This is a genomic window from Fictibacillus solisalsi (assembly GCF_900103485.1).
Taxonomy (GTDB): domain Bacteria; phylum Bacillota; class Bacilli; order Bacillales; family Fictibacillaceae; genus Fictibacillus_C; species Fictibacillus_C solisalsi.
The window spans coordinates 54,648-112,318 of the sequence record NZ_FNHW01000002.1 but is presented as its reverse complement, the minus strand read 5'-3'; the positions used below and the strand labels follow the sequence as shown (position 1 = coordinate 112,318).

56 protein-coding genes and 1 riboswitch (2 of these 57 cut by a window edge) are annotated in these 57,671 nt (G+C 44.6%); of the genes, 19 read left to right on the top strand and 37 right to left on the bottom strand.

All coding sequences use genetic code 11. The annotated features are described in order from the left end of the window. The 3 genes in view from BLT53_RS17945 to BLT53_RS17935 are tightly spaced (at most 30 nt apart) and all read left to right on the top strand, a layout consistent with a single transcriptional unit that may run on beyond the window. Positions 1–1,440: the 3' portion of an AbgT family transporter gene (locus tag BLT53_RS17945; protein WP_090237140.1), read on the top strand. The gene continues 102 nt to the left of window position 1, outside the view; only the last 1,440 of its 1,542 coding nucleotides appear in the window; its start codon lies beyond the left edge, outside the window; the stop codon is at positions 1,438–1,440. 30 nt (positions 1,441–1,470) lie between these two features. Further along, positions 1,471–2,784 (top strand): M20 family metallo-hydrolase, encoded by a 1,314-nt coding sequence (locus BLT53_RS17940; protein ID WP_090237139.1) that lies wholly within the window; start codon positions 1,471–1,473, stop codon positions 2,782–2,784. A gap of 12 nt (positions 2,785–2,796) precedes the next feature. Then, a complete protein-coding gene (locus tag BLT53_RS17935; RefSeq protein ID WP_090237137.1) occupies positions 2,797–4,233 on the top strand; it encodes a M20 family metallopeptidase in 1,437 nt (478 codons plus the stop codon). A gap of 70 nt (positions 4,234–4,303) precedes the next feature. Here BLT53_RS17935 and BLT53_RS17930 read toward each other — a convergent pair whose 3' ends face one another. Next, positions 4,304–5,029: a ZIP family metal transporter gene (locus tag BLT53_RS17930; RefSeq protein WP_090237136.1), complete on the bottom strand. Its 726-nt coding sequence runs from the start codon at positions 5,027–5,029 to the stop codon at positions 4,304–4,306. A 222-nt stretch (positions 5,030–5,251) separates the two neighbouring features. Here BLT53_RS17930 and BLT53_RS17925 point away from each other — a divergent pair, with 222 nt between their 5' ends. From BLT53_RS17925 to BLT53_RS17910, 4 genes are all read left to right on the top strand, one after another. Continuing rightward, on the top strand, positions 5,252–5,566 hold the full coding sequence (locus BLT53_RS17925; RefSeq protein ID WP_139168433.1) for a heterocycloanthracin/sonorensin family bacteriocin: 315 nt from the start codon (positions 5,252–5,254) through the stop codon (positions 5,564–5,566). 144 nt (positions 5,567–5,710) lie between these two features. Next, a complete protein-coding gene (locus BLT53_RS17920) occupies positions 5,711–7,597 on the top strand; it encodes a hypothetical protein (RefSeq protein WP_090237133.1) in 1,887 nt (628 codons plus the stop codon). Next, complete coding sequence (locus tag BLT53_RS17915; protein WP_090237131.1) at positions 7,594–9,534, top strand: TOMM precursor leader peptide-binding protein; 1,941 nt, start codon at positions 7,594–7,596, stop codon at positions 9,532–9,534. Before BLT53_RS17920 ends, BLT53_RS17915 begins: the two co-directional genes overlap by 4 nt. Positions 9,535–9,556: 22 nt before the next feature. Continuing rightward, complete coding sequence (locus BLT53_RS17910) at positions 9,557–11,068, top strand: SagB family peptide dehydrogenase (protein WP_090237129.1); 1,512 nt, start codon at positions 9,557–9,559, stop codon at positions 11,066–11,068. A gap of 330 nt (positions 11,069–11,398) precedes the next feature. Here BLT53_RS17910 and BLT53_RS17905 read toward each other — a convergent pair whose 3' ends face one another. From BLT53_RS17905 to BLT53_RS25810, 4 genes are all read right to left on the bottom strand, one after another. Continuing rightward, positions 11,399–12,226, bottom strand: a complete 828-nt coding sequence (locus tag BLT53_RS17905; protein WP_061974767.1) for a MetQ/NlpA family ABC transporter substrate-binding protein — start codon at positions 12,224–12,226, stop codon at positions 11,399–11,401. A gap of 22 nt (positions 12,227–12,248) precedes the next feature. Then, the gene (locus BLT53_RS17900; RefSeq protein WP_090237535.1) at positions 12,249–12,914 is read right to left on the bottom strand and encodes a methionine ABC transporter permease; all 666 of its coding nucleotides are present in this window, start codon (positions 12,912–12,914) and stop codon (positions 12,249–12,251) included. Further along, a complete protein-coding gene (locus BLT53_RS17895) occupies positions 12,904–13,917 on the bottom strand; it encodes a methionine ABC transporter ATP-binding protein (RefSeq protein ID WP_090237128.1) in 1,014 nt (337 codons plus the stop codon). The genes BLT53_RS17900 and BLT53_RS17895 overlap by 11 nt, the downstream gene beginning before the upstream one ends. 78 nt (positions 13,918–13,995) lie before the next feature. After that, positions 13,996–14,100, bottom strand: a riboswitch (SAM riboswitch). 314 nt (positions 14,101–14,414) lie between these two features. Further along, positions 14,415–14,594 (bottom strand): immunity protein YezG family protein, encoded by a 180-nt coding sequence (locus BLT53_RS25810; protein ID WP_090237126.1) that lies wholly within the window; start codon positions 14,592–14,594, stop codon positions 14,415–14,417. A 579-nt stretch (positions 14,595–15,173) separates the two neighbouring features. Here BLT53_RS25810 and BLT53_RS17885 point away from each other — a divergent pair. Continuing rightward, positions 15,174–16,703 (top strand): malate:quinone oxidoreductase, encoded by a 1,530-nt coding sequence (locus BLT53_RS17885; protein WP_090237125.1) that lies wholly within the window; start codon positions 15,174–15,176, stop codon positions 16,701–16,703. 131 nt (positions 16,704–16,834) lie between these two features. Here the strand turns inward: BLT53_RS17885 and BLT53_RS17880 are convergent, their stop codons facing one another. The 15 genes from BLT53_RS17880 to BLT53_RS17810 all read right to left on the bottom strand — a co-directional run bounded on the left by BLT53_RS17880 (position 16,835) and on the right by BLT53_RS17810 (position 31,400). Next, positions 16,835–17,890, bottom strand: coding sequence for an NAD(P)-dependent alcohol dehydrogenase (locus tag BLT53_RS17880; protein WP_244520497.1), 1,056 nt, complete (start codon positions 17,888–17,890; stop codon positions 16,835–16,837). Between the two features lie 18 nt (positions 17,891–17,908). Beyond that, positions 17,909–18,178, bottom strand: a complete 270-nt coding sequence (locus BLT53_RS17875; protein ID WP_090237123.1) for a carbohydrate-binding protein — start codon at positions 18,176–18,178, stop codon at positions 17,909–17,911. A gap of 224 nt (positions 18,179–18,402) precedes the next feature. Continuing rightward, positions 18,403–19,743 (bottom strand): L-fucose:H+ symporter permease, encoded by a 1,341-nt coding sequence (gene fucP / locus BLT53_RS17870; protein ID WP_090237122.1) that lies wholly within the window; start codon positions 19,741–19,743, stop codon positions 18,403–18,405. 102 nt (positions 19,744–19,845) lie between these two features. After that, on the bottom strand, positions 19,846–20,271 hold the full coding sequence (locus tag BLT53_RS17865; protein ID WP_090237120.1) for an RbsD/FucU family protein: 426 nt from the start codon (positions 20,269–20,271) through the stop codon (positions 19,846–19,848). Positions 20,272–20,307: 36 nt separating this feature from the next. Further along, positions 20,308–21,123, bottom strand: a complete 816-nt coding sequence (locus BLT53_RS17860) for an SDR family NAD(P)-dependent oxidoreductase (protein WP_090237118.1) — start codon at positions 21,121–21,123, stop codon at positions 20,308–20,310. Further along, complete coding sequence (locus BLT53_RS17855) at positions 21,120–21,974, bottom strand: amidohydrolase family protein (protein ID WP_170834418.1); 855 nt, start codon at positions 21,972–21,974, stop codon at positions 21,120–21,122. The genes BLT53_RS17860 and BLT53_RS17855 overlap by 4 nt, the downstream gene beginning before the upstream one ends. Positions 21,975–22,159: 185 nt before the next feature. Next, positions 22,160–22,465, bottom strand: a complete 306-nt coding sequence (locus BLT53_RS17850; RefSeq protein WP_090237116.1) for a hypothetical protein — start codon at positions 22,463–22,465, stop codon at positions 22,160–22,162. Positions 22,466–22,609: 144 nt separating this feature from the next. Next, positions 22,610–23,629 (bottom strand): LacI family DNA-binding transcriptional regulator, encoded by a 1,020-nt coding sequence (locus tag BLT53_RS17845; RefSeq protein ID WP_090237114.1) that lies wholly within the window; start codon positions 23,627–23,629, stop codon positions 22,610–22,612. Positions 23,630–23,756: 127 nt separating this feature from the next. After that, the gene (gene rbsK / locus BLT53_RS17840) at positions 23,757–24,677 is read right to left on the bottom strand and encodes a ribokinase (RefSeq protein ID WP_090237113.1); all 921 of its coding nucleotides are present in this window, start codon (positions 24,675–24,677) and stop codon (positions 23,757–23,759) included. 12 nt (positions 24,678–24,689) lie between these two features. Further along, positions 24,690–25,703 (bottom strand): aldose 1-epimerase family protein, encoded by a 1,014-nt coding sequence (locus BLT53_RS17835; protein WP_090237111.1) that lies wholly within the window; start codon positions 25,701–25,703, stop codon positions 24,690–24,692. A gap of 75 nt (positions 25,704–25,778) precedes the next feature. After that, the gene (gene fucP / locus BLT53_RS17830) at positions 25,779–27,119 is read right to left on the bottom strand and encodes an L-fucose:H+ symporter permease (RefSeq protein WP_090237109.1); all 1,341 of its coding nucleotides are present in this window, start codon (positions 27,117–27,119) and stop codon (positions 25,779–25,781) included. Between the two features lie 92 nt (positions 27,120–27,211). Beyond that, positions 27,212–28,261, bottom strand: coding sequence for a LacI family DNA-binding transcriptional regulator (locus tag BLT53_RS17825; protein ID WP_090237108.1), 1,050 nt, complete (start codon positions 28,259–28,261; stop codon positions 27,212–27,214). A 179-nt stretch (positions 28,262–28,440) separates the two neighbouring features. After that, positions 28,441–28,938 (bottom strand): GNAT family N-acetyltransferase, encoded by a 498-nt coding sequence (locus BLT53_RS17820; RefSeq protein WP_090237106.1) that lies wholly within the window; start codon positions 28,936–28,938, stop codon positions 28,441–28,443. Between the two features lie 127 nt (positions 28,939–29,065). Then, on the bottom strand, positions 29,066–29,905 hold the full coding sequence (locus BLT53_RS17815) for a phytanoyl-CoA dioxygenase family protein (protein WP_090237104.1): 840 nt from the start codon (positions 29,903–29,905) through the stop codon (positions 29,066–29,068). Positions 29,906–29,990: 85 nt separating this feature from the next. Next, entirely contained in the window at positions 29,991–31,400 is a 1,410-nt protein-coding gene (locus tag BLT53_RS17810; RefSeq protein WP_090237103.1) for a sugar porter family MFS transporter, read from the bottom strand. 283 nt (positions 31,401–31,683) lie between these two features. On the opposite strand from BLT53_RS17810, the gene BLT53_RS17805 reads away from it, so the two are divergent. Next, on the top strand, positions 31,684–32,217 hold the full coding sequence (locus BLT53_RS17805) for a GNAT family N-acetyltransferase (RefSeq protein WP_090237102.1): 534 nt from the start codon (positions 31,684–31,686) through the stop codon (positions 32,215–32,217). A 118-nt stretch (positions 32,218–32,335) separates the two neighbouring features. Beyond that, complete coding sequence (locus BLT53_RS17800; RefSeq protein ID WP_090237101.1) at positions 32,336–34,360, top strand: Na+/H+ antiporter; 2,025 nt, start codon at positions 32,336–32,338, stop codon at positions 34,358–34,360. Positions 34,361–34,408: 48 nt separating this feature from the next. Here the strand turns inward: BLT53_RS17800 and BLT53_RS17795 are convergent, their stop codons facing one another. Then, positions 34,409–34,786, bottom strand: a complete 378-nt coding sequence (locus BLT53_RS17795) for a VOC family protein (protein ID WP_090237100.1) — start codon at positions 34,784–34,786, stop codon at positions 34,409–34,411. 134 nt (positions 34,787–34,920) lie between these two features. Beyond that, a complete protein-coding gene (locus BLT53_RS17790) occupies positions 34,921–36,150 on the bottom strand; it encodes an MFS transporter (RefSeq protein ID WP_090237099.1) in 1,230 nt (409 codons plus the stop codon). 174 nt (positions 36,151–36,324) lie between these two features. Between BLT53_RS17790 and BLT53_RS17785 the strand changes: the two genes are divergently transcribed. Together BLT53_RS17785 and BLT53_RS17780 are read left to right on the top strand one after the other, a co-directional pair. Next, complete coding sequence (locus BLT53_RS17785) at positions 36,325–37,197, top strand: LysR family transcriptional regulator (protein WP_090237098.1); 873 nt, start codon at positions 36,325–36,327, stop codon at positions 37,195–37,197. A 78-nt stretch (positions 37,198–37,275) separates the two neighbouring features. Next, complete coding sequence (locus tag BLT53_RS17780) at positions 37,276–38,196, top strand: DUF5655 domain-containing protein (protein WP_090237097.1); 921 nt, start codon at positions 37,276–37,278, stop codon at positions 38,194–38,196. 68 nt (positions 38,197–38,264) lie between these two features. On the opposite strand, the gene BLT53_RS17775 is transcribed toward BLT53_RS17780, so the two are convergent. Further along, complete coding sequence (locus tag BLT53_RS17775) at positions 38,265–38,570, bottom strand: hypothetical protein (protein ID WP_090237095.1); 306 nt, start codon at positions 38,568–38,570, stop codon at positions 38,265–38,267. Positions 38,571–38,593: 23 nt separating this feature from the next. Beyond that, positions 38,594–38,839: a hypothetical protein gene (locus BLT53_RS17770; RefSeq protein WP_090237094.1), complete on the bottom strand. Its 246-nt coding sequence runs from the start codon at positions 38,837–38,839 to the stop codon at positions 38,594–38,596. A gap of 127 nt (positions 38,840–38,966) precedes the next feature. On the opposite strand from BLT53_RS17770, the gene BLT53_RS17765 reads away from it, so the two are divergent. Further along, positions 38,967–39,899, top strand: a complete 933-nt coding sequence (locus BLT53_RS17765) for a nucleoside hydrolase (RefSeq protein ID WP_090237092.1) — start codon at positions 38,967–38,969, stop codon at positions 39,897–39,899. 49 nt (positions 39,900–39,948) lie between these two features. Here BLT53_RS17765 and BLT53_RS17760 read toward each other — a convergent pair whose 3' ends face one another. Further along, on the bottom strand, positions 39,949–40,344 hold the full coding sequence (locus BLT53_RS17760) for a VOC family protein (RefSeq protein WP_090237091.1): 396 nt from the start codon (positions 40,342–40,344) through the stop codon (positions 39,949–39,951). Between the two features lie 1,228 nt (positions 40,345–41,572). Here BLT53_RS17760 and BLT53_RS17750 point away from each other — a divergent pair. The 4 genes from BLT53_RS17750 to BLT53_RS17735 are packed head-to-tail and all read left to right on the top strand — an operon-like array spanning position 41,573 to position 45,027. Then, on the top strand, positions 41,573–42,226 hold the full coding sequence (locus BLT53_RS17750) for a GntR family transcriptional regulator (protein WP_090237088.1): 654 nt from the start codon (positions 41,573–41,575) through the stop codon (positions 42,224–42,226). Continuing rightward, complete coding sequence (locus BLT53_RS17745) at positions 42,226–42,927, top strand: DUF2848 family protein (RefSeq protein WP_090237086.1); 702 nt, start codon at positions 42,226–42,228, stop codon at positions 42,925–42,927. The genes BLT53_RS17750 and BLT53_RS17745 overlap by 1 nt, the downstream gene beginning before the upstream one ends. After that, positions 42,924–43,706 carry a carbon-nitrogen family hydrolase gene (locus tag BLT53_RS17740; RefSeq protein ID WP_090237084.1) on the top strand — a complete coding sequence of 261 codons (783 nt, stop codon included), beginning with the start codon at positions 42,924–42,926 and terminating at the stop codon, positions 43,704–43,706. The genes BLT53_RS17745 and BLT53_RS17740 overlap by 4 nt, the downstream gene beginning before the upstream one ends. A 16-nt stretch (positions 43,707–43,722) precedes the next feature. After that, positions 43,723–45,027 carry an MFS transporter gene (locus tag BLT53_RS17735; RefSeq protein ID WP_090237083.1) on the top strand — a complete coding sequence of 435 codons (1,305 nt, stop codon included), beginning with the start codon at positions 43,723–43,725 and terminating at the stop codon, positions 45,025–45,027. A 95-nt stretch (positions 45,028–45,122) separates the two neighbouring features. Here BLT53_RS17735 and truA read toward each other — a convergent pair whose 3' ends face one another. The 4 genes from truA to BLT53_RS17715 form a co-directional block, all read right to left on the bottom strand. Next, positions 45,123–45,860 (bottom strand): tRNA pseudouridine(38-40) synthase TruA, encoded by a 738-nt coding sequence (gene truA, locus BLT53_RS17730; RefSeq protein WP_090237081.1) that lies wholly within the window; start codon positions 45,858–45,860, stop codon positions 45,123–45,125. Between the two features lie 346 nt (positions 45,861–46,206). After that, entirely contained in the window at positions 46,207–46,629 is a 423-nt protein-coding gene (locus BLT53_RS17725) for a DoxX family protein (RefSeq protein ID WP_090237080.1), read from the bottom strand. Between the two features lie 100 nt (positions 46,630–46,729). Beyond that, the gene (locus BLT53_RS17720; RefSeq protein ID WP_090237078.1) at positions 46,730–47,194 is read right to left on the bottom strand and encodes a phage tail protein; all 465 of its coding nucleotides are present in this window, start codon (positions 47,192–47,194) and stop codon (positions 46,730–46,732) included. Positions 47,195–47,212: 18 nt separating this feature from the next. Then, entirely contained in the window at positions 47,213–47,692 is a 480-nt protein-coding gene (locus tag BLT53_RS17715) for a GyrI-like domain-containing protein (RefSeq protein WP_090237077.1), read from the bottom strand. 106 nt (positions 47,693–47,798) lie between these two features. Between BLT53_RS17715 and BLT53_RS17710 the strand changes: the two genes are divergently transcribed. Further along, positions 47,799–48,761: a helix-turn-helix transcriptional regulator gene (locus tag BLT53_RS17710; protein WP_090237075.1), complete on the top strand. Its 963-nt coding sequence runs from the start codon at positions 47,799–47,801 to the stop codon at positions 48,759–48,761. A gap of 112 nt (positions 48,762–48,873) precedes the next feature. On the opposite strand, the gene BLT53_RS17705 is transcribed toward BLT53_RS17710, so the two are convergent. The 6 genes from BLT53_RS17705 to BLT53_RS17680 all read right to left on the bottom strand — a co-directional run bounded on the left by BLT53_RS17705 (position 48,874) and on the right by BLT53_RS17680 (position 54,279). Beyond that, complete coding sequence (locus BLT53_RS17705) at positions 48,874–49,314, bottom strand: SRPBCC family protein (protein ID WP_090237074.1); 441 nt, start codon at positions 49,312–49,314, stop codon at positions 48,874–48,876. A gap of 26 nt (positions 49,315–49,340) precedes the next feature. Then, positions 49,341–50,117 (bottom strand): SRPBCC domain-containing protein, encoded by a 777-nt coding sequence (locus BLT53_RS17700; protein ID WP_090237072.1) that lies wholly within the window; start codon positions 50,115–50,117, stop codon positions 49,341–49,343. 393 nt (positions 50,118–50,510) lie between these two features. Further along, the gene (locus BLT53_RS17695) at positions 50,511–51,485 is read right to left on the bottom strand and encodes a tRNA dihydrouridine synthase (RefSeq protein ID WP_090237071.1); all 975 of its coding nucleotides are present in this window, start codon (positions 51,483–51,485) and stop codon (positions 50,511–50,513) included. Between the two features lie 308 nt (positions 51,486–51,793). Beyond that, positions 51,794–52,456 carry a Type 1 glutamine amidotransferase-like domain-containing protein gene (locus tag BLT53_RS17690; RefSeq protein WP_090237069.1) on the bottom strand — a complete coding sequence of 221 codons (663 nt, stop codon included), beginning with the start codon at positions 52,454–52,456 and terminating at the stop codon, positions 51,794–51,796. A 313-nt stretch (positions 52,457–52,769) separates the two neighbouring features. Then, positions 52,770–53,678 (bottom strand): DMT family transporter, encoded by a 909-nt coding sequence (locus BLT53_RS17685; protein ID WP_090237068.1) that lies wholly within the window; start codon positions 53,676–53,678, stop codon positions 52,770–52,772. Positions 53,679–53,727: 49 nt separating this feature from the next. Then, a complete protein-coding gene (locus BLT53_RS17680) occupies positions 53,728–54,279 on the bottom strand; it encodes a prolyl-tRNA synthetase associated domain-containing protein (RefSeq protein WP_090237066.1) in 552 nt (183 codons plus the stop codon). Positions 54,280–54,406: 127 nt separating this feature from the next. On the opposite strand from BLT53_RS17680, the gene BLT53_RS17675 reads away from it, so the two are divergent. After that, positions 54,407–55,276, top strand: a complete 870-nt coding sequence (locus BLT53_RS17675) for a LysR family transcriptional regulator (RefSeq protein ID WP_090237065.1) — start codon at positions 54,407–54,409, stop codon at positions 55,274–55,276. Positions 55,277–55,491: 215 nt separating this feature from the next. Here BLT53_RS17675 and rlmD read toward each other — a convergent pair whose 3' ends face one another. Next, positions 55,492–56,880, bottom strand: coding sequence for a 23S rRNA (uracil(1939)-C(5))-methyltransferase RlmD (gene rlmD / locus BLT53_RS17670; RefSeq protein WP_090237063.1), 1,389 nt, complete (start codon positions 56,878–56,880; stop codon positions 55,492–55,494). Between the two features lie 152 nt (positions 56,881–57,032). Further along, positions 57,033–57,671, bottom strand: the 3' portion of a protein-coding gene (locus BLT53_RS17665) for a diacylglycerol kinase (protein ID WP_090237061.1). Its footprint extends 282 nt past the window's final position; only the last 639 of its 921 coding nucleotides appear in the window; its start codon lies beyond the right edge, outside the window; its stop codon occupies positions 57,033–57,035.

Sequence of the window (57,671 nt, the reverse complement as noted above, 5' to 3'; positions counted from 1 at the left end):
ATGCTTTTTGTGTATCTGGCATTATTCATGATTGTTTTATCTGCACTTGTCAGCTTGTTTGATGTATCTGTTGTGCATCCTGCAACCAAAGAAACACTGAAAGTCAAAAGCCTGATCTCCGGTGAAGGCTTGAAATTCATACTCACGTCCATGCTTGAAAATTTCACCGGATTTAAACCGCTCGGTCTTGTTTTGGCGATGGTGCTCGGGATTGGGCTGACCCAGCGCGTCGGATTGTTCGAGAGCGTGATCACAAAGACGATTATTAAAGCACACAAATCGGTTATCACTTATACCGTGTTTTTCATTGGCATTATGGCCAACATTGCGTCCGATGCCGCTTTTGTTATCATTCCGCCCTTGGCCGCTGTAGTGTTTTACTCCATCGGGCGCCACCCGATCGCAGGGCTCGCTGCTGGTTTTGCCAGTTCGGGAATTGGATTTACGGCCAATATTTTAATCGCAGGAACAGATGCGCTTCTTTCCGGCATCTCTACTGAAGTGGCTCAAACGATTGATGCGAACGCGTCTGTTTCACCTGTGGATAACTGGTACTTTATGAGCGTTTCCACTATTGTTCTGACGATCGTCGGAGGCCTGGTGACAGAGAAATTTATTGAACCCCGCCTTGGCGCCTATGACGGAGAAACTGGAAAAAAGGAACTCGATTTCACCTCCAATACCCTTGAAAATAAGGCGCTTCGCAACGCATTCATCGCTGCCATTGTTTACATCGGGCTTGTGGCTCTTGTGCTGTTTCTTCCAAACTCTCCACTGAGAGGAGATGGCGGAACGATTATCCCTTCCCCGTTTTTGGACGGGATTGTGCCTATTATCCTGCTCTTTTTCATTACCGTTGGCGTCACATTCGGGGTCACAATGAAAAAAATTAAGAAAACGAGCGATGTGCCTGCACTGATGACCGATTCCATCCGGGATATGGCCGGCTATATTGTGCTCGTGTTTGCCATCGCCCAGTTTATTGCCTACTTTAACTGGAGCAACCTTGCCACATGGATTGCGGTTAATACAGCAGACGGCTTGAGCTCCATCAACTTGACCGGGCTGCCCGTCGTTATTGGCTTTGTGCTCGTAACAGCTTTCCTCAGCCTGTTCATCATCAGCGGCTCAGCACTATGGGCACTGGAGGCTCCGGTTTTCATGCCGATGCTGATGCTGCTGAATTATAATCCCGCGTTCATTCAGGTGGCCTACCGCATCGGGGAATCTTCCACCAACATGGTCACACCGCTTAATCCGTACTTCGCCATTCTGCTGTCGTTCATGAATGAATATGACAAAAAGGCGGGAATCGGCACGCTGATGTCGTTAATGATTCCATATACGGTTGTATTTTTGATTGTATGGATTATCTTGCTTCTGGCCTTCGGACTTCTAGGCATTCCGGTTGGACCGGGAGTCGGCATGTACATTAATTAAAACTTTGAACATCGTGGAGAGTGATTACAAATGACAACAACAAAAACAAGTTCTGTTCATGATTTATATCCGCAAATTATAGAATGGCGCAGAGACTTCCACCAGCACGCCGAATCTGGATGGGTGGAATTCCGTACGGCATCACTTGTAGCATCCCGTCTGGAAGAGTGGGGGTATGAAGTAAAGGCAGGAAAGGAAGTGGTAGATGAAGAGTCCCGCATGGGTGTGCCTCCCGAATCCTTTTTAAAAGAACAGGAAGAACGTGCGCTTGCCCAGGGAGCTGCTCCCAAGTGGCTTCCTTATTTATCTGGCGGCTTTACCGGAGTGGTCGGCCTCCTGGACACAGGCAAACCCGGGCCAACGGTCGGGCTTCGTTTTGACATGGACGCGCTCGATTTGAAGGAGTCGTCAGATGCCTCCCATGTGCCGGTGAAGGAAGGCTTTCAATCCCGAAACGTCAACATGATGCACGCCTGCGGCCATGATGCCCACACTTCCATCGGTCTTGGCCTGGCCAAGCTTTTATCCGATAAAAAGAACGAACTGACCGGAAGAATAAAATTGATCTTTCAGCCGGCAGAAGAAGGTGTCCGCGGGGCCAAATCCATGGTAGCGGCAGGTGTTGTTGATGACGTGGATGTCTTTTTTGCCTCTCATATCGGCGTGGGCATTCCGCTCGGACAGATCGTGAGCGGAGCCAATGGATTCCTGTCCACCACAAAAATTGATGTGGACTATACAGGGCAAGCCGCACATGCCGGAAGCAATCCGGAAGACGGAAAAAACGCGCTCCTCGCTGCCTCGACGGCTGTACTGAATCTGTACGGCATCAGCAGGCACAGCGCCGGCCAATCCAGAATTAACGTTGGTGTGTTTCAAGCCGGAACCGGACGAAATATCATTCCTTCTTCGGCACATTTAAAAGTGGAAACTCGTGGCGAAACGACCGAGATCAATCAATATATCCTCAAACAAGCGCTGAACATCATTTACGGAGCTGCCTCCATGCATGATGTGGAAGTCAAAACGGAAGTTGTGGGTGAGGCCAAGACGAGTGATTCTAGTCCGGAGCTAAAAACGTACGTGGAAGAAATCGTCAAGGATATCGAGGGTGTAGACTCAGTGATCAGTGATTCCCCGTTTGGCTCGGGCTCCGAGGATGCGACCTATATGCTGGAACGAGTCAAAGAGCTTGGCGGCTATGCCACGTATCTGATCTTCGGGACAACGCTTGCTGCCGGCCATCATCACGAGAAATTCGATATTGATGAATCGGCCATGAAAATTGCGGTTTCCTCCCTTGAAAAGCTCGTGTCCCATGTTGAGAAATTCATTCTTAAATAGGCGGTGTTAATTATGAAAATAGCAGAGTCTGTCTCCCAAATTGAAAAACTCATTGAAGAAAACCGGGATACGTATATTAACCTCAGCGACACCATCTGGGGTTTGGCAGAAACGAGATTCGAAGAATACCAATCTTTTGACCTTCTTGCCGGTACGCTTGAGAAAGAAGGATTCAATGTAGAACGTGGCGTTGGCGGAATCGAGACGGCCTTTATCGCTACGTATGGACAGGGCAAGCCCGTCATTGCACTTCTGGGTGAATATGACGCCCTCCCCGGATTAAGCCAGCACGCAAAGACAGCTTTACCAAATCCTGTGGTCCCAAACGGCAACGGCCATGGGTGCGGACATAACCTTCTTGGAACCGCTCCTCTAGCGGCTGCCATTACCTTAAAAAAACAGATGGAAGCAGAAGGAGTAAAGGGAACCATTAAATACTATGGCTGTCCGGGTGAAGAAGGCGGATCCGGAAAAACTTTCATGATAAGAGAAGGACTGTTTGAGGATGCCGATTGTGCCCTCACATGGCATCCGGGCTCTTACAGCGGCATCTTTTCATTCTCGTCTCTCGCAAACTATCAGATTGCGTTTACGTTCAAAGGAAAAGCGTCCCATGCCGCTAACTCTCCCCACCTGGGAAGAAGCGCACTGGATGCGGTAGAGCTCATGAATGTTGGTGTCAATTATTTGCGCGAGCATATCATTCCCGAAGCACGCGTCCACTATGCCATCACCAATACGGGCGGACTGTCACCGAACGTCGTTCAGCCGGAAGCTGAGGTGCTTTATCTCATCCGAGGGCCGCAAATGAGCGATGTGAAGAGCATCTACAACCGGGTGCTGAACATTGCCAAAGGCGCAGCACTCATGACAGAAACCGAGGTCGATGTCCGGTTCGATAAAGCGTGCTCCAATTACTTGCCAAACACCTCGCTCGGTAGCATTATGCATAAACAGCTTGAAATCTATGGGATTCCTGACTATGACCAGAACGAGATGAAGTTTGCAGAGGAAATTCACCAGCAGATTACCGCAGATGATATTCAAAATACGATCCAGGAAATCAACAAGCTCACGCCTAATAGCCGGCTGAAGACCGTTAATAGCACATTCCTTGAAGCCGTTCTTCCGTTTGAAGAAACGACTGAGCTGATGTTCGGTTCTACCGATGTGGGCGATGTCAGCTGGACAGTGCCGACCGCCCAATTCTTCGGATCCTGCTTTGTTTTTGGAACACCGCTCCATACCTGGCAGCTCGTCAGCCAGGGTGCCACCTCCCTGGCCCACAAAGGCATGCTTCAGGCAGCGAAAGTGCTGGCCGGCACAGCATGGGAGATTCTTCAGGACCCAGAGATTGTGAAGCAGGCCAAGGATGAACTGGACAGTCAAACAGAAGGGCAAACGTATGATTGTCCCATACCAGAAGGGGTTACGCCTTCTCCGCTTTAAAGATGATTAATAAGAAGGCAGCTCTCCCATCAGGGTGGCTGCCTTTTGTCATTTTTTTAGCTTCTTCAATCTACAATGATAAGTTGGTGAGATAGATCATTGAAATCAGCCCGATGACAAACGAAAAGGTTGCTGAGCGTTCGTTTCCATCACCATGGCTTTCAGGGATCAGCTCTTTGTATACGACAAACAGCATAGCACCTGCCGCAAAAGCCAGTCCATATGGAACGATGCCAAGAAATGCATCGGATAGCTGCAGCCCGATGAGCGAAGATACACATTCGATTAAACCTGTAAAAGCCGTATATAAAAAGGCCTGTAATCTTGGTATCCGGTTCGTTACAAGAAAGAGGCATACAAGAAAACCCTCCGGTATATTTTGCAGGCCGATCGAAAAAGAAACCAAAGACCCTAATTCAGCAAACTGACTGGCATAGCTCACCCCGACGGAAATTCCTTCAGGAATATTATGTATAGCCATGGCCGCAATGATGAGAAGCGGGCGGATTTGAGCAGAGTCAGCTCCATGTCCTGCATCCTGATGGGGTAGAACAATCTCCAGCAGGGTGAGCACGGCGGTTCCAACCAGGATGCCAACGGTCAGGACAAACATATTTGAGAGTTTTAAAGTAGATGGAATTAATGCATAAGCAGAAGCCGCCACCATAATCCCTGCACTGTATGCCAGCAGGTTATCCTTTACACGGTGGGATACATTACGGATTAACAACGCTGGCAAGGCTCCGAGAACCGTCCCCAAAGCACTGATGTAGATTCCAAGGTTAATCTCCACAATACCTCCCCTTTTGTTCTTGATGAATCAGTATATGTACAACCTCTTTATTAAAGACAGGATTTCAGCGAGTCTTTAGCCCATAAGTGCAGGATTCCGCTCCTGTCGGTAACTTGGTACAAGCAGAATCCATACTTTATGGTGAGGGTAGTTGTCAGGAAGACAGAACGTCCCTTGCGTTGTCTTTAGTTCGTTCAACCTTTTTAGGCAAAGGAGGTTATCGTATTGGATGAATTCAAGTGGAATCTTGAGGGATTAAACACGGAAGATGTCAATGTCAGCAATGTTCAGCCGAACTATCCGCAGTATCAGGACATGAATGATCCTGCGCGACAGTGTGTCGTCGTTGGTGTCTGTGTGGTTGGGACCTGCATCGGACCATGCGGAGGCTGTGGCGGCTGCGGCGGTTGTGTCGGGTGCGTTGGCTGTGCCCGCTGTGCGGGATGCGGCGGTTGTGCGCGCTGCGGCGGTTGTGCACGCTGTGGCGGTTGCGGCGGACGCTGCGGCGGTTGTGGCGGCCATTGCGGAGGCCACCGTTAAGTAAAAGAATCAGGGACACAAAGAAAAGTCTTGCATCCTTTCAAAATGCAGGGCTTTTCTTTATGGAGACAGACATAAAGGACAATCAGCGATCCATACAGTTAAATGATGTCATAATCGAGTTTTCTGAAAAGGAGGGCCTTCATGCAAAAGGTTAATGATTCAATGTGCTTAAAAATGAACAGGGACACGTTTATCATTCCTGATTCGAACCAGGGAGTGGCTGTCCGGAACAATGAAAAATCGTTACGAATGGAAGGCAGCACCATTGACCGCTGGCTGGAAAGGCTGACACCGATGCTTGACGGAACCCACACCCTTCAAGCCATTACAAATGGGCTGCCGGAGGCTTTTCAAGAACAGGTCTATAAAATCGTCCAGATTCTGTACGAGAACGGTTTTGCCCGGGATGTTAGCCAAAACATACCTCACCAGCTGGCAGAAACTGTTCTTAGTCAATACGCTTCCCAAATCGAATATTTGGACCAAATCCGAGATTCAGGAGCCTACCGGTTCCAGGTTTACCGCCAGACAAAAGCCGCAGTAATGGGAGCCGATTCCCTTCTTCCCTCTCTTGTTCAATCTCTCATCCAATCCGGTCTCCCTTGCTTTACCATCTTCCTCACCGAGTCCCAACAATCCCTGCGCCCTCGCCTGCATGAAATGATGAAAAAAGCCGCAAAGAAAGATTCCGAGTCAAAAATCACCATTATGCAATCCCTGAAAAATGATTGGAGCACGGAGCTAAAACCCTATGATTCTGTTCTTTACAGTTCCCATGGCAGTGATCTAACCGAGCTTCATGCCCTTCATTCCCTTTGCAAGAAACAGGGAAAGACTTTTCTTCCGGTTACTATTTCAAACGGCCTTGCTTTTGCCGGCCCTGTCGTCACTGCCAAATCGGAAGTTTCCTGGGAATCTGCGTTTCGCCGCATTCACCAGTGTCGGAATCAAGCACCACATACTTCTCCTTCTCAAACGGCTTGTGCCCTGTTGGCAAACGTGGCTGTTTTTGAATGGTTTAAAGAAGTCACAGGGGTGTATGAAGGTCGGAAGGATACATCCTTTTACCAGCTCAACCTTGAAACACTTGAAGGAACCTGGCAGCCGTTTCTTCCCCATCCTTTGATAAACGGCCGTGTATCTGCAGAGCCTATTGAAAACCCGGCTCAATTTCTTGAAACCCGCGCCCATCAGCCAACAAATCTGTATCCCCTTTTCCTCCATATCACGTCGACGGAAGCGGGTATCTTTCATGTTTGGGAGGAAGCTGATTTATCTCAGCTCCCGCTATCACAGTGTAAGGTTCAAGTTGCTGATCCGCGTTCAGAAGGTCCATCCAGGCTCTTTCCCGAACTCGTTTGCTCAGGTCTCACCCATGAGGAAGCCCGTCTTGAAGCGGGTCTGTTTGGCCTCGAACAATATATCAGCAACTATGAAAACGAGTTCTTTGGTGAAAACCGGCCCTTCAATTGGGGAGCGGGGATTGGCCAAACCGCTGAGGAAGGTATGGGCAGGGCACTGCAGAATGCCCTTCACGAGGTGTTTCAGAAAAAGCAGGATTACTTTGTCAGCGAAACGCCTTTGAACCTGTCTTCCCTTGAAGATGAACGGTGCCAATTTTTATGGCAGTCATTGAAAACCCTCAAACCGGCTCCTCAGCTCTTTTCTGGAGAAGCTGTTCTCGGTTTTCCAGTGATTTGGGTTAAGGCCGGCGAAAATTGGCATGGAAGTGTGGGACTGAATCAAAAGATGGCGGTAAGCCGTGCTTTGCAAACGGCTTTGATAACTGCTCAGGATAAGGAAACCTGTCATTTACCATATGGGGTTACCGCTTCCTCTGTTACTGTCTATAAAGAGAAACAGCCCGAGTTTTCCTTTAACGAAGAAACATGGAAGGAAACTTTTCTGTCTCCTTTAAACCGGCTAAACCAGAAGGTTCAATTTTACGAACTGCAAGCGGAATCCTTTTTCAACGAACATACAAAGGATATTTTTGGTGTGGTGCTAAGCGGGGTGGAACAAACATGAGCCAATCCATCGTTATTATCGGCAACGGAATGTTGGCTGATCAGGTACACGGGGAGCTGTGCGGACAGTACCCATTATCAAGGGCAGCTACAGTAAGCGAAGCGGTTTTGGATCAACAAGCGCTGGCCCTGGTGCTTCATGATTCCTGGATACCCGGGGAACATCGAAAAGCCGAAGAGGCCTTTCGCTCATCCCACGTTCCCTGGCTACGGGGGTTTATTGCCTTTGGCGAAGCCTGCATCGGCCCCCTTGTTCAGCCTGATCATGAGGGCTGCTCAGAGTGCGCAGACCAGCGTATCTTTATGGCCGGTTCAAACCGGAGAGAACATTTCCAGCTGAAGGAATATATGATGGACCATCCTCAAACGGAAAATGATCCCTGGGCTTCCACTCTCGGTCTAAAACATGCCTCCCTTCTTATACAGGAGGAAGTCCATCACATCTTGTCGGGGAAAAAAAGCCGTACCTTTGAACATGTCTTTCTTCTGCATTTAAATACGCTCCGGCTATCCAGCCACCTCGTTCTGCCTGATCCGTACTGCCCGGTATGCGGAAATCTGCCGGAGGATACAGCAGAAAGAGCAACAGTTCACTTGAAACCCAGCCCTAAAACCTCCCCCAAAAGCTTCCGCTGCCGCTCATTAGAAGAGCTGGAAAAGATACTTGGCAGAAATTATATCGACCACCGAACCGGTCTTCTGAATCAAAAACATTACGACCTCACTTCGCCGTTCGCTGATACGGTAGTGAATCTGCCCCTGCTGACGGGCAATGAATTATGCGCCGGACGCACCCATTCCTATGTTCAAAGTGAACAGGGAGCCATCTTGGAGGGGCTCGAAAGATACTGCGGTTATGCGCCAAAAGGAAAACGCACAACGGTTTATGCGCCGTATAAAGAGGTGGCAGATCATGCCCTTAATCCGAAAGCGGTGGGCGTTCATACAGATGAGCAATACAATCGTCCCCATTTTCCTTTCCAGCCGCTCACTCCTGACCGATCCATCCATTGGGTGTGGGGCTACTCGCTAACACAGAAACAGCCGCTGTTGGTCCCAGAGACCTTTGCCTATTACAGTCTGGGATGCGGCGGAGGGTTTGTCTATGAAACCTCGAACGGCTGTGCACTTGGCGGCAGTCTTGAGGAAGCCATCCTCTACGGAATTTTTGAAATTGTGGAGCGTGATTCTTTCCTAATGACATGGTACGGCCGGCTTCCTCTACCGTGTCTTGATCCCGGATCAATCGATGATCAGGAATTCCAGCTCATGATCGAGCGCCTACACACGGTGGCTGGCTATGAAGTCCGGCTGTACAATTCAACAACCGAAAACGGCATCCCAAGTATCTGGGCTATTGCCAAAAGCACAAAGCCGACAGGAATGAACGTCGTTTGTGCCGCCGGAGCCCACATTGATCCTTTGAGGGCAGTAAAAGGTGCGGTACAAGAGATTGCCGGTATGCTGCTCAACATGGACGAAAAGCTCGAACAGAACCGGGAAAAATACGTCAGCATGTACCATGATTCCTATCTCGTCCAACAAATGGAAGACCACTCGATGCTGTACGGCTTAAAGGAAACAGAAGAACGACTGTCGTTCCTGCTTGCCCAACCTCCGGTAAGGCGCTTTGACGAGGAATTCTCGCCGCCCCGCCAGCAGCCGGATTTGCTTGACGATTTAAAGGATATCCTGAACATTTTTCAAGATCTCCAGATGGAAGTCATCGTCGTGGATCAAACCAGTCCGGAATTGAAACGAAACGGACTTCATTGTGTCAAAGTCATAATACCTGGCATGATTCCCATGACGTTCGGGCATCATCTGACTCGCCTGAAAGGATTGGACCGTGTCTTAAACGTACCGGCGAAACTCGGTTATACAAAAAAACCGCTGAACGTCAGCGACCTGAACCCCTTTCCCCATCCGTTTCCATAATTCGTCCCGAAGGAGGAAGACCATGAAGCTCGATGATTTTTTATATAAACTTCATTATGAGACAGACCGGGTAAAGCCCGGGGACTGGGTGGTGAACTGGGACGACGCCCCCCTTCCCTATAAGCTGTACCAGGAATTGCCGTCCGTAGAACTGCCTATTTCTCCCCTTTTCCATTTCAAAGAGAAAAAAACATCCATTCCATCGCTAGAAGAGCTCGGCCACTTTTTAAAATTCACGTTCGGCCTTACCCAGATCAGCCAGACTTTGCCGGTTGATGACCAGACCGGAGAATGGACCACATTCCGGCGTTTTGCCCCCTCGGGCGGTGCCCTTTATCCAAGCGAGCTGTATCTTTATTTAAAAATGGAAGGCCTGCCACATGGCATTTATCACTATGATGCAGCACATCACCGATTGGTCGCTTTGCGAGAAGGGAATTTTGACAGCTATCTCCAGCGTGCTCTCGGGAGCCGTTGTGATCTTTCTTCCGCCTTTGGCACAGTTTTTCTCTCGGTTTTTTTCTGGAAAAACTTTTTCAAATACCATAACTTTTCCTACCGGCTGCAGGGACTGGACACCGGGTTTGTGATCGGCCAGCTGCTGGAAACGGGCAGGAGGATCGGGTTTCAAAGCCGTGTATATTATCAGTTTCTTGACCGTGCCATTAACCATCTTCTAGGGATATCCGGTCAAGAGGAAAGTGTATATGCGATACTTCCTCTTGCCGTTGATCCGGCATTGGCGTGGATTAAAGAGGAGAAACCCGAAGAATCGATTACTGCCGCCTCCTTATCCAGCGAACTGCCACCACTTTCCCATGGTCATTACGTGCGATCAAGGGAAATCAGGCCATACCCGGTAATACTAAAAATGAATGAAGCCTGCCTGCTGAACTCGTTAACATGGAAAAGAGAGAAAAGCGAAATACCAAAACCTCCTCGAACTGAGCGGTTATCGTACGACTTTTATTCTGTCTGTGAAAAACGCCATTCTCCCGGGCTTGACTTTTATCAAAAGCCTGTAAGCAAGTCTGCCTTAATGGCTCTTCTAAACGAAGCCTTCTCTGCCTCTTTGCACAAAAATGATGTGGATGTATTGGATGTTTCGCTGTATTGCTATGCTTATAGCGTGGCAGGTTTACCGAACGGATTTTATTCTTACGATGAATCAAGCCATGATTTATCGCTTATTGAGGAAGGTGATTTCCGCACTGAGCTGCAGGACGGATTGCTGGCAGACACGGTCAACCTGGCCCAGGTTCCACTACATTTTGTCATTGCCGGTTCAAGCGACCATAACCAAGCTGATTATGGATACAGAGGCCACCGCATCCAGCATATGGAGGCCGGAATTCTTTCCCAGCATTTGCTGCTCGCCGCTTCTGCGTTGGACCTCTCCGGGCATCCGCTCCTAGGGTTTGATGTGAATACCTATGATGATCTCTATAAACTGAAGGAAAGGAAAAAAACAAGCCTGTTGTTCCTGCCAGTAGGGAGCTCACGTCCCCTGCCGAGGTTACAGGGCCGATTATAGCGAATAAAACGGCGGGTTAGGATCCCCCGCCGTTTGTATATTTATTAACACCCATCATGTAATCGAGCTGTCCCCTGGTTTCGCACCTGAATGCGTCGGGGGTTGTGAATGGTTGTTATTTCTTTTGCGTTTCCAGTCCAGTAAAATAGCAGCCCCGATAATGACTACCAGCAAGATTACCAGCCAATGATCCCCACCTCCTTTTTAACCTTGGAGCATCCCCTCCCCTTGCTTACAGCTCTTTTTATCCTCTATTGTATCGTATAGATTGTCTGGAATATAAAACAAAGAGCCGCCGGAGCGACTCTTATGAAAATACACTATTCAGATTTACTTCTTCATCCACTCCGGCTTGCCGAAGCCTTTAAATTCTTTATCCATTGTTTGTTCAAATTCTTTCGACTCTACCGCTGCTTTAATGTCTTTAGCGAACTGGGATTTCACGTCTTTCGTATTCACTACCACACGATTTCGGTATTGATCCGGCATGTTCTCAAGGAATAACGCATCCTGAAGATTCATTTTTGCTGCGATTGCAAAATTTCCCGGTACAGCGGAAACATCCGCACTTCCGACTGCACGTGGCAATTGGGCAGCCTCCAAAGGCTTAAACTGAAGTTTCTTTGGGTTGTCTTGTATATCTTTTTCAGAAGCCGTTAATGGATTAACATCTTTTTTGATGGTAATAAGCCCGGCATCCTGGAACATTAACAGCGTTCTTGCCAGGTTTACTGGATCATTGGCAATGGCAATGGTGCTTCCATTCTTAATGTCTTCTATTTTTTTAAATTTCTCAGAGTATACTCCCATTGGAGCGGTTGGCACACTGATTAGCTCAGACAGTTTTAGGTTCTTCTCTTTTGCGAAATTTTCCATATAGATCTTATGTTGAAACAAGTTGGCATCAATGGATCCTTTGGATAAGGACAGGTTAGGCTGTACATAATCACTGAACTCTACTACTTTGACTTTGTACCCCTTTTTCTCAAGTTGTGGCTTGATCGCTTTTGTTACCATGTCGCTGTATGGACCGGCTGTGGCGCCAATGGCAATATTCTTTTTATCACCAGAGCCTGATGATCCACTGGATGAAGATCCACAAGCTGACAAAAGGCCAACTACAAGCAGTAAAATAAGTGCAGACAAATACTTTTTCATAGTTTCTCTCTCCTATTAATTATTATCTTTTATCTACTTTTTTAGAGATAGAGTCTCCCGCAAGCTGAATAACCTGCACAAGGAGAATCAAAACCACCACCGTGGTAATCATAACGGTGTTATCGTAACGATAGTATCCAAATCGAATGGCCAGATCCCCAATACCTCCGCCCCCAACAATTCCGGCCATTGCAGAATAGCCGACCAAACTAATTGTTGTAATTGTGAGCCCTTGAACAAGTCCAGGCTTGGCTTCCGGAAGAAGAACATCCTTAATGATCATCCATGAAGTGGCTCCCACCGCAATCGCCGATTCTATGACACCCTTATCAATCTCTCTCATTGACGTTTCTACCATTCTTGCAAAAAAAGGAATCGCTGCTACCGACAAAGAGACAGAGGCCGCCGTAGGGCCAATCGTTGTGCCGGTAAGAAGATTCGTTAGAGGAAGCAATGCCACCAAAAGAATGATGTAGGGAATAGAACGAATCAAGTTTACGATCCATCCGGCAACACCTTTCACCACCGAATTCTCCAAAAACAATCCTTTATCCGTTACAAACAGCAAAACACCAAGCGGAAGTCCGAGAACAATTGCTACAAGCAGCGAAATTCCCACCATATAGAGAGTCTCGAAAAACGCCTTATTAATATCCGGCATAAGCTGGACGAGCGATTCAAGCAGCATCATGGACCACCTCCAGGCTTCTCGTTTTGCTGGTGATGTAATCAATTGCCTTTTTTACTTCAGACGCTTCTCCCGTCAATTCCATAATGAAAATGCCAAGAGGTGTATCCTGAATGTATTCTATTTTGCCGTGCAGGATGTTTCCTTTCACCTGATACCGCTGGAAAAGCTCGGATACGACAGACTCCTCAGCGATTTCACCTTTAAACTGGATCTTGATGATGGTTCCCTTTCTTTTCTCAATCAGCTGCTCTGGAAGATCGAACTGAAGGATACTATTAATGAAATCCCGGGTCAGCGGCTTTTTCGGATTGGAAAAAATCTCATACACCTCTCCCTCTTCGATCACTTCCCCGTTCTGCATAACCGCGATTTTATGGCAAATCTCCTTCACCACTTCCATCTCATGCGTTATCAGAACGATGGTCAGTCCAAGTTTTTTATTTATATCTTTTAACAGATTGAGAATGGATTTGGTTGTACTCGGATCTAGTGCTGAGGTCGCCTCATCGCATAACAGCACCTTTGGATTGTTGGCAAGTGCCCTGGCAATCCCTACTCTTTGTTTTTGTCCACCACTCAACTGTGCCGGATACTGGTCTTTTTTATCAGTCAGATCGACCAGATCCAAAAGTTCCAAGACACGCTTATTTGCTTTAGCTTTCGTCTTTCCTGCTGCTTTAAGTGCAAACGCAATATTTTCATAAACCGTTTTTGAGCTCACGAGATGAAAATGCTGAAAGATCATCCCGATTTTTAATCGTGCTTTTCGCAGGCCATCACCTTTCAGCGTCGTAAGGTCGACTCCATCAATTTTCACATGACCCGATGTTGGCTTTTCAAGCAAATTCAAACAGCGGATAAGTGAGCTTTTACCAGCACCGCTATACCCGATAATGCCGTAGATTTCCCCTTCTTTTACATTAAGGGAAACGTTGTTCACCCCTACGATTTCTTTCTTCTTTGAACGATACACCTTTACCAGGTTGTTCACTTCGATCAAGAAATTGCCCCCCTTTTCTTTCAATGTAAAAAAGCCCCTTTCATCATGAAAGAGGCTTTTGATTATGCATTCAATCTCACCTTATCTTTCAGAATGAAGTTCATTCTGCAGGAAGTGGCACCTTTCCATATGGAGGTTGCCGGACGTCATTGGGCCTAATCCCTCAGTCTCTCTTGATAAGAACAGTTATTATATTATTATTAGAACATTTTTAATCATAAAATTCTTTTTTATCCTTGTCAATACTATTCTGCGTGGAATGGTCGGGATTAAACGCTTTCATTAAGAAATATGAAGATAGAGTTTATTACCATTTATGAAAATTAAAAGTTAACGGTTAGTTTTTTTTCAGGAATCATTTGGTTGATGGTTTTAACCACATCATCTTAAAACCGTTTAAAGCGACCATTCTCATTTATTTGCTCTCTGCCAATTTCTCCAGACAAGAATCCAAAACGCCTTGTTTAAAATCGTCTTCAGGGAGCATTCCTAGCATTTTATATTCCCAATATGTCTGGTGCTCTAGAGGCCATATTAGAGAGGTCCCTATAATCGGAGTCAATTTTAAACTCACCATCGTTTTGTAACGTAAAGGTGAGACTTGTCCATACTTCTTGTTGATTCATTATAAATTCAGATCTTAAATCATCAAAAAGAAAATACAGGTTACGATACATTTCATCCTAATTGTCCTGTTCCACATTAAATAATAATTCAGGTATATTATGGCTATAAATAAGCTTATTGCTTTCTTTTGAAACATAATAAAATAAAGCATAAATGTATACCGTCTCCCACAATCTGGGATAATTTAGTTTATAAGATTGGCTGCATCATGATAAATATTCTTCATAGTTTTCATTTCCATTATACCTCGCTATTCCTTATTAATGCTTTCTGTTCAATCTTTATTGCAAAAATAGGCACCCAATAAAACACCCCACCAGCTTACTAAAAAATAAGGAACTCTCTTTAATTGGATAAATTTTAATGTTTTTTTACGATAGAAACGGACTTTCCTATAAAAATCGATAAAAATCATCGGTTTTTCTGCAATTATTTGCGCTTCTCACTTTCTACCAGCTTTCAAATAATTGATATTTGTCATATAATAGAGATAGTTCAATCCATTAATTATTGTAATCCGTGATGATATCGTTTTCATTAAGACAGGAAAGTGTGTGACTCGATTGCACCTTGACTTGGTGTGACTCCTGCAACTTTTCTGCAAATATTAGGCGAAAAGGTTGGTATAAATGAGCAACAGAGAAACTAACACAGACGTCATTTTAATTGGCGCCGGAATCATGAGTGCGACATTAGGAACTCTCTTGAAAGAATTAGTACCGGAATGGAATATTAAAGTGTTTGAGAAGCTCGGAAAACCAGGCGAGGAAAGTTCCAATGAATGGAACAATGCGGGAACAGGACACGCGGCACTGTGCGAGCTTAACTATACGGTTGAAAAGCCCGATGGATCCATTGATATTAGTAAAGCAATAAACATAAATGAACAGTTTCAGGTATCCATGCAGTTCTGGTCTCATCTGGTAAATCGCAAGCTCATTCAGAAACCAGAGGAATTTATCATGCCTCTTCCTCATATGAGTTTGGTGCAAGGCGAGAAAAATGTGAACTTCCTGAAGAAACGGTTTGAAGCGCTGTCAAAGAATCCACTGTTCCAAGGAATGGAGTTTTCCGAAGATACGGAGAAATTACTGGAATGGATTCCACTTATTCTTGAAGGCCGTAAAATGGACGAACCGATTGCGGCTACAAAGATTGACTCCGGAACGGATGTTAACTTTGGTGCACTAACCCGTATCCTGTTTGATCATTTAAAAACGAAAAATGTGGATGTACTCTATGGGCATGGTGTCAATGATTTAAAGCGTGCAAGTGACGGATCTTGGGAACTGAAAATTAAGAATATTGACAGCGGTACCGTGGAACGCCATAAAGCAAAATTTGTCTTTATCGGCGGTGGCGGCGGAAGCCTTCATCTACTGCAAAAGTCAGGGATTCCTGAAGGAAAGCATATTGGCGGATTCCCGGTAAGCGGTATTTTCATGGTATGTAACAATCCAAAAGTCATTGAGCAGCACCATGCAAAAGTTTATGGAAAAGCCAAAGTGGGTGCTCCTCCGATGTCCGTTCCGCATCTGGACACACGATTTATAAATAACAAAAAGTCCCTGCTGTTCGGACCATTTGCCGGCTTCTCACCAAAGTTCTTAAAAACCGGCTCCATGTTCGATTTGATTACTTCTGTTAAGCCGGATAATATCTTAACGATGCTGGCTGCTGGCGTAAAGGAAATGTCCCTGACCAAATATCTGATCCAGCAAGTGATGTTATCCAAGGAACAGCGCATGGATGAGCTTCGTGAATTTATCCCGAACGCGAAAAGCGAAGATTGGGATCTAGTGGTGGCAGGCCAGCGTGTGCAGGTTATCAAAGATACAGAAGCTGGCGGTAAAGGAACCCTTCAGTTCGGTACAGAAGTGGTTACTGGTGCCAACGGAACCATCGCCGCATTGCTGGGTGCATCTCCGGGTGCTTCCACAGCGGTTCACGTTATGCTTGAAATCATCAGCAAATGTTTCCCTGATCGCATGAAAGAGTGGGAGCCGAAAATCAAAGAAATGATTCCTTCCTACGGTCTTTCTTTGATGGAGAATCCGGATCTGCTGAGAAAAATTCATCAATCCACAGCCGAGTCGCTCGGTCTTAAAAAAAAAGAACCCGTCTTTAAAGACGAAAAAACAACAGAAACAGTCTACTAAGTGAAAACGTTTAATTTGCAGATCAATAAAACCTTCGATCCCTCTTGGGGTTGAAGGTTTTTTTATGCCAGATCTAACGGACTTGCATACTAAGGGAGGCACTGCCGCTAACAGGCAGCACCTTTTCTCAATCACTCTCCACTCGGATAAATCATAATCTTGAGTGTGTTGGTTTTGTCATGAATCGCTTTTTCAAAGGCATCGGCGGTCTGTTCCATTGTGTATTTATCCGTAATGATGGTTTCAATGTTAATCTCTGCTTTGGAGAGCATCTCGAGCGCTTTTGGGTAAGTGTGATGATAGCGGAATACTCCCATAATATCGATTTCCTTATCAATGATCTGAGCTACATTCATTGGAACTTCATCCTGCGGAGACATACCGACGATGGCTACTCTACCGCCTTTGCGGACAGAAAAGATCGTTCCCTGAACGGCTTTCGGACTGCCGGCCGTTTCAATCGCCAGGTCCACCCCTCGACCGGCGGTAAATTCATTTAACTTCTGAGCCAAATCATCTTCCCTGAGATTGATTGTATGGGTGACACCCATCTCCTTCGCTGTATTCAGGCGGCTTTGTTCCAGATCCACCCCAATGATTTGCCGGGCTCCTGCCATTTTGGCTGCGGCTGCAGTCACCATTCCAATCGGCCCCATACCCATAATAATTACGGATTCGCCCGCATCAAGCCTTCCTCTTGTAATGGCATGAACACCAACAGAAAACGGCTCAACGAGCGCGGCTGTTTCGTAGCTCATCCCATCTGGAATCGGAAACACAAGATCCTCCCGCATCGCCACGTATTCGCAGAACACGCCATCATACGGCGGGGTGGCGAGAAACTCCACATCCGGGCAAAGATTGTAGCGGCCCGCTTTGCAGTGCTCACATTCACCGCATGTTGCACCCGGCTCGATTGCCACTCGCTGGCCTTCTTTCAGGTTTTGAACCTTTTCCCCGACAGCCACAATGTCTCCGGAAACCTCATGTCCAAGGATGATCGGCTTCTCAACCACGTAGCCTCCGATCCTGCCATGTTCGTAGTAATGAATATCTGAGCCGCATAATCCCACAGCCCTTACACGAATGAGCACCTCGTTGTCTTTTGGTGCCGGAATGCCAAGCTCCTGAAGTTCAATATGTTTCAATTCGGTAAGCACTGCCGCATCCATCGTTGCGTTTGCCATGTCCATCTCTCCTTTTGATTATTGTTCGAACCGAAACCAGTTAAAGTCGAAGTTGCTTCCTGGCAGGAAGACAAACGTCACCTTTTGAATCCCAGTTACCTTCTCCAGATTAAATACTCTCTCGTCATCTCCATTGGAATGCGAGAATTCCACCATCTGCCGGCTTTCCCCATCCGCATTTTCAAACCGGATATGAATAGTGTTTTTATCAATCGTTGAATGGCCGTTAGGGACAACCTCCCAACCGGCTTCATTTTGTCTGGTTGAAATATAAACGCCGTCACTCACTACTATGTGGTTCTTATTCCGCCGCCTCAGCCACTATCCACCTTTTTATTATTAAACACTCGTTTAAATCTCAGGTGACCGGCTACTATGTTTACCCATTAAACAAACTATAGTATTCATACTATTCGAAAAGCGACTGAATTTCAAGGCATGTTCCCCGATAAACGAATAAAAACAGGCTCATAAACAAACTGAACCTGTTTGACCTTTATAACTAATGTTTTTTACCGTGCCAACTTCACAGACGATTTAGTGGTTTTCTGAACAGTCTCCTGATTTTTCATTTCACCATAAAAGTAAAAGCCGATGTAGATAAAGCAGGCCATGGAAACGAGGAAGGCTGTCTGCATGGAACCGAACAAGTCGGAGGCATATCCCTGTATGGCCGGAATGACAGCTCCGCCCACAATGGACATGATGAGGAATCCGCCTGCGGTTTCGGTATATTTTTTGTCTTTGACCACTTCCAGCGTATTTCCGTAAATCGTTGGCCAGCATGGTCCAAACAGCAGACTAACACCAATGGCTGCATAAACGGCAGTGGTGTTTGGCACAAATGCAACATAAGCAAGCGTAAGAGCACCAAGTATGGAATAACAGAAGAGCACCTTGGCCGGCTTGAACCGTGCCATCAAAAAGTTCGCAATGAACCTTCCGGCAAAGAAGCAAATGAAGCTGTACACCATAAAGTTGGAAGCAGCTCTTTCATTGATGCCTGAGTTCATGTCCAAAGCCAGACGAATGGTAAACGACCACACGGCGGTCTGCATGCCGCAATACAAAAGCTGAGCTCCAACTCCCTTGCGGAAGCGCGAATTAGCTCCAAGGTATTTAAGAGATTCTTTAAAACCAGCTGTATTTGTCTTATCCTCAGCTGCGGACTTACACGCAGGGAATTTTGTAACAGCAAACAAAATAAGTATGGCAATCAGTACAAAAATAATATATTTATAGGGTTGGAGAGTATGTTGAAGCATATTTAATCCAAAGGATTGTGCCTCGGCTGGAGACATATTGGCCATCCGGGCTTCAAGGCTCGCTCCTTCCTGGAAAACAAGGTATTTGCCTAATAGAATGCCGGAGATCGCTCCAATAGGATAAATCGTTTGTGAGATGTTCAATCGTAAGATGCTGTATTTACGGGGACCAATCATGGAGCTGTACGTATTGGCTGCTGTTTCCAGAAAGCCGAGACCGACGGCAATTCCAAAAATAGCAATCAAAAACATCGTATACGTCGCCATGTGGGAGGCGGGATAAAATAAGGAACAGCCTGCAATATAAAATAGAAGTCCTGTAATAATACCAAACTTGTAACTCTTCTTTTTAATGACCATAGAAGCCGGAAGTGCAATTAGGAAGTAGCCGCCATAAAAGGCGCTTTGCACAAAGGCAGTCGCAAAATCACTGAGTTCAAACACATGTTTAAATTGGGCAATCAGAATATCATTTAAGCTTGCCGCAACTGCCCACATCGGGAAAAGCAATGACACGAGAATAAATTGAAAGACAGGAGTGCGGTTTAAATAGCCATCAGGCAACTGAACAATAGAATCGTTTTTCATGGGTAACTCCCCTTCTGTTCAATTATAAATATAAGGGCTTACAATACTTCTTAAGAGAAGACACTGATCATTCGATTCAGTGCCCACTTTTATCCACGTTGTTTATAAAACACCTTTTTTCAAAATGATATTGGCATACGGCACATGTTCACTTGTCGCAAGAATCGCATAAGCCGCCTTGCTCCGTTCATAAAACGCGTGCCGTTCCAGCTTTTCAATTGGCACCTTATTTCCGTTGGCTGCTTCAACAACTTTTTCGAATTCTTTCCAGATCGGCGGATTCTTGTCATCCCCCTCTACAGGGTTCATCAACAGAACAGGAGCCTCTACATAGGTATCAAGGGGAAATAAATCTAAAATAGCGTGCAAAAAGTCACAGACGCTGTGGCCATAGCCGGGAACCAGCCGGCGGGCGTGGCTTGCCGCCGGAAAATTCCCATCCGCAATGACAATTTCATCACCATGCCCCATTTCCATCAATACCTTGAGCAACTCAGGAGACAGGATCGAGGGTATCCCTTTAAGCATGTCTTCCTTCTCCTCTGTATTTCATAAAACTTTTCATCAAAGGGTAACCTCCTGCTCGTGATCCATGTGATCCTCCGGTTGTGCCGCCTTAACTGTTAAACCCCCATCTACCATCAGTAAATGGCCGTTGATTTGCATGGCTTCCTCGGATGCCAGGAAGACGACCGCATCACCGATTTGCTTTTCTGTCCCCAATCGTTTCATTGGATTGGCTTCAATTTCTTTTTCAAGAATTTCCGGGTCTGCCAGATATTCTTCGCACATCTGTGTGGCGGTTGTGCTTGGACCAACGGCGTTGACGTTAATGTTGTATTTGCCCAGTTCGATCGCCAGAGCTTTGGTTAAATGACTGGCTGCTGCTTTGGATGAGATATAGTGCGGCACCACAGGACTGGTGACCATTACACTGGCTGTCGAAGCGATATTTACAATTTTTCCGTATTTTCTTTGAATCATGGACTTCGCCACCCGCTGCGAGGTTAGAAAGATCGATTTCACATTCGTCTGGTAGGTTCGATCCCACGTTTCTTCTGAAAGACGTAAAAATGGTTCAAATGGAGCGATTCCGGCATTGTTGACTAAGATATCCACTGGCCCCAGTTCCTGTTCCACTTCACTGATCATTTGATCGACATCCTGCTTCATGCCCACATTCCCTTGAACAGTGAGTGCACGGACCCCAAATTGTACTTCAACGTACTCCTTTACTTGGACAGCCTTTTCAAGGTCACTTGATGACAGATAGTTAATGGCTACATTAGCTCCTTCTTCTGCCAATCGTTTTACGATCGCTGCTCCAATTCCCTGGCTTCCTCCTGTAACAAGTGCGGTACGGTTCGTGAATTTGCTCATCTTGTACTCTCCTCTGTCTTGGTATTTAGTCGGTAAAATGTCTTGGCATTCTCCGTGAAGATATCCTCTTTCTCTTCTGGTGTAAGTGAATCAGGAAAATTTTGATTGATAATGTTAATGGCATCGCCATAGCTTCCCGCTGATAAGCAGACGGGCCAATCAGAACCAAACAGCAGTCGCGATGGACCAAATACGTCTAGGACATGCTGGATGTATGGATTAAAATCCTCTGGTCTCCATTCGTACGGAACGGCTTCTGTCATGAATCCGGAGACCTTACACCACACATTGGGATATTGTGCGAGAGCCTTCATGTCTTCCTTCCAATCAGACAGCTCCCCCTCTGCAATATTCGGTTTAGCCATATGGTCCACCACAGCTCTTAATTCAGGAAGCGCTTTCAATAACTTCAGTACAAATGGAATGTGTTTTTTGTTAATCAGCAAATCAAGCGGCAGATCTTTTTTGTGAAGGTGCTTCACATTTTCAACAACTTGCTCCTGCAGAATCCAGTCACTTTCCTCGATGTCCTGCAGCATCGGACGAAGACCAACCACACCCGGGTGATTTAGAAGTTCTTTCAATTGCTCTGGAAAAGCAGGTGAAGACAGATCGAGCCAGCCGACCACTCCTTTGATCCAGTCATGACGTTCATATAGTGATAATAGAAATAAGGTTTCTTCGTATGTAGGTGCGGCTTGAACCACGATTGTTCCGGATATATCGAATTGTTCTAGCATAGGAACCAAATCTTCAGGCAGGTAATCCCGATAGAGAACCTCCATGTCTTCCATCAGCCATCCATAATCGCCTCTCTCCAGCTTCCAAAAGTGCTGATGGCTATCAATCATCCACATTCCTCCCTTTATGTTCATTTTAATGTTACCGGTAACATTATTAATAACAAAAGTAGTTAGAATTGTCAATTAATTTCAGGTTAAATTTATAAACTTGAGAAACCTACATAAAAAAAGCCAAAGTTTGCACCCTGGCTTTAATAACAGTCATCCCGTTTATGAAGGAACAGGGATGTTTTCTACCGGCTCACATGCCTGTTCTTTTTAATCGTCGAAACAATGGCAGCAAGAATATATATGATACCACTAAGTGTAAGGAGTAACCCTAAACCGAACCCAGTAAAGTAAGCGTCATAAGCTTGCTGTTCATCATTTGTAATGAGGTGAAAAAAGATCCGAATAGCCACATAACCAATGGTTGGACCGATCACCGTAATGACAATGCCAGAAACCCAATAACGAGCATTAAACTTTTTATTTAAAGCATAGGGAATCCAGTTAATTAAAATGAAGACGGCAAGTGAAATCACCATTAAAAGGGCCAAGGTTATCCTCCTATAGAATGTATTTTTCACTAACTTCCATTTTACGGTATCCGAAGGGTTGTAAATCCTCTTATGGAAAAATGAGGATATTGCATTACATAACAGTAGACATTGCTAACTATACAGAAATCCAGGTTGTCCCTTTTATTCTTTAATAGAAGTTCCTGATGATTTTCTGATTACCAATTCCGGCTTTAAATTAATGGACCGGTAACCGGTCGGACTATTTCCTTCTACCCGCTCAATGACCAGTTGCGTGCCCATGTAACCGAAGTCATAGGCAGGCTGCGAGGATACCGTTAAAAATGGATCCAGCTCGATAAAAAGTTCAAGGTCATCAAAGCACACGACTGCCATATCCTCCGGGACCCGAAGGCCTCCCTGGCGGAGCTGTTTAATGAGCTTAATCGCTATAAAATTGTTAACGGCAAAGAACGCGGTAGGGCGCTCATCCTCCGGAAGTTCAAGCAGATGGTTAATGCCCGCCAATTGGTCTTCCTGCTTGTAATGGTCTTCAATCAAAAAGGAAGGACTCACAGTGAGGTCATTTAACTTCAACGTCTCGACATACGCCTGATATCGTTCCTTCGACGTTGAAATGGTCAATGGTCCATGGACCATCGCGATTCGTTGGTGACCATTGGTGATGAGGTGCTGAAGCAGATATCGTGTTCCCTCGTAATTATCCCCAAGCACCATATCACACGGTACATTTTCAATTTTGCGGTCAATCAACGTAAAAGGGATTCTGTTTTTCATTAACTTTTTTAAATTTTTAAGCGAAGAATCACCAGTCGGTGCGATAATGACCCCATCCACCCGCTTCGCAATCAATGCATCAATATACTCGCTTTCCTTCTCGTAATCCTCATCGGTATTACAAAGAATGAGCTGATATCCCATCTGGTTGGCTTTATCTGTAGCTCCTCTCGCCACTTTAGTAAAAAAGGGATTGGTAATGTCCGTAATAACGAGAGAAAGCAGCTTCGTTTTCTTTAAATTAAGGCTTTGGGCGGCAGAATTCGGGATATAGTTTAATTCCCTAATGGCTTCCTCTACCTTTTTTCTTGTTGCTTCACTGATGTTTCCTTTGTTATTAATGACCCTTGAGACGGTCATGGAGGAAACGTTGGCTCGTTTGGCAATATCATATATCGTCGTCACATTACTTACCTGCCTTCTTGTTTTCCCGTTCTATCTATTATAGATAGTGTACCAAACTTTTATCAGGAAGAAGAGTGACGTGTATAAAAGCAAACACCAGCCTTTACACCAGGCCGGTGCTCAACATTTAAACTCTCTCTTTCAAAAACTCTTCGACTTCCGCCAATTCCGGATACGAAGTCTGCGTCCCCCGCTTGGTCACACTAAGTGCAGCAAAGGCAGTGGCCTTTTTCATGGATTCGAGCACATCACCGGTTTTAACGTAGTAGTGGGAGAAGCAGCCGATGAAGGCGTCGCCGGCACCTGTTGTATCCATCGCATCCACTTTGTGAGAGGATACCGTTTGGACATTGTCCTTCGTTACCCACATCACACCGCGGCTGCCCATCGTTACAATGACGTTCTTTACTCCGCGCTCTACGAGCGTCATGGCGGCCGTGCGAATCTGTTCGTCGGTTTCCACCGGCAGGTCCGTTAGAATCTCCAGCTCGCTTTCGTTCGGAACAAAAAAGTCGCTTTTGCACACATACTCAAAGTCCATTTCCTTGGAAGCCGGCGCCGGGTTCAGGATGACCGGGATCCCTTGCTCATTTCCAAATTCAATGGCACGGTAAACGGTTGGCAGCGGAACTTCCAGCTGCAGGACGATCAGGGAGCATTGTTTCAGCTTTTCTGCTGCACCATCTACATCCTCTGGCGAAAGATGCTTGTTCGCTCCTTTAATGATCAAGATACGGTTCTTGGAATCCGGATCCACGAAAATTGGCGCCACGCCACTGGACGTACCGGGCACTTTAACGGTATATTCCGTATCAATGCCATACTTCTCGAGGTTATTAATTGTGTTATCGGCAAACAAATCATCACCGACTTTTGTCACCATCATGACGTCAGAGCCCAGCTTGGCCGCGGCCACAGCCTGGTTGCACCCTTTTCCTCCACAGCCGATTTCAAAATCCGGCGCTTCAAGCGTTTCCCCTTCTTTTGGCATCTTATCAATATACGAAATCAAATCCACCATGTTGGATCCAATCACTGCAATATCCATTGTTCTCCCTCCCTATTTCTTTCCGGTAATGACGGTAAAGGAACGTTCCTCTCCGGCACCAAGCTTGATCTGCGTTCCCGCTTTATCTGCGGCCTTAAACCCTTCTGGCCGGCAGGTGGCCGGCAGCACGAAAGCTCCTACCTGCTGATCGCTGTTATACAGAAGCCAGCGTGTGGCATAGTTTAATTCGGCTGTTGGAAATTTCGTGAAAAAGATGGTGCCATCCGGTGATTGCATCTCGAATTCCACTTCCTCCCCGTATTGATCGAGTTGGTCGGCAAAAAAGACAATCTCAGGATCATACATGTCCGGCTGGTTCAGTACATTGAGCGTTTCCTCCCCGCTCAACAGCTTTTTATTATATCCGAGCCATTGTTCCGTCGGCCTTACATGGGCTGGAATCGATTCCCGAAGCACGAATGCATCATCTGGAATGCTTTGCTTCATGACGCCGTTTTCCACATACGCATAGTTGGTATGGCACATATAATGGAGCGGCATCTGTGCACCGGAGAGATTTTTCACCGTCATTCTGATTTCAATAAATGAATCTCCTCTGCCCATTTTAACACTCGGAGATGCCAAATAGTGATGGCCGAATCCTTTTACATATTCAGCTTCGCCACCCACCTTAATACCCTGGCGGCTGATTTCGAGCCACGCACGGTCCATTTCGGCACATGCCATTTCCCCGTGCAGCTCGTGATCATCCTCCGGTCCCGGACAGCCATTGGCAATCAATCCGGAATGAAACGAAAAGCATCCGTACGTATCCACGATCTCACGCACGTTCTTTGGCTGTGAGAACATATTTTTCATTTTCAAATCGACCCCATCAAACGCAAGGTCCCAGATGATCTGCCCCATATATGGCAGCACGACCATCACGCCCCGCGAGTTCGTCAGCTCAATCGCCTCCACTCCCGACGGATAACGGAAAAGGCTTGCCGTAAATTCATCGTCACGATAGATCACTTTCTTGTTTTCTTTAAAAAACTCTCGTTGAAGTTCAATGATTCCATTCATGTTCTAGCATCCCTTTCCTGCTGATTAACCTTATCAAGGCAGCCAGGAAAAGGCTGCCTGACAAGGTTTACTTATTTATTGTGCCAACTCGATCGTTTTGTCTGTTTTTTTCACCGCAGACTTTTTCATTTCGCCATAGAAGTAGATGCCGACATAGACGAAGCAGGCCATGGATACAAGGAACGCCGTTTGCATGGAGCCGAATACGTCAGACGCATAGCCTTGCAGAGCCGGAATCACAGCACCGCCGACAATCGCCATGACAAGGATCGCACCCGCTGTTTCAGTGTATTTCTTATCCACCACTTCAAGCGTTTCAGCATAAATTGTCGGCCAGCAAGGACCAAACAGCATGCTCACTCCAATTGCCGCATAAACCGCCGTCATGTTCGGGACGAGCACGACATATGCCAATAGTGCGGATCCGATGATGGCATAACTGAACAGAATTTTGGACGGAGAGAAGCGTGTCATCAGGAAGTTCGCAATGAATTTCCCAACGAAAAAGGCGATAAAGCTGTACACCATAAAGTTAGAGGCCGTACGTTCGTTAAAGTTTGGATTCAAGTCAAGCGCAAGACGGATCGTGAACGACCAGACCGTCACCTGCATGCCGACATATAAAAACTGAGCCGCGATTCCTTTTTTGAATCGTTTGTTGCCTGCCAAGTATTTAAGTGTCTGGCCGATTCCCGGAGCTTTTTCTCCGCCCTTTGCACGGTTGGTCACCGGCTTACAAATCGGGAACTTCGTAATCGCAAACAGAATAAGCATGGCGATCAGGACGAAAATAATGTATTTGTAAGGCTGGAGGGTATGCTGAAGCATCTTCAATCCAAATGCATGGGCTTCAGCCGGAGACATTTTGGCCATTTGTGACTCTAGGCTTGCCCCCTCCTGGAACACAAGATACTTTCCTAGTAAAATCCCTGCGATGGATCCCAGCGGATAAAACGTCTGGGAAATGTTCAAGCGAAGAATGCCGTATTTTTTCGGTCCAATCATTGAGCTGTAGGTGTTGGCCGCTGTTTCGAGAAAGCTCAGGCCAATGGCAATGGCAAAGATCGCGAAGAGGAACATCGTGTACGTCCCCATGTGTGACGCCGGGTAAAACAATGAACAGCCCACGATATAAAACAGAAGCCCTGTCATGATCGCAATTTTGTAGCTCATTTTCTTAATGACCATCGAAGCCGGAATGGCTACTACAAAATAGCCGCCGTAAAATGCACTTTGTACAAAAGCACTCGCAAAATCACTAAGTTCAAACACATGTTTAAATTGAGCAATCAGAATGTCGTTCAGACTCGCCGCCACGGCCCATAATGGAAAAAGCAATGAGACCAGGATAAATTGAAAAATCGGTGTTTTGTTCAAATAGCCGTCAGGCAGCTGGATCAGGTTGCTGTTCTTCATGTGTACATCCCCTTTTTTCAAATTGATTAGTAGTAAAGCGCTTACATATCACTTTCCAGAAGAGGTACAGAATGACCAGTTCTGTACCCTGTTTACTTTTTAAGAGATTGTCCGTCAGGTGAATTATTCGGATAGCGCAGCCGGCACGATTCCCGGATAATGAGTTCCGGAGACAGCTTGTATTCTCGCTTCGGTACCGGATCTTTAAACTGGATCCGTTCATGCAGCAGCTGAAAAGCAAGCTCCCCTAACGCATGCATCGGCCGCGAAACCACGCTGAGCTTCGGATTCAAGAAGGTCGCAATATCCACGTCATCAAACCCGAAAAACGAAATCTCCTCCCCGAGCTTCCAGTCCAGATCGCCCATCGCCTTCACACACCCGATGGTCATCAGGTTGTTGGATGAAAAAATGGCCGTCGGGCGCTCTTCCAGTGAATACAGCTGGTGTGCCCCCTGGTACCCGCTGCGCTCACCAAAGTCTCCCTGGAAGATGTAGCGCTCATCCAGCTTCAGGTTGTAATCCTCGAGCGCTTTTTTGTAGCCGATGAAACGCTCGCGGCCTGGCGTAGTGTTCTGCGGACCGCAGATGATCGCGATCTTCTCATGCCCCTGCAGAATCATGTGCTGAACCGCCTGGTAGGAGCCTTTTACGTTATCGACAAGCACCGTATCCACGTCATAGTACTGGATGCTCCGGTCAACCGCGATTATCGGAATTCCCTGCTCATGAACCTGCTTCAGGTGATCACCGTTTTCGTTGGCTGTCGTGATGATGACCCCGTCGACCCCGCGCTCGATGAAATTCTTCAGAATCTCCTGCTCGACCACCGGTGATTCGTTCGTGCTGCTCAGGATTGCGAAGTACCCTTTTTCCCGGGCCTTCTGTTCAATTCCAGCCATTACGGATGGAAAAAACGGGTTGTTGATGTCCGGCACAATGACACCAATTGTCTTCGTATCCTTGCTTTTCATCGTACGCGCCGCAGCATTACGGATATAGCCGAGGTCCTTAATGGCTTTCAGAATCCGCTCCTCCGTCTGCTTGCGCACACCGCCCTGATTATTGATGACCCGGGAGACCGTGGCAATCGAAACATTCGCCCGCTTGGCCACATCCTGAATGTTTGCTTTCCCTTCCATTGGACAAAACTCCTAAATGTAAACGTTTAGATTTTTTTACAAAAAAATAGATTTATGCCTGGTATTCTTGATGTCTGTTTTGAACAATTAATGTAAACGTTTAGATTTTTGTTCTTGGATATAATCTAGCATGAGAAAATAGAAAATGCAAGAAGTTTTTGAAACCGCTTTCCTTACCCTTATGTCCTCCATTCAGAAGCCAGGATTCCCATAAAGTAGGTATCAAGGTATTGGCCGTCCACATAAGCATGCTTCCTCAGCTTGCCCTCTACCGTAAAACCAATCTTTTTATACAGCCCAATCGCTTGTTCATTGGTCCCTCTCGTAGTTAAGTAGATTTTGTTCAATCTCAGCTGCTTAAAGCCAACATCAATCATCTGTTCCATGGCAACTTTCCCATAGCCCTTCCCTCTTGCTTCGGGAGCGAGAAGGATTCCAATGCTGGCCCTTCCATGTCCATGATCGATATCCTTCAGAAATACCCATCCGACCAGCTGCTGTTCTTCATTTTCAATCCCCAGCAATAAATCGTTGTTCCTTCGCTTTTCTTCTACTTCCTGGAGGACCTGTTCATACGTCAGCGGCGTTCGGCCTACCATTAAGATGGATCGTGAATCATTAGACCAGCGGTGAAGTTCCTTGATATCGTCGGTTTCGAATGATCTGAGTTTTACCATGGCTATTAACCTCCTATAAGAATTCAAGTAATACTCCCATAAGAATATCACTTAATGTCTGGGGGCTGTTACTAAACAAGAAAAAGAAGCTGACCTGTCATCAGTCAGCTTCCTCCATTATTCCCCTTTATTCCGCCTCGCCCATCTTAAGCAATTCAATGTCATGCGCCTGTTCAATGACTTCGAGCTCATCTACCAGGCGGCAGTTTATATGTTTCTTTAACGACTCTGGCAGCGTTTCGTAAAATTTCTTTGTGAGCTGCAGGTCATGGCGTTCGGCATTGTTGGCGGTTGGAGCATCTACCCCCAGCACCAAAGTGGGCCGTGATTTCATTGAATGATTGGCGGTACCGCGGTGAATGGTAAGCGCGGAACGGGCAGAGATGTCACCCATGCTTGGCATTTTGCGCTGTGCGCGTTCTTCATAACGGCTGTAATTCCCTTTATCCGGGAACATCTCGTGTTCAAATCCACTGCCGTCATCCCATTGAGTCCCTGGCGCAATCTCGAATGGCCCCATGTCAGGATCCACATCGACCGTTGTCAGGTTAAATGCCAATGAATTGATCCTTCTTCCTTTATATGTGTCTTCCGGAGACGGGAAGTCACGATGCCACGGCTGGTTCACCGCACCTGGATTGGGAACATCAAACCCAATCTCCACGACTTTATAATCAGGTCCAAGAACAGCTTCACATACAGCCTGAACCCATGGATGTGTGACAAGGTCAACAAATCCGCGAATGTCCTCCGGATGGATTTCCACGTAATGGCGCTTCGGCCCCCGGCCTATAGCACCATTTGGACGTTTTAGTGCCTCATCATACAGCTTCTCGATATCTTCCCCAAGCTGTGCGGCCCATTCACGGCTGAAAGCCCCTTTTTGTGCAATGGTTCCAGCCCCGTATAATCCTCCCATAATTTCGGCAACATCGTAATTTTGCATCTCTTTCACCTGTGTGCTCATTCTTATTCCTCCTCTAAAAATTAGATATCATCAAGTGTGGTACTTCCAAAGGTGGCAAGCATCACCCCTTCCACATCTTCTCAAGTCATGATTTGGTCTGAAACAGCTGCTCAATTTCCTCGAGTGTCCGGTTTTTCGTCTCAGGGACAAATTTATAGGTGAACAGCCACATCAGGAAGGATCCCAATGCAAAGAACCAGAACGTAGGCATTCCGCCAATTTCCTTTAAGAAAACCGGGAAGGAATGGGCCACCAGATAATCTCCGATCCAAAGTGAGATTGTAGAAACCGCCATGGCTTGTCCTCTGATTTTTGTCGGGAAGATTTCCGATAACAGCACCCACATGCCCGGGCCAACAGTAGCCATGAATACCGCGAGATAAAACAAGGTGTACACGAGCACCATTGTTCCGGATGTATCGGTTTTAAAGCTGAGGCCGATCAAGAACAGCGCCAATGCCATTAAGAGTGACCCGATTAAAAACAATTTTCGTCTGCCCGCCTTGTCCATCAAGTACAAGCCAACAAACGTAAAGACAACAATGACCACTCCCATAAAGACGGTGTTCAGGAATGACGATCCGAGGCTCGCTCCGCTCTTTTTAAAGATCTCAGGAGCGTAGTACATGATCGCATTAATCCCTGCCCACTGGGTCATAAAGGCAATCACGACACCAACCATAAGCGCTTTCTTGTTTTCCTTTTTAAATACGTCCTTAAAAGTGGTTCCTTTGTGCCGCCGGATGGATGCTTCAATTTCTTCCAGCTCTTTTCGCGAAACCTCTTCGTCCCGGTTAATCCGGTTTAAAACAGATAACGCTTCTTTTCTTTTTCCGTTCGCTGCCAGCCACCTCGGTGTTTCCGTCACAAATGGCATGAAAATCACGTAAACGACAGCCGGAATGGCTCCGAGTGCGAACATCCAGCGCCATCCTACATCCACATTCCACTGAACGGTGCTGCTTTGGGCAATCATGTAATTAACGATAAAAACAGCAGACTGCCCGATACTGATGGCCAGCTGCGACATAGACCCCAAGCGGCCGCGAAGGTGGGCCGGTGCGGTTTCAGCGATGTACAGCGGAGAGATAAATACAGACATCCCAACACCGATTCCGCCCAGGATCCGGGTTAAGACCAGAAGGGATACACTGCTCGGCAATGCTGAACCGATGGTTCCTATTCCGAATAATATCCCGGACAGTATCAACGTTTTCTTTCGGCCAAATCGGTCACTTAAATAACCGCCTGCTGCTGTACCGATGGCAGCACCCAGCAACAAACTGGAAACGACCCATCCGGACATGGAAGGACTAAGTGAAAAACGCTGATCCAAAAAACCGATAGCCCCAGAAATAACGGCCGTATCATACCCAAACATCAACCCGCCAAAAGCGACCACAATAGAAACAAGCGTAATAAAACGGACATTAACCCCGACATGCTTATCAGAATGTTGTTGTGCAGATGATTCAATCTCGATGGACCGTGCCATGAAAGTTCCTCCTATTGGTGAAGTAATTGAACCTACTAACGGAAAGCGGTTACATTATTCTAAAAACTGTAGAATGAAACAAAATCTACTTCCTTGCTATTCCTTTATTCTTAGCCCCCTTTATTACAATTTTTATTATAATAAAACTTGTAATATTCTAATAATTTATATAATAATAGCTTTCATTCCAAATTTCAACTACCATTTTTGTGTAAATGGACAAAGGAGATTTTGTTTCCCTTCTTGAATTCAGAAGAGAAAAGAACAGCTACTGGAGGGTAAAATGGACATTAAAACGAAGAGGCTTCACATTCGAAGATTCATTCCAGACGATTGGCAAGCGGTATATCACTATACCTCCAATCCAACGGTCATGGAATATATTCCAGAGGGAGTTTTTACCGAAGATGATGCCAAAGCATTCATCAAGGAGAACAGCGGGGACCATCCGGAGAAATATGCGGTGGTGCTGCGGGAAGAGAATCAATTAATCGGCCATATGGTGTTCCACCGATATTTCGGCACCCATACATACGAGATCGGCTGGGTATTTAATCCGGCGTACCACAATAAGGGGTATGCTTCAGAAGCTGCTCAAGCTGTGTTGGATTACGGCTTCGATTCTTTGAAACTGCACCGGATCGTCGCCACATGCCAGCCGGAAAACCCGCCGTCGTACCGGGTGATGGAGAAGATCGGAATGCGAAGGGAAGGTTATTTTAAAAAGTGCATCCCCCATGGAGATGGATGGTGGGATGAATATTATTACGCGATTTTGAAGGAGGAATGGAATAGGGTTCCGGAGGAAAGCATCTGATGGATGCTTTTTGTTTTTCAAGGGGTTACATGGTTCATTGGATGGGTATTTCCTAATAGATAAAAATATTTTTTAAATCTTTCATTATGGTGCAAAATGTAGATGAAAGGAGTTGCGCATGGAATTTTTTCTCGTTATTTTAAGTTTGCTTGCCCTGATTGGGCTGGCCAGTTTCATCAATCATTTTATTCCATACATACCTGTCCCACTGATCCAGATCGCGCTTGGTGTGACACTTGCCATACTGCCAATGGGCATAAAAGTCCCAATGAATCCCGAGCTGTTTTTCATCCTCTTTATCGCGCCACTGCTTTTCCATGACGGTCGGCATGCGTCGAGAGAAGAACTGTGGAAGCTTCGTAAACCGATCCTCCTGCTTGCCCTTGGCCTCGTCTTTATTACGGTATTTGCCATCGGCAGTCTGATCCATTGGATCATCCCTTCCATCCCCTGGCCCGCAGCCTTTGCGCTCGCGGCGATTCTGTCGCCTACAGACGTTGTTGCCGTCAGTTCCATCTCAAGCCGGGTAAAAATGCCAGAACAAATCATGCATGTTCTTGAAGGCGAAGGGCTGATGAATGATGCATCCGGACTGGTGGCGTTTAAATTTGCGGTCGCCGCTACCGTAACCGGTGCCTTTTCCATCGCGGACGCAAGCGGCAGTTTCTTCGTGATTTCAATTGGCGGTTTTCTCGGCGGTGCTCTTTTGGCCCTGATCATTATTCAACTGCGGACCTTTATCCGGCGGCTCGGCATGGATGATGTCACCATTCATATGCTTATCCAGCTCCTGACCCCATTTGTTATCTTTTTCGTGATTGAGCATTTGCACCTTTCCGGAATTCTGTCAGTGGTTGCCGCAGGGATTGTCCATGCCATTCATCAGGACCGCAACCGGATTCCGGCTGGGTCACTCGAAATCGTTTCAAGAAGTACATGGACCGTCCTTATTTATATCTTAAACGGACTGGTGTTTGTCATTCTTGGATTGCAGGTCCCTGGTGTACTCAATGAAATTTTCAGAGATCCATTGTTTGATAATTGGCAGGTCATCCAGTATATCCTTATCATCTCGGTTGCCCTGCTGGTCCTTCGATTTCTGTGGATTTCGGTTACCTGGCGAAAATGGAAAGAAAAAGGAATGCCCCATATGAAGTCCCAAAGAGCCATTGCCATCCTCACCATTTCGGGGGTGCGGGGTGCGGTTACTCTCGCTGGTGCATTTACCATTCCATTTGTCATTGAGGGCGGGGCTCCCTTTCCAGACCGCTCGCTTATCATTTTCATCGCAGCCGGCGTCATCCTGGTGACCCTGATCCTCGCAAGCATTTTCCTGCCGATCCTCGCCAAAAGTGAGAAAGCAGGTGCGCAGGAGATTAAGGATGAAATGAAGCGCAAGGCTACACTTCGAACGTTTGAGGCAGCCATCGGTTCGGTTCATCATTCCTATACCGAAGAAAACCGGGAAGCTGCTGTATCGATTATCAGCACCTACAACAATATGCGCAATGAACTTAGCTCTAAAAGCTCAGAGAAGATTGAACGCCAGGAAAATGCCGTCCGCCTGAAGGCAATTGAAGCGGAAAGTCGTTACTATACCAACTTGAAGAAAGCCGGAAAAGTCGACCGGGATACTGCCATCCTAATCGAAGAACATCTGCAGCGCAGACGGCTGGCCCAAACCAACCGGATTCAATACCGCCGGTTGTTCATTTGGATCCTTTTCAAACGCAGCGTGTTTGCCCTGTTGCAGCTGTTCATTCCAAGGAACAGCGAGCAGCGCCAACAGCGCCGCAGGCGAAGAAAGCGTCTGGTCGGTTTAAAGGTCAATATGGCCAAAGCTGCCATTCATTATTTAAAAACACAAATGACACCTGAAACCCGTCACCTTTATCTCGATGTCATGGGAGAATACAACGATTTGATCGTGAAATACAATCTAGCCAAAAAGAGCGAGGAATCCACTAATTTCGCCCGGATGCAGCGTGATCTTCAGATTCAGGCTTTTCAGGCTGAACGAGATGAAATCCAGCATCTGTACGAAGAAGGGGATGTGACCATTGATGTGATCCGGGACATCCGCAGGCAGATCAATATTCGTGAGGCCTATTGGATGGAAGAGAATAGTGTGCATTTTCATTAAAAAAAGAGTGAATGAAATCTCCATTCACTCCTTTTTCATTTTTTATTGTTAGTGGCTTTCCATCACCGCAAAATAATTCTCTTCATCATCCGAGAAGTTAAACACCCGCCCAGAAGGCATTTCTACCATTTCACCGACATTCACATTTTTGCTGGATAGGTTCTTGTACAGTTCATCGAGATTTTCTGTGAAGAACATTAAGGAAGGTGTGCCGAGGTTGAGCTCAGGTGACATTTTCGCTACAACTTCCTTGTTGAACAACACGATTGTGGTTTCTGAATTTTTACTGGGAGCAATTGCAATCCATCTCATTGGACCACTTTCGCCCTCAGAGATGACAGTGAATCCTGCTTTTTCCGTCCAAAACTTTACTGCTTGATCCTGGTCATTGACATACAGCATCACTTCGCCTAGTTTACTGAACATCGTCTTTTGCCTCTCTCCCTTGATTAATTGTTCCGTTATTTTAAAGTGCATTTCACAGACATAGCTGAAGTTTATATTCAACATATATCGCAGAATCCCTTTTACAAAATAAAAAACACCCGAATCATCGGGTGTTAATGCTGCATACTTTCGCTGCGGATCTGGCGTCTGACGTTCTTTCCGTTCTGTGCAATTTTTGAGACAGCGGCCCAAAGCATGACACCAATCACAAGGAAGCCTGCGGTCATGCTGATGACGCCACCCCATCCGAAATCGGTCCAGAAGAATCCTGCGAGTGTTCCCCCTACGCTTGAGCCGGTGTAGTAAAGAAACAGATAAAGTGATGACGCCTGTGCTTTGTCATGAGTCGCTCGCTGGCCAACCCAGCTGCTGGCGATGGCATGGCTGCCAAAGAAACCGTACGTAAAAAATCCGAGTCCCATAATCTTAATGAGCAAATGAGAGTCTAGTGTCATTGTCACACCAGCCAACGCAAGAACTAAATTGATGAAGAGGATGCGCTGCCTTCCATGTCGGTCCACCCATTTTCCCGTCCAAACCGAGCTGAACATGCCGATGATCATGATCAAAAAGATCCAGCCAACAATCGTTTGGCTCAGCGAATACGGCTTGCCGAGCAATACGTAGGCGATATAGTTGAACAGCGCCACATTGCTTCCCAATAGTAAAAATCCCATGAAGAACAGGCAAACTAATCCTGGATCTTTCAAATGGTCAACCATGGATTGCCCCAGTTTTCCAACCTGAAGTTTGCGGGCATTGAAGTTTTGTGATGCCGGGAGACTCTTCCAGAAAATAAGAGTAGCCACTAAACTAATGATGCCGATTCCGGCTATGGCGACATGCCAGCCAAAGAAATCGCTCATCAAGCCGGAGTACACCCGGCCAAATACGGCGCCTATGGAGTTGCCGCAAATATAAAGACCCATCGCTGCCCCCAAACTTTTCGGTTCGATCTCTTCCCCAAGATACGCCATAGCAATAGAAGGCAGACCGGCCAGTGAGATTCCTTCCAGCGTTCGTAAAATCAAGAGAAAGTGAAAATTAGGACTAAAAGCGGTAAGAATACAGAACACAGAAGCCGCAAGCATGGAAATGACCATGATCGGTTTTCGTCCCCATACTTCCGACAATGATCCAAAGATCAGCATGCTTATAGCTAATACGATCGTGGTTACAGAAAGGGACAGGCTTGCCGTTGTCGGTGAAATGCTGAACTCCTTTGAGAATTCGGGCATTAATGGCTGTACGCAGTAAAGTATCGCAAATGTATTAAAACCAGCGGCAAAGAACGCCATACTGGTTTTTCGAAAAAGTGGTGTTCCTTTTTGAATGTAGCTCATTCTGTCATCATCTCATTGGCAGGACATTCATCGTGTGGCATCTCTATCATCCCTTTGAATCTTATTTTTCATATCCCTATCGTACCACCGTCAACTTATGTTGTATAATTCATTATAATCATCTTTTTCATGCATATATGTAATATATAATCCAGAAGAAATGTGGTGTGATCCATGGAATGGCAGCAGTTTGAGTATTTTAAAACACTGGCACAGCTGCAGCATGTCACGCGTGCTGCAGAAGCCCTGTCGATTACCCAGCCCGCCCTCAGCCGTTCGATTACCCGGTTTGAGGAGGAAATCGGGGTGCCTTTATTTGAACGACAAGGACGATCCATCCGGCTGAATAAATACGGCGAGCTCTTTTTACAGCGCGTGGAGAACATTATGCGTGAATTTGAAGAAGGAAAACAGGAAATTCAGGATTTGCTCGACCCCAATCAAGGGGAAGTTTCCATCGGGTTTTTGCATACGTTAAGCACCGGCCGTATACCCGATTTGCTTTCCGCTTTTCGCCGATCCTACCCAAAGGTAAATTTCCGTCTCGGACAAGGCCCTTCCCATCAGCTTATAGCCAAGCTGCTGGCAGGAGAATTCGACCTTTGCCTCATCGCCTCCATGGAAAGCAAAGCACCGATCGTATGGAAGCCACTTTGGGATGAGGAACTGTATGTGATCGTTCCGAAAGACCACAAATATGCCCATCACGAATCGATCACGTTGGAACAGATTGCAGACGAATCATTTATCCATTTAAAAGAAGGATTCTCTCTAAGGATTACGGTCGAGCAGTTGTTTCACGAAGCAGGACTTACGCCAAATATCACCTTTGAAGGCGAAGAGGCGGACACCGCTGCAGCACTGGTTGCTGCGGGCCTTGGCATCTCCATTCTTCCCAATTTAAAAGGGACCGACCAGAGCAAGATCGCAAAAATCCCCATCCAAAACCCGCACTGTCAGCGGACCATCGGGATTGCCTGGGTGGAAGGAAGATATGTATCCCCCGCCACGCAGAAATTTCAGCAGTTTGTGATGAATCAATTCTGAAATTTATAGTCTACAACTTGTTGTCATGTAATCTTATTAGTCATCCAATGTTATACTTTTTTTGTGAGGAGGCATATGATGGGCGATATTAAACTGTTTCGACTTAATGGAGAAAACGTACAAGAATTGACGGGTCAGTCCATATCCATTGAAAAATCATTGCAAGAAATCTTAGAACGAAATTTGGATACATTCTTAGGGGTACGTTTTTTAGCCTCTGAATATAGCACTGGTAAAAAGCATGCTGGTCGAATTGATACGTTAGGCATTGATGAGAATAACTCCCCCGTAATTATTGAATATAAGCGATCCATTAACGAGAATGTCATAAACCAAGGCTTATTTTACTTAGATTGGCTACTCGATCATAAAGCGGAATTTGAGTTAATGGTTATGCGTAGATATGGACACACCGTTTCTGATGCTATTGATTGGAGCAGCCCTCGCTTACTCTGTATTGCAGGTGGTTTTACTAAGTATGATGAACACGCTGTGCAACAGATTAACCGTAATATCGAGCTTTACCAGTACAAGCACTATGAAGATGGTTTGCTGCTACTCGATTTGGTTAACGCTACAACCGCACAAACTGTACATATAAGCGAAGATGCAAATGTATCGGCTATTAGCCGCAATTTACGCGTGAAAACGGTTTCAGATTATTTGGAGCAAGCTAACACGGAGCTAACCGATAGATTTGAAGCATTAAAATCTTATGTTATGGCATTAGGCGATGATATTCAAATGAAAATACTTAAACATTACATAGCGTTTAAACGTATAAAAAACTTTGCCTGTGTTGAAATACATCCTCAATCGGGGAAGATACTTCTTTATTTGAAAGTTCAACCTGATACTATTGAATTAGAGCAAGCTTTCACCCGTGATGTTACTAATATAGGGCATTATGGTACGGGCGATTTAGAAGTAACAATCTCTACAAGTGAAAATTTTGAAAAGGCTAAAAAACTAATTAATATGGCATATGATTTAAGTTAAATTTGCTTTTACTGTAGGTGACAAATGAGAAGGAAAAAACGAACACGCTAATCCGCGAGTTCGTTTTTTTATTGCACATATTCCTGCCCATTCAATGCGTAAGACTCTAACACAAACTTGTTTTTTGACTGATCTTTGTAATAATAATAAGTCTTTTTATCATTTTTAAGCCTTACCGCAACCAGCAAATTTTTGTCGCCTTCTAAATTCGCAATAAATGGGTCCAAAACTTTAATCTGGTTTTCTTGAGTTCCTTTTTTAATGAGATACTCGTGTACTGCCTCTTTCACCTCATGCTTTTTATAAGAAAAACAACCCCAAACTCCACCACCAATTAAAACCATAGCGATTACAACTGAAAGTATCTTTTTCATATCCCTCTCCATGCCTGTTTTCCTTAATAAATCAGTCTACTTACATTGATTAAAATAAACAGTATAAACAGAATAAGAGCTGCCAACCACAGGAAGACAGACCAGGCTCTAAAGGTTGTAAAGATGGGAAGTTCGAACAACACAATGTCCCCCACTGTTTCAATGAAAGCCTCCCAGAAGGATTCCCGTGTATTTCCTTTTCTCCATAAATAAATCCCCAGTAAAGTCAAAACCACTGAGATTGCTAATAATATTCCTTCTTCTTTCAATTCAATCTTCCTGTCTATTAGTTACTGAACTACTCCGTTCGCTTCATCATACCAGGTTTTCCATTTTATTGGAATATAACATAAACGTCAGCATAAAATGTGATTACCATGCGGGGGAGGCCTATTTATGAAGAAAAAAATTCTTTTGTTCTGTGATCCTGGGATTGATGACTCGCTGGCGATCATTTACACCCTTTTGCATCCGGATCTTGAGCTCGTCGGGATCGTCACCAGTTACGGGAACGTAACAAAAGAAACGGCAACTGCTAACGCCTATTATTTAGTTCAGTTGGCCGGTCATAAGAACATCCCGATTATTCCGGGTGCCGCCAATCCGGTTCAGCAGGAAGAAGTGACCTACTACCCTGAGATTCATGGGAAGGAGAGTATTGGTCCTATCCGTCCTCCCAGTGATATGCAGTATCAGATTTATCCTTTTGATATGATTCGCTATCTGCTCAACCTACATGGTAAAGATCTGATTATGGTGGATACCGGGCGATCCACCAGTTTAGCTACTGCGTTTATTTTATTTAATCAGGAAATAAAAAAAGCGGGTGCTTTTTACCTCATGGGCGGGGCCTTTTTTGTTCCTGGAAACGCGACCCCCTTAGCTGAGGCCAATTTTTTCGGAGACCCCACTTCTAGCAATTACCTTCTCAAATTTGCCCACAATTTAACCATTACCCCTCTGAATGTCACAAACTACGCCATTGTGACTGATGCCATGATTAACCGAATTGTCCAGGAAGTCGATTCACCGTTTGAATTTTTGCTGTCCCCGATTTTTGAATATTATTTTGAGGCCTATAAAAAGTTAATACCCGGCATTCAGGGTGCACCCATCCACGACTTGCTTACAGTCATGGTGGTGGCCAATCCGTCCATTGTGGATTTTATTTATTACGATGCCAAGGTCATTGATGGAACCGTAGAAGGAAAAGGCTTGTCGTATATCGATTTGAGGCCCAAAAGCCAAAAGGGAAAAACCCGAATCGCTATGAATCTTCACTATGACCGATTTGTTGAAGAATTTTTCAGAGTGATGCTAAATAAATAAACAAAAGGAGTTCAGCTCACTGAACTCCTTTTACGTATTTTTTATGATTTTACTTCGCGTTTTGATCCGGTTGATGAATGCCAAAGATGTTTCCTTCGGGGTCCAGGTAATATCCTTGCCATGCCATTCCTGGAAGGGCATATTTAGGCATCGCCACCTTGCCGCCATTCTCAAGAATTTTGGCTTCCGTAGAATCGTAATCCTCCACACCCATAGTACAGGCAAACCCATTCAACGCCTGATTCGGCTCGGGCGGAGCACTCTGACGCTGCATCAATGCGCCGTCGATTCCTATTTCGTCACGGCTGCCCGTTGTTGCTCCAAAGTAAGGCATCCCTGCGTATTCGCTCCAATCCTCGAACGTCCAGCCGAACACCTCTCCATAAAACTTCTTGGCCTGTTCCATGTCACTTACATGAATTTCGAAATGAACCACTTTTCCCATATAATACCCTCCTATTTCTAAAAGAAATCGAACAAGTACTTATTCTGCAGATGTTGCACATTTCCCTATTACTCTCAACCAACAAATGGAACTTTTTCCACCTTGAAAATAATAGATCCCGAACCTTGAATCGTTTGTTTTCATAGAATGTAATACTATCATAAGTTCAATCTTAGGTAGTTATTTTATTTTGGGGGAGAATGCAATGTCGATTCATAAAAGGAAAATAAGGAAGTGTGGATGTTGGAAATCAGGGTGTAATCGTTGTGCCACGCGCCCTTCCAATTGTTGTAAACGATCGCCTCAAAACGAAGCCCGATGCGAATGCCGTTCGGAGTTTGCGGGGTTGAAAGTCCAAAACGGCGGTTTTATTGAAGGAAACCTTTGTACGATATGCCGCTTTGGCATCGAACTCGGCTATACTGCACCAGGCTTGGATTTTCAGGCAGTACTCTTGGAAACTGCCACCTGCCCTCTCAATAATACGATGAGAGCTATTGGTATTGGCAGATTGTCAGGAAGATTAGTAGACTTTGAACTGAATTTAAGACAGAACCCTAATACCATCAGGCTGAGAGTCTTTAAATGTCAGGAAACGTTTATAGATACTACATTCAGAGGATCTGAGGTGGCTAGAGTTTTTATCATTCGTTGTCCGAGGTAACTTTCACCGAATAAAACGGTGGCCTTAGATATCAAAGTTCGTACCTCCCAATTAATTACCACCATAACTTGTGTGAAATTAAGAGTTTTGAAATATCAATAAATCCATGGCACACTGAATAGTCAAATCCAACAAAACCACCTGCGAGAACGGATGGTTTTGTTGGGTTTGACTTTTTTCTCTAAAAAGAAACTGGAAGAGATTCTAAGCCTTGTGCGGCTAGCTTGAATTGCCAGTTAACATTCTTTCGCGGGATACTCAGACGAAGATTTGGCATGAGTTTTCAGCAGAGTGGTAAATACAATATCCGCTTTAACACGGGCGCGAGGCGCGCCCAAACACATATGAATGCCCTTGCTGAACTCAAGATGGCGTTGTTTCTTATAACTTACCAATAATCAATCCATTAATTCTTTGGAACCAGTTTATGACAAGCTTCATAAAATTTCTTTTTATCTTTAGTAAGCGAGTCATCAAATTTAATACGGAATCGAATTTTACCCTTGTAATTATCTGAATAATCTGTATTATATATTATATATTATATATTTGAGGTGTTAACAAATGAAAAGTCGATCCTTCCATGCTAACCCGTTAAAAGTACAAGCTTACAATATTTTAAAAGAAGCGATTATAAACGGGCTTTTCAAAAAAAATGAGGTGATTACAGAAAAAAGAGCCTTAGAAGAATTTAATATTAGCAGAACACCCTTCAGAGAAGCGGTTCAATCCCTTGAAACAGAAGGATGGCTCGTATCCATTCCTTACAAGGGGACGTTTGTAAGTCCTATAACTAAGAAGGACATTGAGGATGTTTTTGAGCTAAGAATGCTGGTTGAACTGCATATTGTGAAAAAAATAAGTTCTACTATAAGCGAAAAGAGTTTAGAAGAGTTAGAGGGCATCATTTTATTAATGGAAAAAGAACTGAGAATGGGAAATGAAGATCAATTTATCATTCTGGACCGGGAGTTTCACAAAACCTTATATGACCTTGCAGAAAACAAAAGGCTCATTAGTATTTCTGAACAAATATCAGATCTGTTCAGAAGAATAGGTGTTCAGGTTATTCATCGTAAAAATCGAGGGGAAGAGGTCATTACAGAACATAAAAAAATCATTGAAGGATTAAAAAAGGGAGACGCAGTGGAAGCTATGCAAATTCACCTAGAGCAAACAAAATCAGCACTTGAAGAACTAAACGAGGAGGAAGATTGATGAGATTTTCTATAAATGGCATCGAGGATGTAGCAATCGAGATCAAACAAAGTGTATGTATAGGGTACTCGGGAAGAAACCAGGAATCGGTTCAGCATCATATTGATGAGTTGGCGAACGAAGGGATTCCTGCTCCTCCGGAAATCCCCATGGTCTATCCAGTCAGTAACCTTCTTGTCACCCAAGAAGATCAGATTCAGCTTTTAGGCGGAAAAACATCCGGAGAAGTTGAATTCGTTCTAGTCATTACCCCACAGGGCAATTACGTTACCGTAGGATCTGATCATACGGACCGCTCACTTGAAACAATAAGTATTCCATATGCAAAACAAGTTTGTCCAAAACCAATTGGCAAGACGGTGTGGCCTCTGGAAAGCCTTCTCCCCCATTGGGACCAGCTAAAGCTGAAATGTGAAATCCTCATTCAGGATCAATGGGAGACTTATCAGGACGGCAGCATCTCTTCTGTTCTCCCGGTTAATGACATTATTGAATTTGCCTCTAAGAGGGACCGCATCGATCAAGATGGAACGATCCTTTTTTGCGGTACTGTACCCATTAAAGACGGCCATTTTAAATATGCTGATGCCTACCGTATGACGTTAACAGATCCTGTATTACATAAAGAGATCAAGCTGGAATATGAAGTGGTTGCTGTTGAGAAAACAGAAGCTCTATTAACAAAGGAGGCAGTGAAATGAAAATAGCGGTTTGCCAATTAAATGTGCTGCAGGGGGATCGTGAAAGCAACCTGTTAAATGCTGAGCAGAAAATTGATGAAGCAGTATCCAACGGAGCAGAAATTGTTGTCCTGCCGGAGATGTGGCTAAGCGGTTATGACTTTAATCATTTAGGCAGACACATTGAACCTCTAGATGGGGAAACTAGCATCTTTTTATCTGGAAAAGCCAAGGAGCATCGAATCTGGCTCATCGGCGGCTCGTTTACAGCCGATCGTGGTGATGGTGTTTACAATACAAGCCTATCCTTTAGCCCCTCAGGGGAACTTATCAATACATACAGCAAAATGCATTTAATTGGACTAATGCATGAGGATCAGTATTTAAGGGGTGGCCTTGATTCCCCTCTATTTGACTTGGGCAGCCACAGGGCCAGCACAGTCATTTGCTATGATATCCGTTTCCCCGAGCTCATGCGCCATTACGCAGTTGAAAATGCCTCAATCCTTTTTGTACCCGCACAATGGCCCATCCAACGGGAAGAACATTGGAAAATCCTTCTTCGCGCCCGAGCCATTGAAAATCAATTCTTTGTGGTTGGAGCCAATGTTTCCGGCCGAAACGAGAATGACGTATTCAACGGTCATTCCATGATCATCAATCCGTTGGGGAAAATTATTGCGGAAGCAGGTTCAGAACCCACTATACTCTATGCCACAATCGATCTTGACTCTGTGTCCTCCGTCCGTGAAAGGATGCCAGTGCTAAAGGATAGGAAGCCGGAACTTTATAAAATTTGAGGAGGTCGCTGAAAAAATGGAACAACCGATAAGAAATCAGGAAATAAGTTTGAGCAGTGGTTCACAGCCCCGTTCCCGAGTACGCTGGTGGCTCGCTTTATTATTCTTTGTTATTGGTTTGATCGCCTATATGGACCGTTCCAATATCGCCGTTATCGCAAAACCCATGATGGACGATTTAAATATGTCGAAAGTACAATTCGGCCTTCTTGCTTCTTTCTTTTCACTAGGCTATGCCTTGTCTCAAATTCCAGCCGGTATGCTAGCTGAACGCTTCGGGGCCAGAAAAATTGTGTTCTTTGCTCTACTCTGGTGGTCCATTTTCACTGGTTTAACAGCCATTGTAAAATCACATGGTTTATTAGCTGCTGTCCGTTTCCTTTTTGGCGTTGGCGAAGGACCCATGTATCCGGGAAATGCCGTGTTTAATACGTACTGGTTTCCTAAGCAGGAAAAAGGGCGTGCTTCCAGTGCTTTATTGGCTGGTTCTTATTTTGGTCCTGTTATTGCACCAGTGCTTACCGTAGCCATCTTTCAACAATGGGGATGGGAAGCTGTTTTCTATATTTTTGGCTTTCTGGGATTAGGTATTGCGTTCTTGTGGTATTGGCTCGGACGGAATAAACCGGAAGATCACCCTTACATCAGCAAAGAAGAAACCCAATATATTCTTGAAAATCGTACGGTTCAAGAAGAAAAGAAAGAGGTTGCTCCCTGGAAGGCCTTTTTAAAGAATGGCCGTTTTTGGGCACTGGGGCTTCAATACTTTGTGGTTCTGTATATCGTTACCTTCTTTTTAGTATGGCTTCCAACTTATCTCCAAGAGGCCAGAGACTTCTCACTGGCCAGTATGGGATTTGCAGCAAGCCTCCCTTGGCTCTGTATTTTCGTAACGGTTATGACAGGCGGAGCCATTTCTGATTATCTCGTTAAAATCGGCAAATCAAAATTAATTGCCCGCGGTGCTTTGGCCATTGGCGGACTAATCGTCTTCTCGATCTCCATGTATTTGGCTGCTTATGCTACCACGCCTTGGATGAATGTGCTCTGGTTAACCCTTTCACTTGGTGCGCTCGGATTTCCAGTCGTCACATCTTGGGCAGCAGCAGTTGACCTGGGGAATGAATTCTCCGGATCGGTATCCGGCTGGATGAATCTTTGGGGCAATATTGGTGCCTTTTTGTCCCCTCTCCTATGCGGTTGGCTGGCTCAGACAGTCGGTTGGGAAAACACACTGATCATTTCCATCATGCCTATCCTTGTAGCAGTAATTTTGTGGTTTGCAGTTAAGCCGGATCGTCCTTTAACTGAAACGAAATAAGTTCACATTACTAAAAAAACCCTGTCACGCTGCAAAGTTATCTGCGTAACAGGGTTTTCGTATTTATAAAAGTTCAGAAAATGCAAGCAGCCGGCTTAAAACCCAACCTTCTCCAAATACAATCCTTCAGCCTCTGCCATACGACCGGTTTGGATTCTTTCTTTGGATTCGAGAATAGAAGGTATTGCAGCTGCCTCGATTTCTCCTAATCCAACTTCAATTAATGTTCCAACGACCTTTCGTACCATATTGTAAAGGAACCCGTTGCCGCGGATCTTAATTTCGATGAAGCCTTCTTTTTCCTTAATATCAAGCGAATAGATTTCACGATCCATCGACTTTTTCTTCCCCTTGGCATTGGAATAGGACGTAAAGTCATGCTCCCCTAAAAAGTGTTTAGCGGCTTCTTTCATCTTTTTCTGATCCAGCTTTTCTTCTACATGCATGCTGTATTTTCGCATGAACGGGTTTGGAAATGGCTTATTCCAGATTTTATAGGAATAGGTTTTATCTTTGGCATTGTAACGTGCATGGAAACGGTCATGAACGAGCGCAATATCCACAATACTAATATCTTGAGGAAGGTATCGGTTTAAATACTTCATCACTTCCTCTTCGTTCATACGCTTTCGCATCTTAAAATTGGCGATTTGGGCAAGCGCATGGGCACCTGCATCCGTTCTTCCCGATCCAATAATTTCGATCTCTTCTCCTGCCATTTCAGTCAGTACCTTTTCGATTTTACCTTGAATGGTATTTTCAGTATTGCCCAGTCGCTGCCAGCCCTTGTAACGGCCGCCATCGTATTGAATGGTTAATTTATAATTGTTCATTTTTATCTCCTCGTTTAGTACTAAAAAACTTTGCAGCTATAGAGTTAGTGTAACGATAATTATGCAGTGAATCAAATTGAACCAAAATAAATTGGAACGGAACACGCCTGAGTCTTTGTTGCATTGTAATCAAACCTTAACACTACTTCCCATCTAGAACTGTAGTAACTATCGAAATATATAAACGAGCAAGCAAACACATCCTTTTTCAATTTCTAAAGGAATCCTTGCCACAACCCAAACCCATGTAAAAAAGGCTCAGCACACCAAGTGCTGAAGCCTTTTTTGCCTTACAGAGATATATTATCCAGGCCAATTCTCAATATTCTCACTTGATTACGCCTTCTTAAAGCATTCTGCTTTTCGGCCGCAGCGCCCACGAGGCAATATTTAGCGCGGCATAAAAAAGTGGAAGGATAATATTAAAGCCATAATCACCATAATCGTTAGCAAACGCATGAGATAAAGCTGCACCAGTCATTAAAAAGAAGATACCCGCATGAACCCATTCTTTAAGCCTTGGAAAACCTGGCAAAACGAGAGCAATGGATCCAAGTACTTTCCATATCCCGAGAATGGTCAAGATGTACAATGGGTAACCAATTTTCGCAACAAGCTCGACGTTGCCACCAAATTGCATCAGTTGACCGATACCACTTAACATAACAGCTGCAGCAAGCAGTAATGTGACTGACCAATAAGAAATCTTTTTCTCCTGGGGCGCTGATGCTACCTTCACGGTTGTTTCCGTACCGATACTTTTACTCATTTTGTTTCCTCCTCATAATGGCATGTGATTACCAAAACGGAAATAAAGGGCTAACATCACCGGTCAATGAACACCCAGCTGCTTTACGGTTTTGTTTCCTTTAATATTCTCCCTTGATGACAAAGAACGAACCCCGAATGGTTCCGGCGAGTTTAGACTTCTGCCTGGCAAACTTAAATTTACCTTCTAGCTCCTTTGGTATCTCCATCCCTTCAGAAAGCTTAAAACCAACGGCCCGCTTCTTAGGGTTATCCACCGTATACATGACGTTGACCGAAAGGCCATCCTCGTAAAAGACGTAGGCGAATTGGATGTTTTCCACTTGAAACCTTGATGTTTCCAGCGGTTTGGCCGCAAACTCAATATCTCGTTCTTCCTTTAGAATCCGGTTCACATAATCCAGGGTTTCCTGGCTTTCACTGGCTGGTACAACTGTAAATTCGTGTTTGTATTTGTTCATAAAGTAACGGGCTTCATTCGCACGTAAACCAGCAAGTGCAACTGACGCAGGTGAAGACTCCAGACCTGTTTCAGACACATTTTTAAAATCAACGGTATAGCTCATTGCCTTTCCTCCCTCTCTTTATTTGCGGATAACAGGAATCCACATTTCACCATAGATCAAGCCGTTGCGCTGCCCCATCTCAACCGATGCATTGGGTCCGCCAACATAGGCAACGTTCGTTGCTTCTGGCAGGACTTGCCCAAAAGCAACGGCAGCAAGCTTGTTATTCAGATCATCAGCCGATTCCCCTTCCCCTTTGACCACTACGTATTCTCCTTTAGGAAATTGAATCACTCTTGCCTCTTCTGGTGCCTGTTCCTCTGTCATAACGCCGGCATAGTGCATCATCTTGTTGTTCACCGCTTCATTCACCGCAAAAATGTAGTCGTTGGACGCCATGGATTTTAACGTATCCAGCCTCCCATCCTGATCGACTGCCTGCCAAAAATCTGCCTTTTCCTTGTGTATCCCGGCATAGTCTGTGTAATCGCTCTTAAGCTCCGTTCCTAGACCGATCACGGTAAAACCTTCTTTTTCTTCCAATGTATAATTCGCCATGTTCAATACCTCTCTTCTCAAATTTTTTAATGATTTGTATTCATCGCTTGATAGGTATATCATAGCCTTAAATCATGTCAAAAAATGATACTGTTTAGGAGCCCCGATGAAAAAAGTTGAGCGGATCAATGTTATTATGCGGTACATCAACAATCGTGCCCAATTTACCATTTCTGAAATCATGCGGGAGTTTAACATCTCCCGTTCGACCGCCATTCGAGACATAAGAGAAATTGAAGCCATGGGGATGCCCCTTGTCGCTGAAGTTGGAAGGGATGGGGGTTATTTTGTCATGCACAACTCTGTCCTGCCCGATGTCCGCTTTACGAATCATGAAGTCAAAGCCCTTTTTATTGCCTTTATGGCCACCAGAAACCAGCAGCTCCCTTATCTGAAGAGCCGTCAGTCTTTAGCTGAAAAATTACTGGGTCTGATCTCTGAAAACCAGCAGGATGACCTCGTTCTTTTAAATCAGATTCTGCTGTTTGAAGGAACCAACCCTCATAATCCTGATTTGCTTGATCTCTCTGACCTTCCCCATCCCATGCTGGAAATACTCATACAAACCCTGCTTGTCGATCGATATTTATCCATTACGATCAGAGAAGATAAGATCAGCACCTCGTATTCGATTTATCTCTTGCACCTTTACCGTGAAAAAAGCGCCTGGCTGATTGAAGGCTTCGACTTAAAAGAAGAAAAGAAAAAGATTATTCCTGTCGACCATCTCACCGATGTTAAGCTATACCCGGCGAAAAAAAGAATAAGCAGGAAAAAGATTTTAGAAAAGATAAGTAAACAGGAAGAAGCCATCAACCTTGTCATTGAACTCGGTCCAAAAGCCATTTCCCAGTTTAAAAAATACCACCCATTAAAAGTTTCGATTTCCTATACCAACCCATATCAGACTACAGCTTTATTAAAGGCTTTTATCGATGTGAATAAGCAGGAAGAACTGAACGATGTGACCAATTGGCTGATGTTCTTAGGTACAGATGTCAAAGTGAGGAAAATGCCAGGAGAGGTTTTGGAAGATTTACAGGAACGGTTACGCTTGTATTGCCAATAATCACTGAGTGGATGGATGCAAAAGAGGACGGCACATCAGTAATTCATTAGCCAATGTGCCGTCACTAAAAAGACGTGATCAGGAAAACCATTATAGATTGTACTTTGTTTTACTAACTTGGATTTTCAAGGATATATTTTAGTTTTTGTAAGTCCTTCATATTTGCCTTTTTCATCATCTTTGCTATCAATGGAGTAATGATTTTAGAAAAGCCTGTTGGGTTTCCTTTGTTTCTTAATATCATTCGAGTCTGATTATGATCCAAAGAAGACCAAATATAAATCGTTTCCATCGGAAAAGGGCCATTGGCCGTTTTCATTACAAGCTTCTTTTCTGGTATAATTTCAACAATTTCATATACATATGCAAGCTCTCTGCCTAAAAACTTTGCTTTGAAAGCAATTTTTGAACCAATTATAAGTGGTTTAGATGTTTTCCATTCCGCTGAATGAATGTTTACATACCAAGTCGGTGCATTCTCAGGGTCAGATGAATAGCTTGAAACTTGATCTATAGGACAGTTTATAGTAATTTCTGTTACAACATCTACCATCCGGGTTATCCTCCAAATATTTGACCTTATTTATTTTCAAGGTAATTTTTTAATAAAGTACCCAGGAGATATTCCCATCCATTAGTATGCTCTTGTTTCCAATCCTCTTTAATAATACCTGACGCAGTATGCGAAAGTTGAAGCAGGGTTCCCCCATCCTTCTCAATTAGCCGATAGGTATAAGCACTATTTACCGCTCCTTGCATCCCAAGATGACCTTGTAAACGAATTTCTTCAGGGGCATTCACATAATAAACATTTCCCCAAACAGCGCCCTGATTTTCTCCCCATTTTTCAATGAATTGCCCTCCCAGAACGGGGTTAAAAATCAATTGAGAACTTTGATCCTTTGGAGCTAGGCGGAATTCCCACCAATCCTGTACATCTTCCGTTAATGCCTTGTAAACCTTTTCTCTAGGCGCATTCATAAAAATCTCTTGCTCAATATGAAATTGATTATTTTTAGTTTCCATTGTATTAGTCCTCCCTTGTTCTACTGTGGTTTGTAAGTTTATTAATGAACTTGCCGCAGTTTGTACGAATTTTCCTACCCAGCGATTATGCACCTCTTGGAGAGGTACCGCATTTAGAAAGTTTCTTCTATATTTTCCTTCACGCCGAACGATAACCAAATTTCCGTCTTCCAGAATATTCAAGTGCTTCATAATAGAATATCGAGTAACATCAGGAAAAAAATCATTAAGTTCAGTTGTTGTTTTTGGTGATATCTTGAGCAGGTCAAGAATTCCTCTTCGAATCGGATGATCCAAAGCTCTAAACACGCTCGAAAGCTCTTCTTTCATTTCAGACTCCTCTCACAGTAACAATCGGAAATCTTTCAAGTGACCTAAAGGTAACATTTAATAAGTGACCTAATAGTAACATGTAGAGAAAAACTAGTCAATCCTTCTTAAAAATATAAAAAGGCAACACTCAAAAGGAATCGTTGCCTTTTACTAAAGCGATAATTTTATTGATTACGGAGGTTTCACAGTCATCGGTTGAAGATTTTTACGATTCCTGCTTACCGTAGAACTATTTACTCGACTGATTCAACATGTCCGGACTGTATGTTGCCACACATGGGATATTGGTAATTCTTAAAAAAAACGGAACCAGTGTCACCTGATTCCGTCAGCAATATTATTTAAGACACCGTTTTAGCTGTGCTTTTTACTTTTTAGCCGATCATTTAACTAAAATAAATCAGGATTCTTTGAAGCAAAGTGATTGATCAAGGCACGCACTTCATCTGTTGACTTTGTGTGGAATAATTGATTTCTTAATTCACCTGCTCCTCTGAATCCTTTGACATAGATCTTAAAAAAGCGATGAATAGCTGTGAAAGGTCGCAGCTCCAATTCGGAATATTGATCAAGGAGATCCAGATGAAGTCTTAAAAGATCCAGCAATTCTTTACTGCTATGCTCTTTCGGCTCCTTTTCAAAGGCGAATGGGTTATGGAAAATCCCACGCCCGATCATAACCCCATCGACACCATATTGCTCAACGAGCTTCAAGCCCGTTTGACGGTCGGGAATGTCCCCATTGATTGTCAAAAGAGTATCAGGGGCCACCTCGTCACGAAGTTTCTTGATCTCCGGGATCAGCTCCCAATGCGCATCTACCTTGCTCATTTCATCCCTTGTGCGCAGATGAATGGATAGATTGACAATGTCTTGTTTCAAGATGTGTGTCAGCCAATCCTTCCATTCGTCTATCTCAGAAAAGCCAAGCCTTGTCTTTACACTTACGGGTAATCCCCCTGCTTTTGCAGCTTGTATTAGCTCTGCCGCAACTTCCGGACGACGGATCAGGCCGCTTCCCTTCCCATTCTGTGTCACATTCGGTACAGGACAGCCCATATTGATATCAATCCCCCGAAAACCCATTTCCGCCATGCCAATGCTCATTTGCCGGAAATTTCCGGGATTATCTCCCCATATGTGGGCTACCATTGGCTGTTCATCCTCAGTAAACGTCAAACGCCCTTTCACACTCCGAATGCCTTCTGGATGACAATAACTTTCACTGTTTGTGAATTCTGTAAAAAAAACATCAGGTCTGCCAGCTTCACTGACTACATGACGAAAAACAACATCCGTCACTTCTTCCATTGGTGCTAATATAAAAAATGGTCGTGGTAGATCACGCCAAAAATTGTCTTTCATAATTCAAACCCAAATCCTCTCATGATGGGATACATAACAAACCCTTATCCCAAAATTAAAAAGCAAAATGTCCCTGCTTCCTTTACATTTATACCATGCTTAAACCCTTATTATCAAACGGATAAGTTCTGCCTTTATCAACCATTATTCCACTGTTATAGTTAAAATAAAGATTTACCAGGAAAAAACCCCAAAATCGCAAACATATGTTTTTAGCGAGATCAGGGCCAGACTGGTAAATATTCTATTTTATTTAGATAGTTTTAATTCAAAATTCGCCATACACTCCTCGTGCACCATTAATAAGATCATGGCGTGAACAGTTTCCACTGCCCTTCAGATACCACTTCGACCTCTCCATCAATCACTTTAATGGCGGTCTGATCATCCATTGCATACGCCGGCCCCTTCATCCCTGCTGCCCATTTCTCTGCATTAGCCATCGTGTTGTACGGCAGCATCTCGTGCTCCAGATGCGGGAATATGGAAAAATCGACCAGATTCAGCGTTTCATCACCGCCACTGGGTGGAGTCCAGTTAACGAAGAATTCCCCGATGTTCGGTGCCATCACCATACTCCCGGCACTGAGTCCTACATAAACTGAATCCAGCGACGGCAAGATTTCTGCCAGTCCGGACTGCTTCATCCAGTAATTCAAATACAATGGATCACCGCCATCCACTAACAGAACGTCAATCTCCTTCACCATCGGAACCCAATGCTCTTTACCGAGGCTCGGCAGCGCCGAGAGTTCCAGCACCCCCATAGACTTCCAGCCCACCTCACACATCGGTGCCCCAGATTGTCCATTCAAGAACTTCCATGCGTTCCATGCACCTCCGGGTATGGCGTACACCGCAGTGGGTATACAGAGAGCGTTGGACTCTTCAATCGGCTTGTCCAGCATATCCACCAGCGCATCACGAATGCTTTTGTTACTAATGCCCCCAGATGTAAGAAGTAATTTCATAACACATCTCCCTCGTCTTTATGTGTCTTTAATTCTTCTGACTTATATTATGGGTATGCAGATTCATGTTCTATCTTAATGTTTATATGAGGGTGTAATTAGAGTCAAGGGAGAATTGATTCAATTCGCAATTTGAAAAACCATTGTAAGAACACGAAAAAGACAACTTCCATATAAGGTTAGTTGCCTTCATTTACTATAACCTGCGCGACACACTCAACGTGTCCGGACTGCAAATTTAAAATTATGGAGCAATGCCGCACTTCATCTGTTGACTTTTCCGTCATTAATTAATTTCTTAATTCACTTATCTTCACTGCTTTAAACGGTATTCAGCTGTTGTTTTTTTAAATTGATCGGAACAGTTGACTGATCTTATTTCACTAACAAATGTAGAAACTAATAGTAGTAAACCACCAAGCATCTGAACAATTGTCATCTTTTCTTGCAGGATTATTACAGAAATTAATATAGCTACAAATGGATCCACATAACTCAGCATAGCTATACTCTGTCCTTTTAAACCCTCCATACCAGAGAAAAATAACCAAAACCCAATCCCGGTATTTATAATCCCTAAAATTAAGATAAAAGGAATGGAAAAGCTTGATACTTCAAAGATACGAAAGCTGGAAGTCATGAAAATATAGAGCATTAAAAGCAAAGTGGTTACTCCCAGCTGAAGGATGGTCAACTCTAACTTGCTCATATCTTTAATAAATTTATTTAGAAGCAATAACGCAGCATAAAATCCAGCTGCAAGTAATCCAAACAAAAGTCCAAGAAAATCATCTGTGCTGGATGCTTTCAGGCCAACTCCTACAATCATTAACATTCCTATGATTGCTACACCAATACATACAATTTTCTTGATAGATAATGGTTCCCCAAGTACAAATGGTGAAAGAATCATCACAAAAACAGGCGCAAAGTAATAACCTAGCGTTGCATTAGCAATTGTTGTATGGTCATAAGATTGGTAAAGAAAAATCCAATTACCTCCCAATGCTATGCTTGAAAGGATCAAAATTAAAGCATTTGATCTAACGGAATTCCATGATATTTTTTTCTTAGTTGCGAAGAATATTAACAATAAAAATAAGCAGCCTATGGAACTGCTTAGTAAAGCTCTCTCGCTCGAAGTTAGATCAATGTTTCGTGCAACTAAACCAATGGTACCGAAAATAACCATTGATAATATAAACTGAATTTTAGATTTCATCATTTACTCCTACGGATCCACGAAACAGCTTATCTACGCAGATGCTTAATTAGTTTATATTTTGCATTTCAATTACTTTCGGAATGTGCTTTGCATAGGTTAGGAAGTTATTGACGATGAGCTCAGTTTTAACCTTCATATATCCGGTTGTCGTTCCATCACTACATCCATACCACTCTTCTAAAAGAACATCCTTATCGAAAACCACTTGCACAAGATTTTTCTTGTCCATTAAAACACTGAATACAGTAGCTGCTCCAATTTTCACGCCAAGAATTTGTTCCATTAGTTCCGCAGGAGCAAAAGAAACACGTGATATGCCGAGCGTATTGCTGAAATTCTTTGCTTTGAACAGTTTATCTGCGGTGGTTATATATAAATAAAATTCAGTTTTTTTACTATTACAGAGAAACAGCGTTTTTACCATTTTCATATTCAATTTGTGATTAATCTCAATGCAGTCCTCCATGGAAATGGCTTCATCTGTATTCACACGCTCAAATGGAATCTGTAACTCTGCCAATGATTCATAGACCTTTTCTTGAAGATAAGACTTGTAGCTGTCCGGTGCTTTTCCCAAAATATCACTCACAAAAAACATCGTTATACACCTTTCCTTTCCTAACTTGAATAATGAATAGCAATAATGTATCATACCCACATCCATTACAAAAACGAATGTTTATCATGATACCCATGATAAAACCAGATGGAATGAGGAAAGAGCTATGAATATCCAAAAATATATGGCATTTGTCAAAGCAGTAGAATTGGGCAGTTTTACAAAAGCTGCCGAAATATTGGACTATTCACAGTCCGGGATTAGCCGTATGATTAATGATTTAGAAAAGGAATGGGGGATTTTTCTTTTTGAAAGAGGACGTACGGGTATCAATTTAACCTCAGAGGGTTTAAAATTATTGCCTCAATTAAAGAGAATTTGCAATGAATACGAAATCTTAATGAAGCAAATTGGAGACTTGCATAATTTGGAATCCGGTATCATTCGCATTGGGACATTTTCCAGCGTAGCATCTCATTGGCTTCCTAACATTATTAATATTTTCAAGAAGGATTACCCAATGATTGATTTTGAATTTCTGCTTGGTGATTACACGGAAATTGAAAGCTGGATCCTTAATGGGCGTGTTGACTTTGGATTTGTGCGGCTGCCGACAACAGCAGAACTTGAAACTGTATTTTTGGAACAAGACCGTTTGCTGGTAGTGATCCCACACGATCATCCTCTTTCTAATTGCGAAAAGTTTCCCATCAACGGCTTATTGAACAGTCCATTTATGCTATTGGAAAAGGGAGCGAAAACAGAGATTTCCGAAATTTTTGAGAGACACCAAATCGCACCGCATATTAATTTTACAACATGGGATGACTATGCCATTATGTCTATGGTGGAAAATGGGCTGGGAATCAGTATATTACCAGAATTGATATTACAGCGTATTCCCCACAAAATTATTGCTAAAGAGCTTGAAGTTCCTGCTTTTAGAAATATTGGTGTTGCTATGAGGGAACAAAAATCCCTTACCCTTGCGTCCAAGAAATTTTTAGAATATTTATCATATAGGAACAGAGAGTAAATGAGTATGACGATTCAAAAACCAATGCGCAAATGAAATTTTGTTATCAATCTTGGAGATAAGCTAAAAGAAGTCCCCAAACTCAAGGTACTCCCCCAAGTTCCTCATTCCCATTCATCGATAAAGGTACCTGTGGACAAGACGGCAGCATTTGTATTCAATACAGCTTCGTTAATCGATTTCAAGAAACATAAAAAAGGCAACACCCATAAGGGTTAGTTGCCTTCTTTTACTATAAGTTGCGCCACACACTCCACATGTGTCGTCTGCGGGAACATATCCACCGGCTGCACTTCGAGTGTCTTAAATCCGCCATCCTCCAAAATCCTTAAATCCCTCGCCAGTGTAGATGGATTACAGCTTACATAGACTACACGTTTAGGCTTCATTTCGATAATGGTTTGGAGCAGGGCTTCGTCACAGCCTTTGCGGGGCGGGTCGACGACGATCACGTCTGGCGTGATGCCTTGCTCTTTCCATTTCGGAATGACAACTTCGGATTCCCCAACAGCAAACTCGGCGTTATCGAGACCGTTCAGCTCGGCGTTTCGTCTGGCGTCTTCGATAGCCTCCGGCACGATTTCCACGCCGTATACCTTTTTCGCTTTTTGCGCCAGGAAAAGTGAAATGGTTCCAATGCCGCAATACGCGTCAATAACGGTTTCGTCCCCTGTCAGCTCCGCGTATTTCAGGGCCTGGTCATACAGGACCTTCGTTTGCTGCGGGTTGATCTGGTAGAACGAACGGGCCGAGATTGCGAATTGGATGTCGCCGATATAGTCGTAAATGTATTCCGAGCCCCAGAGAACCTTCGTTTCGTCGCCAAAAATAACATTGGTTTTTTTCGTGTTGATGTTTTGCACGACCGACTTCAGCTGTGGTAGGGCGTCCACAATGTCTTCCACGATTTTTTTGCGGTTCGGCAAATCCTTTCCGTTGGTCACGAGGACCATCATGAGCTCGTTTGTCGTTTTGCCGAAGCGGGCGATCACATGGCGGACCATGCCTTTATGGCGCTGTTCATCATACGGCGTGATGCCATACTTGTTCAGGATCTCTTTGACCACCTGGATCGCTTCATCCGCGGTATCGCCTGTGATAATGCAGGTATCCATTTCCACAATTTCATGGCTGCGCTTTTGGTAGAACCCCGTGATGAGACGGCCTTCGCGTTCACCAACCGGTACTTGCGCCTTGTTGCGGTAGCGCCACGGCTCGTCTCCCATGCCAAGTGTCGGGAGCACCGGGACATTTTCAATCTTGCCGATGCGCCGCAGCACATCTTTCACCTGCTTGCGCTTAAACTCCAACTGTCCCGGATAGGACAAGTGCTGAATTTGGCAGCCGCCGCAGCCCTTTTTATAAACCGGGCATGGCGGGTCCACCCTGTCCGGACTTTCTTCTGTCACTTCCATCAACCGGCCGAAGCCGTATCCTTTTTTCAAACCAACGACCTTAACCATGGCACGCTCGCCCGGCAGGCCGTTCGGAACAAACAACGGAAATCCATCTACCTTCGCCACACCCGATCCGTCATGGGTCAGGTCGGTGAATTCCACTTCATATAATTGATTTTTTGAGACCGGCGCTTTCGCCTTTGCCATTGTACATCGTTCCTTTATCTTCAGTTCTTTCCTGATTGTAGCATACCTGCCTCTTCTTAAACGATCGTTTAATGAAACGTTTGTTTAACATACTCTCAAGTATACCCTTATGCCAAGTGCCGTAACGGGCAAAAAGAAAAGATGAGACTCTCTTATAGAGTCCCATCCTCTGTAATTTGAACGCGGTCTTTTGGCACAAGCATCTGGAAATGGTGGCGAAGGTTAACAAATTCGCCCGGCAGAAGTCCGCCGAATTCACCATCCAGGTTGAGCTGCATTTTATCCGTTGGCCGGACCTTGACCCGGTTTGCTTTTGTGTAGATGACATGGTCATCATTCACATGCTCCCCGCGCAAAGCAAGGGTGGCGATACGAACAAATTCAGCCAGGTTCGTTTTTTTCAAAATGATAAGGTCAAACATGCCGTCGTTGAACTCCGACGTTGGCGCGAGTTTTTCAAAACCGCCGATGGAGTTCGTGTTCGCCACGAGAAACAGCATGATTTCACCCTGAAACAGCTTGCCGTCATACTCGATCTCAACATAGGTCGGACGGATGGATGGCAGCATCTCGATTCCTTTTAGGAAATACGCGAGCTGGCCGATCATCGTCTTCAGCTTGCTTGGCACTTCATACGTGAGCTCGGTAATTCGGCCGCCGCCGGCAATGTTGATAAAGAACTTATCGTTTACCTTTCCGATATCCACAGGAATCTCTGCACCCTGGCAGAGCACGTCGCATGCCCCTTCAATCGTACGCGGAACACCCAGCGCACGGGCAAAGTCGTTCGT

Coding starts and splice junctions, on each gene's coding strand:
- BLT53_RS17825 (WP_090237108.1), bottom strand. CDS start 28,261: ATGGAAGGGAAAGCAAACATTCAGGATGTGGCCAAGCGGGCGAATGTT.
- BLT53_RS17715 (WP_090237077.1), bottom strand. CDS start 47,692: ATGGCGAATTATACATTGGAAGAAAAAGAAGGTTTTACCGTGATCGGT.
- truA (WP_090237081.1), bottom strand. CDS start 45,860: ATGAACAATTATAAATTAACCATTCAATACGATGGCGGCCGTTACAAG.
- BLT53_RS17710 (WP_090237075.1), top strand. CDS start 47,799: ATGAAAAAAGTTGAGCGGATCAATGTTATTATGCGGTACATCAACAAT.
- BLT53_RS17880 (WP_244520497.1), bottom strand. CDS start 17,890: ATGGCAAACGCAACGATGGATGCGGCAGTGCTTACCGAATTGAAACAT.
- BLT53_RS17745 (WP_090237086.1), top strand. CDS start 42,226: ATGAGATTTTCTATAAATGGCATCGAGGATGTAGCAATCGAGATCAAA.
- BLT53_RS17690 (WP_090237069.1), bottom strand. CDS start 52,456: ATGAAATTACTTCTTACATCTGGGGGCATTAGTAACAAAAGCATTCGT.
- BLT53_RS17865 (WP_090237120.1), bottom strand. CDS start 20,271: ATGCTTAAAGGGATACCCTCGATCCTGTCTCCTGAGTTGCTCAAGGTA.
- BLT53_RS17675 (WP_090237065.1), top strand. CDS start 54,407: ATGAATATCCAAAAATATATGGCATTTGTCAAAGCAGTAGAATTGGGC.
- BLT53_RS17835 (WP_090237111.1), bottom strand. CDS start 25,703: ATGAATGGAATCATTGAACTTCAACGAGAGTTTTTTAAAGAAAACAAG.
- BLT53_RS17695 (WP_090237071.1), bottom strand. CDS start 51,485: ATGAAAGACAATTTTTGGCGTGATCTACCACGACCATTTTTTATATTA.
- BLT53_RS17820 (WP_090237106.1), bottom strand. CDS start 28,938: ATGGTAAAACTCAGATCATTCGAAACCGACGATATCAAGGAACTTCAC.
- BLT53_RS17885 (WP_090237125.1), top strand. CDS start 15,174: ATGAGCAACAGAGAAACTAACACAGACGTCATTTTAATTGGCGCCGGA.
- BLT53_RS17940 (WP_090237139.1), top strand. CDS start 1,471: ATGACAACAACAAAAACAAGTTCTGTTCATGATTTATATCCGCAAATT.
- BLT53_RS17815 (WP_090237104.1), bottom strand. CDS start 29,905: ATGAGCACACAGGTGAAAGAGATGCAAAATTACGATGTTGCCGAAATT.
- BLT53_RS17680 (WP_090237066.1), bottom strand. CDS start 54,279: ATGTTTTTTGTGAGTGATATTTTGGGAAAAGCACCGGACAGCTACAAG.
- BLT53_RS17935 (WP_090237137.1), top strand. CDS start 2,797: ATGAAAATAGCAGAGTCTGTCTCCCAAATTGAAAAACTCATTGAAGAA.
- BLT53_RS17905 (WP_061974767.1), bottom strand. CDS start 12,226: ATGAAAAAGTATTTGTCTGCACTTATTTTACTGCTTGTAGTTGGCCTT.
- BLT53_RS17735 (WP_090237083.1), top strand. CDS start 43,723: ATGGAACAACCGATAAGAAATCAGGAAATAAGTTTGAGCAGTGGTTCA.
- BLT53_RS17915 (WP_090237131.1), top strand. CDS start 7,594: ATGAGCCAATCCATCGTTATTATCGGCAACGGAATGTTGGCTGATCAG.
- BLT53_RS17760 (WP_090237091.1), bottom strand. CDS start 40,344: ATGGGAAAAGTGGTTCATTTCGAAATTCATGTAAGTGACATGGAACAG.
- BLT53_RS25810 (WP_090237126.1), bottom strand. CDS start 14,594: ATGTATCGTAACCTGTATTTTCTTTTTGATGATTTAAGATCTGAATTT.
- BLT53_RS17910 (WP_090237129.1), top strand. CDS start 9,557: ATGAAGCTCGATGATTTTTTATATAAACTTCATTATGAGACAGACCGG.
- fucP (WP_090237122.1), bottom strand. CDS start 19,743: ATGAAAAACGATTCTATTGTTCAGTTGCCTGATGGCTATTTAAACCGC.
- BLT53_RS17700 (WP_090237072.1), bottom strand. CDS start 50,117: ATGAAAGAAGAGCTTTCGAGCGTGTTTAGAGCTTTGGATCATCCGATT.
- BLT53_RS17785 (WP_090237098.1), top strand. CDS start 36,325: ATGGAATGGCAGCAGTTTGAGTATTTTAAAACACTGGCACAGCTGCAG.
- BLT53_RS17795 (WP_090237100.1), bottom strand. CDS start 34,786: ATGTTCAGTAAACTAGGCGAAGTGATGCTGTATGTCAATGACCAGGAT.
- BLT53_RS17705 (WP_090237074.1), bottom strand. CDS start 49,314: ATGGTAGATGTTGTAACAGAAATTACTATAAACTGTCCTATAGATCAA.
- BLT53_RS17740 (WP_090237084.1), top strand. CDS start 42,924: ATGAAAATAGCGGTTTGCCAATTAAATGTGCTGCAGGGGGATCGTGAA.
- BLT53_RS17725 (WP_090237080.1), bottom strand. CDS start 46,629: ATGAGTAAAAGTATCGGTACGGAAACAACCGTGAAGGTAGCATCAGCG.
- BLT53_RS17685 (WP_090237068.1), bottom strand. CDS start 53,678: ATGAAATCTAAAATTCAGTTTATATTATCAATGGTTATTTTCGGTACC.
- BLT53_RS17805 (WP_090237102.1), top strand. CDS start 31,684: ATGGACATTAAAACGAAGAGGCTTCACATTCGAAGATTCATTCCAGAC.
- BLT53_RS17855 (WP_170834418.1), bottom strand. CDS start 21,974: ATGATTGATAGCCATCAGCACTTTTGGAAGCTGGAGAGAGGCGATTAT.
- BLT53_RS17860 (WP_090237118.1), bottom strand. CDS start 21,123: ATGAGCAAATTCACGAACCGTACCGCACTTGTTACAGGAGGAAGCCAG.
- BLT53_RS17810 (WP_090237103.1), bottom strand. CDS start 31,400: ATGGCACGGTCCATCGAGATTGAATCATCTGCACAACAACATTCTGAT.
- rbsK (WP_090237113.1), bottom strand. CDS start 24,677: ATGGATATTGCAGTGATTGGATCCAACATGGTGGATTTGATTTCGTAT.
- BLT53_RS17750 (WP_090237088.1), top strand. CDS start 41,573: ATGAAAAGTCGATCCTTCCATGCTAACCCGTTAAAAGTACAAGCTTAC.
- BLT53_RS17775 (WP_090237095.1), bottom strand. CDS start 38,570: ATGAAAAAGATACTTTCAGTTGTAATCGCTATGGTTTTAATTGGTGGT.
- BLT53_RS17790 (WP_090237099.1), bottom strand. CDS start 36,150: ATGAGCTACATTCAAAAAGGAACACCACTTTTTCGAAAAACCAGTATG.
- fucP (WP_090237109.1), bottom strand. CDS start 27,119: ATGAAGAACAGCAACCTGATCCAGCTGCCTGACGGCTATTTGAACAAA.
- BLT53_RS17780 (WP_090237097.1), top strand. CDS start 37,276: ATGGGCGATATTAAACTGTTTCGACTTAATGGAGAAAACGTACAAGAA.
- BLT53_RS17720 (WP_090237078.1), bottom strand. CDS start 47,194: ATGAGCTATACCGTTGATTTTAAAAATGTGTCTGAAACAGGTCTGGAG.
- BLT53_RS17900 (WP_090237535.1), bottom strand. CDS start 12,914: ATGCTGCTTGAATCGCTCGTCCAGCTTATGCCGGATATTAATAAGGCG.
- BLT53_RS17920 (WP_090237133.1), top strand. CDS start 5,711: ATGCAAAAGGTTAATGATTCAATGTGCTTAAAAATGAACAGGGACACG.
- BLT53_RS17800 (WP_090237101.1), top strand. CDS start 32,336: ATGGAATTTTTTCTCGTTATTTTAAGTTTGCTTGCCCTGATTGGGCTG.
- BLT53_RS17765 (WP_090237092.1), top strand. CDS start 38,967: ATGAAGAAAAAAATTCTTTTGTTCTGTGATCCTGGGATTGATGACTCG.
- rlmD (WP_090237063.1), bottom strand. CDS start 56,880: ATGGCAAAGGCGAAAGCGCCGGTCTCAAAAAATCAATTATATGAAGTG.